The sequence below is a fragment of the Achromobacter sp. FW305-C-28 genome (assembly GCF_058783235.1).
Genome location: NZ_JBYSYL010000015.1, coordinates 112392 through 158116, shown reverse-complemented (window position 1 = coordinate 158116; position 45725 = coordinate 112392). Strand labels below are relative to the sequence as shown.

36 protein-coding genes (1 of these 36 only partly in view) are annotated in these 45725 nt (G+C 67.2%); 24 read left to right on the top strand and 12 right to left on the bottom strand.

Annotated features, from left to right (window positions below):
* Window positions 1-739: 739 nt before the first annotated feature.
* The 4 genes from AC3WMR_RS27825 to AC3WMR_RS27810 form a co-directional block, all read right to left on the bottom strand.
* The gene (locus tag AC3WMR_RS27825) at window positions 740-1567 is read right to left on the bottom strand and encodes an IclR family transcriptional regulator (RefSeq protein WP_492266964.1); all 828 of its coding nucleotides are present in this window, start codon (window positions 1565-1567) and stop codon (window positions 740-742) included.
* Between the two features lie 151 nt (window positions 1568-1718).
* Window positions 1719-2486, bottom strand: coding sequence for a phytanoyl-CoA dioxygenase family protein (locus tag AC3WMR_RS27820; protein ID WP_492266963.1), 768 nt, complete (start codon window positions 2484-2486; stop codon window positions 1719-1721).
* A gap of 239 nt (window positions 2487-2725) precedes the next feature.
* Entirely contained in the window at window positions 2726-3835 is a 1110-nt protein-coding gene (locus AC3WMR_RS27815) for an AI-2E family transporter (RefSeq protein ID WP_492266962.1), read from the bottom strand.
* A gap of 124 nt (window positions 3836-3959) precedes the next feature.
* Window positions 3960-5030, bottom strand: coding sequence for a LysR family transcriptional regulator (locus AC3WMR_RS27810; RefSeq protein ID WP_025138252.1), 1071 nt, complete (start codon window positions 5028-5030; stop codon window positions 3960-3962).
* Between the two features lie 392 nt (window positions 5031-5422).
* Here AC3WMR_RS27810 and AC3WMR_RS27805 point away from each other — a divergent pair, with 392 nt between their 5' ends.
* From AC3WMR_RS27805 to AC3WMR_RS27780, 6 genes are all read left to right on the top strand, one after another.
* Complete coding sequence (locus AC3WMR_RS27805) at window positions 5423-6619, top strand: efflux RND transporter periplasmic adaptor subunit (RefSeq protein ID WP_175191694.1); 1197 nt, start codon at window positions 5423-5425, stop codon at window positions 6617-6619.
* A 36-nt stretch (window positions 6620-6655) separates the two neighbouring features.
* A complete protein-coding gene (locus AC3WMR_RS27800) occupies window positions 6656-9874 on the top strand; it encodes an efflux RND transporter permease subunit (RefSeq protein ID WP_492266961.1) in 3219 nt (1072 codons plus the stop codon).
* Window positions 9875-9941: 67 nt separating this feature from the next.
* Window positions 9942-11423 carry an efflux transporter outer membrane subunit gene (locus AC3WMR_RS27795; protein WP_175191692.1) on the top strand — a complete coding sequence of 494 codons (1482 nt, stop codon included), beginning with the start codon at window positions 9942-9944 and terminating at the stop codon, window positions 11421-11423.
* Between the two features lie 959 nt (window positions 11424-12382).
* Window positions 12383-12913, top strand: coding sequence for an RNA 2',3'-cyclic phosphodiesterase (thpR, locus tag AC3WMR_RS27790; RefSeq protein ID WP_492266305.1), 531 nt, complete (start codon window positions 12383-12385; stop codon window positions 12911-12913).
* 86 nt (window positions 12914-12999) lie between these two features.
* Window positions 13000-13560, top strand: coding sequence for a 5'-3'-deoxyribonucleotidase (locus tag AC3WMR_RS27785; protein WP_492266304.1), 561 nt, complete (start codon window positions 13000-13002; stop codon window positions 13558-13560).
* Window positions 13561-13630: 70 nt separating this feature from the next.
* A complete protein-coding gene (locus tag AC3WMR_RS27780; RefSeq protein ID WP_175220190.1) occupies window positions 13631-14968 on the top strand; it encodes an NAD(P)H-dependent oxidoreductase in 1338 nt (445 codons plus the stop codon).
* A gap of 71 nt (window positions 14969-15039) precedes the next feature.
* Here AC3WMR_RS27780 and AC3WMR_RS27775 read toward each other — a convergent pair whose 3' ends face one another.
* A complete protein-coding gene (locus tag AC3WMR_RS27775; protein WP_492266303.1) occupies window positions 15040-15801 on the bottom strand; it encodes a FadR/GntR family transcriptional regulator in 762 nt (253 codons plus the stop codon).
* 134 nt (window positions 15802-15935) lie between these two features.
* Window positions 15936-16673 (bottom strand): SDR family NAD(P)-dependent oxidoreductase, encoded by a 738-nt coding sequence (locus tag AC3WMR_RS27770; RefSeq protein WP_492266302.1) that lies wholly within the window; start codon window positions 16671-16673, stop codon window positions 15936-15938.
* A 240-nt stretch (window positions 16674-16913) separates the two neighbouring features.
* Between AC3WMR_RS27770 and AC3WMR_RS27765 the strand changes: the two genes are divergently transcribed.
* From AC3WMR_RS27765 to lpdA, 11 genes are all read left to right on the top strand, one after another.
* Window positions 16914-17720 carry a shikimate dehydrogenase family protein gene (locus AC3WMR_RS27765; protein ID WP_492266301.1) on the top strand — a complete coding sequence of 269 codons (807 nt, stop codon included), beginning with the start codon at window positions 16914-16916 and terminating at the stop codon, window positions 17718-17720.
* Between the two features lie 44 nt (window positions 17721-17764).
* Window positions 17765-19000, top strand: coding sequence for a branched-chain amino acid ABC transporter substrate-binding protein (locus AC3WMR_RS27760; protein ID WP_492266300.1), 1236 nt, complete (start codon window positions 17765-17767; stop codon window positions 18998-19000).
* Window positions 19001-19130: 130 nt separating this feature from the next.
* Entirely contained in the window at window positions 19131-20072 is a 942-nt protein-coding gene (locus tag AC3WMR_RS27755; protein WP_492266299.1) for a branched-chain amino acid ABC transporter permease, read from the top strand.
* The gene (locus AC3WMR_RS27750) at window positions 20069-21349 is read left to right on the top strand and encodes a branched-chain amino acid ABC transporter permease (RefSeq protein WP_492266298.1); all 1281 of its coding nucleotides are present in this window, start codon (window positions 20069-20071) and stop codon (window positions 21347-21349) included. Before AC3WMR_RS27755 ends, AC3WMR_RS27750 begins: the two co-directional genes overlap by 4 nt.
* Window positions 21346-22098: an ABC transporter ATP-binding protein gene (locus AC3WMR_RS27745; protein ID WP_492266297.1), complete on the top strand. Its 753-nt coding sequence runs from the start codon at window positions 21346-21348 to the stop codon at window positions 22096-22098. The genes AC3WMR_RS27750 and AC3WMR_RS27745 overlap by 4 nt, the downstream gene beginning before the upstream one ends.
* On the top strand, window positions 22095-22814 hold the full coding sequence (locus tag AC3WMR_RS27740) for an ABC transporter ATP-binding protein (RefSeq protein ID WP_025138266.1): 720 nt from the start codon (window positions 22095-22097) through the stop codon (window positions 22812-22814). Before AC3WMR_RS27745 ends, AC3WMR_RS27740 begins: the two co-directional genes overlap by 4 nt.
* Window positions 22815-22872: 58 nt before the next feature.
* Window positions 22873-23676 carry an SDR family NAD(P)-dependent oxidoreductase gene (locus AC3WMR_RS27735; RefSeq protein WP_492266296.1) on the top strand — a complete coding sequence of 268 codons (804 nt, stop codon included), beginning with the start codon at window positions 22873-22875 and terminating at the stop codon, window positions 23674-23676.
* A gap of 37 nt (window positions 23677-23713) precedes the next feature.
* Window positions 23714-25897: an alpha-ketoacid dehydrogenase subunit alpha/beta gene (locus AC3WMR_RS27730; protein ID WP_492266295.1), complete on the top strand. Its 2184-nt coding sequence runs from the start codon at window positions 23714-23716 to the stop codon at window positions 25895-25897.
* Window positions 25894-26385 carry a VOC family protein gene (locus tag AC3WMR_RS27725; protein WP_492266294.1) on the top strand — a complete coding sequence of 164 codons (492 nt, stop codon included), beginning with the start codon at window positions 25894-25896 and terminating at the stop codon, window positions 26383-26385. The genes AC3WMR_RS27730 and AC3WMR_RS27725 overlap by 4 nt, the downstream gene beginning before the upstream one ends.
* A 10-nt stretch (window positions 26386-26395) precedes the next feature.
* A complete protein-coding gene (locus tag AC3WMR_RS27720) occupies window positions 26396-27721 on the top strand; it encodes a pyruvate dehydrogenase complex dihydrolipoamide acetyltransferase (protein WP_492266293.1) in 1326 nt (441 codons plus the stop codon).
* Between the two features lie 8 nt (window positions 27722-27729).
* Window positions 27730-29127: a dihydrolipoyl dehydrogenase gene (gene lpdA, locus AC3WMR_RS27715; protein ID WP_492266292.1), complete on the top strand. Its 1398-nt coding sequence runs from the start codon at window positions 27730-27732 to the stop codon at window positions 29125-29127.
* Window positions 29128-29246: 119 nt separating this feature from the next.
* Here the strand turns inward: lpdA and AC3WMR_RS27710 are convergent, their stop codons facing one another.
* The 3 genes from AC3WMR_RS27710 to AC3WMR_RS27700 all read right to left on the bottom strand — a co-directional run bounded on the left by AC3WMR_RS27710 (window position 29247) and on the right by AC3WMR_RS27700 (window position 33541).
* Window positions 29247-30128 (bottom strand): LysR substrate-binding domain-containing protein, encoded by an 882-nt coding sequence (locus tag AC3WMR_RS27710; protein ID WP_492266291.1) that lies wholly within the window; start codon window positions 30126-30128, stop codon window positions 29247-29249.
* A 621-nt stretch (window positions 30129-30749) separates the two neighbouring features.
* Window positions 30750-32612 carry a dihydroxy-acid dehydratase gene (ilvD, locus tag AC3WMR_RS27705; protein ID WP_492266290.1) on the bottom strand — a complete coding sequence of 621 codons (1863 nt, stop codon included), beginning with the start codon at window positions 32610-32612 and terminating at the stop codon, window positions 30750-30752.
* 101 nt (window positions 32613-32713) lie between these two features.
* A complete protein-coding gene (locus tag AC3WMR_RS27700; protein WP_492266289.1) occupies window positions 32714-33541 on the bottom strand; it encodes an AraC family transcriptional regulator in 828 nt (275 codons plus the stop codon).
* Between the two features lie 341 nt (window positions 33542-33882).
* Between AC3WMR_RS27700 and AC3WMR_RS27695 the strand changes: the two genes are divergently transcribed.
* Window positions 33883-34920, top strand: coding sequence for a 2-isopropylmalate synthase (locus AC3WMR_RS27695; RefSeq protein ID WP_492266288.1), 1038 nt, complete (start codon window positions 33883-33885; stop codon window positions 34918-34920).
* Here the strand turns inward: AC3WMR_RS27695 and AC3WMR_RS27690 are convergent.
* Window positions 34868-35758: a LysR family transcriptional regulator gene (locus tag AC3WMR_RS27690; RefSeq protein WP_492266287.1), complete on the bottom strand. Its 891-nt coding sequence runs from the start codon at window positions 35756-35758 to the stop codon at window positions 34868-34870. The genes AC3WMR_RS27695 and AC3WMR_RS27690 overlap by 53 nt on opposite strands.
* Before the next feature lie 198 nt (window positions 35759-35956).
* On the opposite strand from AC3WMR_RS27690, the gene AC3WMR_RS27685 reads away from it, so the two are divergent.
* Both AC3WMR_RS27685 and AC3WMR_RS27680 read left to right on the top strand, forming a co-directional pair.
* Window positions 35957-36502: a GNAT family N-acetyltransferase gene (locus tag AC3WMR_RS27685; RefSeq protein WP_492266286.1), complete on the top strand. Its 546-nt coding sequence runs from the start codon at window positions 35957-35959 to the stop codon at window positions 36500-36502.
* Window positions 36499-37680 (top strand): MFS transporter, encoded by a 1182-nt coding sequence (locus tag AC3WMR_RS27680; RefSeq protein WP_492266285.1) that lies wholly within the window; start codon window positions 36499-36501, stop codon window positions 37678-37680. The genes AC3WMR_RS27685 and AC3WMR_RS27680 overlap by 4 nt, the downstream gene beginning before the upstream one ends.
* On the opposite strand, the gene AC3WMR_RS27675 is transcribed toward AC3WMR_RS27680, so the two are convergent.
* Window positions 37658-38422, bottom strand: a complete 765-nt coding sequence (locus AC3WMR_RS27675) for a winged helix-turn-helix domain-containing protein (protein WP_492266284.1) — start codon at window positions 38420-38422, stop codon at window positions 37658-37660. The genes AC3WMR_RS27680 and AC3WMR_RS27675 overlap by 23 nt on opposite strands.
* A gap of 308 nt (window positions 38423-38730) precedes the next feature.
* On the bottom strand, window positions 38731-39444 hold the full coding sequence (queC, locus tag AC3WMR_RS27670; RefSeq protein ID WP_492266283.1) for a 7-cyano-7-deazaguanine synthase QueC: 714 nt from the start codon (window positions 39442-39444) through the stop codon (window positions 38731-38733).
* Between the two features lie 168 nt (window positions 39445-39612).
* Here queC and ppc point away from each other — a divergent pair, with 168 nt between their 5' ends.
* The 4 genes from ppc to AC3WMR_RS27650 all read left to right on the top strand — a co-directional run.
* A complete protein-coding gene (ppc, locus tag AC3WMR_RS27665; RefSeq protein WP_492266282.1) occupies window positions 39613-42462 on the top strand; it encodes a phosphoenolpyruvate carboxylase in 2850 nt (949 codons plus the stop codon).
* Window positions 42463-42592: 130 nt separating this feature from the next.
* Window positions 42593-43114: a sigma-70 family RNA polymerase sigma factor gene (locus AC3WMR_RS27660; protein WP_025138281.1), complete on the top strand. Its 522-nt coding sequence runs from the start codon at window positions 42593-42595 to the stop codon at window positions 43112-43114.
* A gap of 4 nt (window positions 43115-43118) precedes the next feature.
* Complete coding sequence (locus tag AC3WMR_RS27655) at window positions 43119-44114, top strand: FecR domain-containing protein (protein ID WP_492266281.1); 996 nt, start codon at window positions 43119-43121, stop codon at window positions 44112-44114.
* A 113-nt stretch (window positions 44115-44227) separates the two neighbouring features.
* On the top strand, window positions 44228-45725 hold the 5' portion of the coding sequence (locus AC3WMR_RS27650; RefSeq protein WP_492266280.1) for a TonB-dependent siderophore receptor. It continues 974 nt past the right edge of the window; 1498 of the gene's 2472 nt are visible here — the first part of the coding sequence; the start codon lies at window positions 44228-44230; the stop codon falls past the right edge of the window.

The window sequence follows — 45725 nt, the reverse complement described above, 5'->3', positions numbered from 1 at the left end:
CGGATTCTGGGGAGGGCAGTGTGCTTGGCATGGCAGCCACGGTCAGAGTGGGGTGGGCGGGGTGGGACGGTGCCCGCGTCGTGCCGGCCGCGCGGGCGGCCTTACGACGCTTACGCGGCGTCTTGCGGGCGCCGATGACGTTCTCGCGTGTAGGTAGCGATGCTGGTGGTGTCAGAGACGCCGTCGGCATCAACAGTGCAGCCAGCTTCTATCGGCGCGGATGCCGTGGCGTTTCACGTGAGCGTGCAACGCCTGATGGGCGGCGCGCGAGACGGTTTGCATGCGCAAGCCAGTGCCTGCTCGCGCCGCCCATCACCGCCCCCTCCCCCCTAACTGCGAACCATTAGAAAACCCATCTCCAACAGCGCGAAGCGCCCCCGCAACACATTCCAGCAACGCAATGCCAAACGTGGCCGCCCGCGCGGCCGCGGCTTGGCGGCCCTGTAGATCTCCTACCCTGACCACAGGTCTAGCAGCGCCACAAACCCAGACACACGTAGCCCCTTGCGGCGGCGGCATGCGGAGTGGGCAACCTCGATGCGCCCAAGGGAATCCGTAGGGAAGGCCGAAGGCCTGGACGAGGATGACGCAGGGGGGGCCCGCCTAGGGCAGTCCGGAGCGAAGGCTCCGGACCGCAATCGTGGGCGCCCACTCCGCATGCCGCCGCCGCAAGGGGCGACCTACGAAGAACTGACCAACGCAGACCACCGCTGCAAAGACCAGCCTGCGAAGATCAAAACTACCGCGAATAAGCCGAAAACTTAGACTTCGAAATAGAAGTCGCCGCCACCTGTACATGCTGCGCCAATTCAGCCTCGACTCTTGCCACCGTCCACCGCGTCGTCGGCACAGAAATATTGATAGCAGCCACCGCCAACCCCCGATGGTCTATCACCGGCGCCGCCACCGAAATATCCCCAAGCACCGTTTCGTTCACGATGATTGCGTAGCCCTTCTCGGCCACGCGTTGCGCGCGTTCCAGCAGCTTGTCGGGGTTCACCTCTGTGTAGGGGGTGATGGGGTCCAGGCGGGTTTGGGACAGGATTTCGCGGCGCTGGTCGTCTGACAGGCGGGAGAGGATGGCCGTGCCAGATGCCGTGAAATAGGCGGGCAGGCGGCTGCCTACGGCGATGTCCACGTTGACCAGGTGATGGCCGGGGAAGCGGGCCACGAACACGATTTCGTGGCCGTCCAGTTCTTGCAGGTTCGTCGTTTCGCCCAGCGTGCGGCTGATGTCCAGCAGGTAGGGCGACGCCTTGTCGATCAGCTCGTTCGCGCGCACATAGTTGTACGAGAATTGCAGCACCTTCGGCGTCAGGCCGTAATTGCGCGTGTCGGGAATGCGGCGCAGATAGCCCAGCGTTTCAAGCGTGTAGACCAGGCGTTGCGTTGCACTGCGGTCCAGGCCGGATGCACGCGCGATGTCGGCCAGCGTCATGTGGCGCTTCGGGCCGTCGAATGCGTGCAGTACCTGGAAGGCTTTTTCGGTAGAGCCTACGAATAGCGAGGACCGGGTTTCGGTCGTTGCCTGCGTCTTGTCCGTATCATCGGGCTTGCGGTTGGGCACGGGAAACAGCCTATTCAGTGAAGGAACGTGCACGGACCGGGGCGCGCGATGCCGTCTTGCCGGAGACGACCGCGCGAAGTGCACACTATTTAATTGTAATTCAATTATTAATAGCGAATTCCAATGACTTAATAGCTCGGGACGCCGCGCCCTACCCTGCCAACGGCACCCCCGGTTGGCTGGCCGAACGCGTGCCCGGCAACGGGTGACAGGACTGCGGGTGATAGGTGTGCACCACCGACAGCTTCACGTGGTCGCTGCGGTTGCCTTGGGCGGCGTGCAGGGTGCGGCAATGGAAGAACACCACGTCGCCCGCTTGCAGTTCGGGGCAGACGGCGCGTGCGATCCAGTCCGCGTTTTCAGGCGCGTCGTCACGGAAGAATTTCTTGTCGTCGAATTGGTGGGGCTGAAACGCCGCCGCGTGCGAACCGGGAATGAACGACAGCCCGCCGTTCTCGCGCATCTCGGGGCCCAGGGCCAGCCAACAGGACACCAGATCCGTGTCGGAGAAAGACCAGTAGCGGATGTCCTGGTGCCAGCCCGTCAGGCTGCCGTAGGCCGGATGCTTCGTCATCACGCAGTTGTGGTGCACCGTCGACAGCACCGGCGCTTCGCCAAAATAGCGCGCCAGCGACTGGCCGATGCGGGGGTCCGTGGCCCATTGCGCGAACAGCGGGTCGCGGGCGTAGGCATTGAGCAGGCGCCGCACCGTCAGGCCGCCTTCGGCCGTGCGGGACTCGGGCGCGCCCGGGTAGCGCAGGTCCGCTTCGTATTCGATGGGCGCCACGTGGTCGTGCAGATGGCGTTCGGACAGCGCACGCAGCGCCTGGACCTGCGCCGCATCCACGAACTGGCGCGCCACGAAAAAGCCCTGCTCGCGCAGGACCGCTAATTCTTCATCTTGCAGTGACCCGGACATCTCGACCCTCACACCCCGCGGCGTAAGCTGCAAAGCGTCTGCGCACACGGCAGGCGCGTGCCGGGCAAGGCGCCGGCGAGCGCGGGGAGAGCTAGATTACCAAATGTGCGGGCCTGACCGTTATCAGAAATGCGGCCGCTATCCTGGGAAGAAGGCGGCCGTCAGCGCTACGAGGATCGGCATTCAATCAGACGCGTGCCTGTGCGTTCGGATAACCGGTGCAAGGACTCAGGTTGCCCTCAACCCGCCGGTGTCTTGTCGGGGGCTTGCGCGGCCCGCAAGCGTGCGGTGTCGCGTTCGACTTCTTCGTGGTGCACCCATTCGCGCCACACCGCCACCAGCAGCGCCATCAGCACCGGGCCGACGAACAGGCCCACGATACCCATGGTCTTGACGCCGCCCACCAGGCCGAAGAACGTCGGCAGGAACGGCAGCTTGACGGGGCCGCCCACCAGGCGGGGGCGCAGGGTCTTGTCAACGATGAAAAGCTCGACGCTGCCCCAGACCATCAGCGCGATGCCCGCCACCACGTGGCCCGAGCCCACCAGGTACAGCGACACCAGCGTGAACGACAGCGGCGCGCCGCCCGGGATCAGCGCCATGAAGCCGGTCACCACGCCCAGCAGCACCGGCGACGGCACGCCAGCCACCCAGTAGGCGATGCCCAGCACCAGGCCTTCGCCCAGCGCGATCAGGCCCATGCCCGTGACGGTGGAATTGATGGTGGCCGGCACCACGCGCGAAAAGCGCTGCCAGCGCGCGGGCAGGATGCGTTCGCCCAGCACGTCCAGTTGGGCCACCATGCGCACGCCGTCCTTGTAGACGAAGAACAGCGTGATCAGCATGAACAATACGGTCAGCAGCAACTGGAACACGTTGCCCGTGGCCGCCAGCACCATGCGGTAGATGTTGCCCAGGTGTTCGCCGCTGACGGCCTCGACCAGCGCGCCCAGCGCGTGGGGTTGGCCGATATAGGCTTCCCAGTATTCACCCAGGCGGTCGCCCACCACGGGCATCGAGGTGATCCAGGCGGGGACGGCCACGCCGTGCCGATTGGCCGCGATGGCCCAGGCAAAAAAGGTGCTGGCTTCCTTGATGGCGTACGACAGCGCCAGCGACAGCGGCACGATCAGCACCACGATGACCACCAGCAGCGCCAGCGAGGCGGCCAGCATCGTGCGGCCGCCGCAGCGGTCGACCAGGCGGCGGTACAGGGGCCAGCTGGCCAGGCCGATGATCAGCGCGGCCAGCGCGGGCACCAGGAATCCGCTAAGGAAATACACCCCCGCCAGCAAGACGAGGAGCAAAAGCCAACGGGCGATCAGGTAAGCGGGAAGTACAGGCTGCATAGAAGATCGACAGTGAATGCGTTTAGGCTTTGACTGTCGGACTATACATACGTTTCATGAAATACGAGGGACGCAAGCCCTGTATTCACTACGGGGTTTCCCGCGTTTTAGACGCTTTTGCCGACTACAACGCGTACTCGGCAGCCTCTTCCCGGGCGGTGCGGCGGCGCGGGGGCATTTCGGGCGAATTGGCGGCGGCCACGCCAGCCACGGCCATCTGCTTGGCCTGGCTGATCTGGCGTTGCTGGAACACGCCGCAGCTGACGGCAGCCGGATCGGTTTCGTCGCGGCCGCTCAAGAGCGGGCAGCTGGCGAACAATTCGGCGACCCAGTCGGCAAATGCCCGCACCTTGGGCGACAGCTGGCGGCTTTGCGGGTACAGCACCGAGATGGCCGTGGTGCTGGGCTTCCACTGAGGCAACACTTCGATCAGCTCGCCCGATTGCAGGTACGGCAGCGCCATGTAGCGCGGCGTCTGGATCAGGCCGAAGCCCTTCAGGCCGCAGTCCAGGTAGGCGCCGGCTTCGTTCACGGCGACGGTGCCGCGCATGTCGACTTCCTGGTGCTTGCCGTCGATCTTGAAGTCCCAGGGGCAATTGCGGCCGCTGCGGCTGGAGAAATAGTGCACCGCGTGGTGGTCGCGAAGGTCTTCGATGGTCTGTGGCATGCCGTGGCGCGCCACGTAGGTGGGCGACGCGCAGGTCACCGTCTGCAAGGTGCCAATGCGGCGCGCGACCAGGCTGGAATCTTCGAGGTCGCCGGCGCGGATGACGCAGTCCACGGCCTCTTGCACCATATCCACGGGGCGGTCGCCCAGGCCGAGCACCAGCTCGACGTCCGGGTATTTGTCGTGAAAATCACACAATGACGGGATGAGAATCAGCCGCCCGATACACGTGGGCACGTCGATGCGCAGGCGCCCTTTCAGGCGCAGGGCCGCTTCCTGGAAGCAGGCCTCGGTTTCTTCGACGTCGGCCAGAATGCGCACGCAGTGCTGGTAATAGCCCGCGCCGTCGGGCGTCAGGCCGATACGGCGCGTGGTGCGGTTGAGCAATCGCACGCCCAGCAGGCGTTCGAGATTCTGGATGATGGTCGTGACGGTGGTGCGCGGAAGCGAGAGGCTGTCGGCCGCCCGGGTGAAGCTATTGGCATCCACGACGCGCACAAACACCTGCATAGCCTGAAAACGGTCCATGGCGACGGTGTCCTATTGGGGCAGTTGGTCGGGGTGTACGGAGCATAACGCGTTTCCGGCCGGGATTAGACAAATCTGCCGAACAGTGTTGCCGAATAACACATGTTTATCCGCTCGGGCAAAACACTCAGAATTCAAACCATCTTGAAGTGCCCGTGCCGCCCGGCGCCATCAAAGGGCCTGTCAATCCTCAGATTCCGACCACGCGAGAGCCCGTCCCCCAAAGACACTCTCAGCCAAGGGAAACGTAACAGTGTTGCATGCTGCACCGCAGTATGACATCGGTGTTTCAGGACTGACAGACCCGCCGCGATGCCGCCCCCGCCGCCACCCGCCCCCCTCGCGGTCCCCGGCAAGTGCGCTTCACCCCGACACCACCCTCAAGGAACATCATGGTTTCGCGTAATCGTATTGCTGTGCTCGTCGTTTTCGCGGCCGTCATTGCGGCCGGCGGTAGCTACGCCCTGTTTCGCGCCCCTGCCGGCGCCAATGCTGCCCAGGCGCAAGGCGCCCCGGCGGCGCCTCCCGTCGAAGTGGCCGAAGTGGTCAGCAAGACCATCGTCGACTGGCAGCGGTATTCCGGTCGCCTGGAAGCCATCGACCGCGTGGACATCCGTCCGCTGGTCTCCGGCACCCTGACCGCCGTGCACTTCCAGGACGGCAGCATCGTCAAGAAGGGCGACGTCCTGTTCACCATCGACCCGCGTCCCTACGCGGCCGAAGTGGACCGCGCCGCCGCTGCCCTGACCGCCGCCAAGGCCCGCGCCTCGTACACGGCCACGGAACTGGCCCGCGGCCAGCGTCTGTTGACCGACAACGCCATCGCCCGCCGCGACTTCGAAGAAAAGCAGAACGCCGCCCGCGAAGCCGCCGCCAACCTGCAAGGCGCCCAAGCCGCGCTGGACTACGCCAAGCTGAACCTGGGCTACACCCGCATCGAAGCCCCCGTCGCCGGCCGCGTGTCGCGCGCGGAAGTCACGGTGGGCAACGTGGTCGCCGCCGGCGCCACCTCGGTGCCGCTGACGACGCTGGTGTCGGTCTCGAAGATGTACGCCTCGTTCGACGTCGACGAGCAGACCTTCCTGAAGTACGTGAACCCCGCCCGCAACGGCAAGGCTGGCTCGGTGCCGGTCGAGCTGGGCCTGGCCAACGAGGAAGGCTATTCGCGCACCGGTTTCGTGCAATCGGTGGACAACCGCCTGGACGCCACGTCCGGCACCATCCGCGTGCGCGCCGAGTTCGATAACGCCGACGGTTCGCTCCTGCCCGGCCTGTACGCCCGCATCCGCCTGGGCGGCAGCGACCCGCGCAGCGCCGTGCTGATCGACGAAAAAGCCATCGGCACCGACCAGGACAAGCGCTACGTGCTGGTGCTGGACGACAAGAACCACGCCAACTACCGCCAGATCAAGCTGGGCGCCAACCAGGAAGGCCTGCGGGTCGTGGATTCCGGCCTGGCCCCTGGCGACCGCATCGTGGTCAACGGCCTGCAGCGCGTACGCCCCGGCGACGCCGTCAGCCCGACCGTGGTGCCCATGGTCACGGCCCAGCGCAACCCGGTCAAGACCGCATCGGCCAACGCCAACTAAGCGGCCGGTGACAAGACAAGCAGAACGAGAACGTTCATGAATATCTCGAAATTCTTCATCGACCGGCCGATCTTCGCCGGGGTGTTGTCAATATTGGTGCTGCTGGGCGGCCTGCTGGCCATGTTCCAGCTGCCCATCTCGGAATACCCGGAAGTGGTGCCGCCGTCTGTGGTGGTGCGCGCGCAGTATCCGGGCGCCAACCCCAAGGTCATCGCCGAAACCGTCGCCTCGCCGCTGGAGGAATCCATCAACGGCGTGGAAAACATGCTGTACATGCAGTCGCAGGCCAACAGCGACGGCAACCTGACGCTGACGGTCAACTTCAAGCTGGGCGTGGACCCGGACAAGGCGCAGCAGCTGGTGCAGAACCGCGTGTCGCAGGCGCTGCCGCGCCTGCCGCCGGACGTGCAGCGCCTGGGCGTCACGACGACCAAGAGCTCGCCCACGCTGACGCTGGTGGTGCACCTGATCTCGCCCAACGACCGCTACGACATCACCTACCTGCGCAACTACGCGATCCTGAACGTCAAGGACCGCCTGGCGCGCATTACCGGGGTGGGTGAAGTGACGGTGTGGGGGTCGGGCAACTACTCCATGCGCGTCTGGCTCGACCCGCAAAAAGTCGCGCAGCGCGGCATGACGGCCAGCGAAGTCGTGGCCGCCATCCGCGAACAGAACGTGCAGGTAGCAGCCGGCGTGATCGGCGCGTCCCCGACCCAGGGCGACGTGCCGCTGCAGCTGAACGTGAATGCGCGCGGCCGCTTGCAGACCGAAGAGGAATTCCGCGACATCATCCTGAAGACCTCGCCCGACGGCGCCGTGACGCACCTGTCGGACGTGGCCCGCGTGGAACTGGACGCGCAGGAATATGGCCTGCGTTCGCTGCTGGACAACAAGCAGGCGGTCGGCATGGGCATCATGCAGTCGCCGGGCGCCAACGCGCTGGACGTGTCGTCCAAGGTGCGCGCCGCCATGGCCGAGCTGGCCCAGGACTTCCCGCCGGGCGTGGAATACCGCATCGAATACGATCCGACCCAGTTCGTGCGTTCCAGTATCGAAGCCGTGGTGCACACGCTGCTGGAAGCCATCGCGCTGGTGGTGCTGGTGGTGATCCTGTTCCTGCAGACCTGGCGCGCCTCGATCATCCCGCTGCTGGCGGTGCCGGTGTCCATCGTCGGTACCTTCGGGCTGCTGCTGATGTTCGGCTATTCGATCAACGCGCTGTCGTTGTTCGGGATGGTGCTGGCCATCGGGATCGTGGTCGACGATGCGATCGTGGTGGTGGAAAACGTAGAACGCAACATTGCGGCGGGCTTGAGTCCACGCGACGCGACCTATCGCGCCATGCGTGAAGTCAGCGGCCCCATCATCGCCATCGCCCTGACGCTGTGCGCCGTGTTCGTGCCGCTGGCGTTCATGACCGGCCTGACCGGCCAGTTCTACAAGCAGTTCGCCATGACCATCGCCATTTCGACGGTGATCTCGGCCTTCAACTCGCTGACGCTGTCGCCGGCCCTGTCGGCCCTGCTGCTCAAGAGCCACCACGACAAGCCGGACTGGCTGACCCGGGGCATGAACCGCGTGTTCGGCCGCTTCTTCAACTGGTTCAACAACATGTTCGGCCGCGCCTCCGAGAACTACGGCGTGGGCGTGTCCGGCGTGATACGCCGCAAGGCTGGCGCCATGGCGGTATACGTGGTGCTGGTGGCGGCCACGATCGGGGTGTCGTACCTGGTGCCCGGCGGTTTCGTGCCGGCGCAGGACAAGCAGTACCTGATCGGCTTTACCCAGCTGCCCAACGGCGCGTCGCTGGACCGCACGGAAGAAGTGATTCGCCAGATGAGCGACATCGCCCTGAAGGAACCGGGCGTGCAAAGCGCGATCGCGTTCCCCGGCCTGTCGATCAACGGCTTCACCAACAGCTCCAGCGCGGGCATCGTGTTCGTGGCCCTGAAGCCGTTCGACGAACGCAAGGGCGCGGCGCTGTCCGGCAATGCCATCGCGGCGTCGCTGAACCAGAAGTTCGGTGCCATCCAGCAGGCGTTCATCGCCGTGTTCCCGCCCCCGCCGGTGCTGGGCCTGGGGACGCTGGGCGGCTTCAAGCTGCAACTGGAAGACCGCGCGGCGCTGGGCTATGCCGAGCTGGACAAGGCCAAGCAGGCCTTCCTGGCCAAGGCTCGCCAGACGCCTGAACTGGGCCCCGCGTTCTCAAGCTACGAGATCAACGTGCCGCAGCTGGACGTCGACCTGGACCGCGTGAAGGCCAAGCAGCTGGGCGTGCCGGTGACCGAAGTGTTCGACACCATGCAGATCTACCTGGGCTCCATGTATGTCAACGACTTCAACCGCTTTGGCCGCGTGTTCCAGGTGCGGGCCCAGGCTGATGCGCCGTTCCGCGCCCACGCCGACGACATCCTGCAGCTCAAGACCCGCAATGCCGCGGGCGACATGGTGCCGCTGTCGTCGCTGGTGACGGTGAAGCAGACGTTCGGTCCGGAAATGGTGGTGCGCTACAACGGCTACACCGCCGCCGACATCAACGGCGGCCCGGCCCCCGGCTACTCGTCGGACCAGGCGCAAGCCGCGGCCGAGCGCGTGGCGGCGGAAACCCTGCCGCGCGGCGTGAAGTTCGAATGGACCGACCTGACGTACCAGCAGATCCTGGCGGGCAACGCCGGCCTGTGGGTGTTCCCGATCAGCGTGCTGCTGGTGTTCCTGGTGCTGGCCGCGCTGTACGAAAGCCTGACGTTGCCGCTGGCCGTGATCCTGATCGTGCCGATGAGCATCCTGGCGGCGCTGACGGGCGTGTACCTGACGGGCAACGACAACAACATCTTCACGCAGATCGGCTTGATGGTGCTGGTGGGCCTATCGGCCAAGAACGCGATCCTGATCGTGGAATTCGCCCGCGAGCTGGAAATGAACGACGGCCGCACGCCGCTGGAAGCCGCCATCGAGGCCAGCCGCCTGCGTCTGCGTCCGATCCTGATGACGTCCATCGCGTTCATCATGGGGGTCGTGCCGCTGGTGCTGTCGTCGGGCGCAGGCTCTGAGATGCGCCATGCCATGGGTGTCGCGGTGTTCTTCGGGATGCTGGGCGTGACGTTGTTCGGCCTGTTCCTGACGCCGGTGTTCTACGTGCTGCTGCGTTCGATGAGCGGCAAGACGCTGCACTCGGCCGCGCAGCATGAAGCGCCGGTGTGCGTGCCGCACATCGACCCGAACGCGCCGCCTGCCACGCAGCACAACGCCTGAACCAGCCTGGAAAAATAGCCAGCGCGCCCCGTCTTGAACGGCGGGGCGCGCGCCCAAGAGAATCGTCATGAAGACCAAAAGACTGATCCGCGGTTCCGCCCTGCTTGCCGTCCTGCTCGTGCTGGCCGGCTGCGCGGTGGGCCCGACTTATGAACGGCCCGCGGCCGCCGCGCCGGCGGCCTACAAGGAAGCCGCCCTGCCCGCTTCGGAAGCGGGCACCTGGAAGGCCGCCGAGCCGTCGGAAGACGCGCTGCGCGGCGCCTGGTGGAAGGTGTTCGGCGACGAAGGCCTGAACCAGTTGCAGGACGAGGCCCAAAAGGCCAACCAGAACCTGCAGGCCGCCGCGGCCCGCCTGAAGCAGGCCCGCGCGCTGCAACGCGAGGCCCGCGCCGGCTTCTTCCCGAGCCTGGACGCGGCCTTCGGCCCCAGCCGCCAACGCCCGTCGGCCGTGTCGCAAGGCCTGCCGGACGGCACGCCGACGAGCCCGAGCACGACCTGGCGCGCACAAGGCACGGTTTCCTACGAAGCCGACCTGTTCGGCCGCGTGGCCTCGACGTCGGACGCGGCGACCGCGGACGCGCAGCAAAGCGAGGCGCTGTACCGCTCGGTGCTGCTGGCGTTGCAAGCCGACGTGGCAAGCACGTATTTCCTGGTGCGCGAGCAAGACGCAGAATCGGCGCTGTACAACCAGACGGTGAAGCTGCGTACGGATACGCTGCAGCTGATCCAGCGCCGCTACGATGCGGGCGATATCAGCGAGCTGGACCTGGCCCGCGCCAAGGCCGAACTGGCTTCGGCGCAGTCGGAAGCGCTGGGCATCGACCGCCGCCGCGCGGCCGGCGAGCACGCGCTGGCAGTACTGCTGGGCCGCGCGCCGTCGGAATTCACGATGCCGCCGCAACCGATCCAGAAGGTGGCCCTGTCGATCCCGGCAGGCCTGCCGTCGACGCTGCTGGAACGCCGTCCGGACATCGCGGCCGCTGAACGCGCGATGGCGGCAGCAAACTCTCGCGTGGGCGCGGCGAAGTCGGCATTCTTCCCGCGTCTGGACATCACGGGCGCATTCGGCTACGAATCATCGGAACTGGGCAACCTGTTCCAATGGTCGAGCCGCACGTTCCTCTTGGGCCCGCTGGTAGGCGCCGCGCTGTCGATGCCGATCTTCGACGGCGGCCGCCGCCAGGCCGGCCTGGACCGCGCGCGCGCCGTCTACGAGGAAGACGTGGCGGTGTACCGCCAAACGGTCCTGAACGCGTTCCGCGAGGTGGAAGACAATCTGGCAAATCTGCGAATTCTGGCGGATCAGACGCGGGCGCAGGATGCCGCAGTGGAAGCATCGGCGCGGGCGGCGAAGCTCTCGCATACGCAATACCGTGAAGGCTCGATCAGCTATCTGGATGTGATCGAAGCTGACCGCAGTGTGCTGTTGCAGCAGCGGGTGGCGGTGCAGTTGAGTGGAGAGCAGGCTCGGTCGGCGGTGGATCTGATTCGGGCGATTGGGGGCGGGTGGGGGAATCCTGTGCCTGATGCTGTTGCTGCTAATCCTTGAGTGTTTGGTTTTTTCTGGGGCGGTTGCTTCGTAGGTCGCCCGGCGCGGGGGTGGCTTGCGGAGTGGGCGCCCACGATTGCGGTCCGGAGCCTTCGCTCCGGACTTCCCCGTTGTCATCGTCGTCCGCCTTCGGCTCCCTTCCGATTCCCTCGGGCGCATCGAGGTTGCCCACTCCGCAAGCCACCCCCGCGCCGGGCTACGGTTTTCGAGGCTTGTCGCGCTGCTAGACCTGTGTTCAGGGCATGAAACCTACAGGGCCGCCAAGCCGCGGCCGCGCGGGCGGCCACGTTTGGCATTCGTGTTGTTGACAGTGTTGCGAGGGCGCTTCGCGCTGTTGGAGATGGGTTTTCTAATGGTGTGCAGTCAGGGGGGGAGGGGGCGGTGATGGGCGGCGCGGCAGACTCTTGCTTGCGCATGCTGACCGTCTCGCGCGCCGCCCATCGGGCGCTGCGCATTCATGTTGAACGCCACGGCATCCGCGCCGCTACAGGCCAACAGCATTTCTGATGCCACCTGCTCCGCTCACACACAAGAGCGACATCGTCGCGCCACCAACCCCGCTACCCACACGCGAGAGCGGCATCGGCGCTCGCAAGACGCCGCGTAAGCTTCGTAAGGCCGCCCGCGCGGCCGGCACGAAGCGGGCACCGTCCCACCCCGCCCACCCCACTCTGACCGTGGCTGCCATGCCAAGCACACTGCCCTCCCCAGAATCCGAAGCTAATCCACAGTGTGAGCGCTTGGCGGGGGCGGCTGGCAGAGGGCGGGGCGTGTAGATGCGCCCGAGGGAATCGGAAGGGAGCCGAAGGCGGACGACGATGACGAAGGGGAAGTCCGGAGCGAAGGCTCCGGACCGCAATCGTAGCCCCGCCCTCTGCCAGCCGACCCCGCCAAGCGCGACTTAAGAACCCAAACCCAAGGCACACAAAAAACTCCCCCACGGTCCTACAATCACCGCCATGTCTACGACTCGCCTTTTCTACGCGCTCTGGCCTGACGCTCCGCTGGCCACCACGCTTGCCTCTTGGGCGGACCAGGCTCGCGCGCACGCGCAGGGGCGGGTCATGCGGACCGAGACCTTGCATATGACATTGGCGTTTCTTGGGGCGGTTGACCAGGAGATTGCTGACGAATTGATTGATGCCACGCCCTACCATCGGTTGATTCCGGGGGCGCTTACCTTGGATCAGTACGGGGTTTTTGCGCGGCAGCGCATCTTGTGGGCGGGGCCCAGCCAGGTGCCGGATCTGTTGCAGGCGACCCATGATGGGTTGTGGCTGTGGTTGTCGGCGTTTGGGTTGGTGCCGCCGACGCAGCCGTTTCGGCCGCATGTGACCTTGCTGCGCAATATCGAGTCGGTCGAGCCGCCGGCCGAGGTGCCTGCGCCGCAGGTGTGGCGTTATGACCGGATGGTGCTGGTAGCGTCGGAGTCGTCCACGGGGGGCAGCCGCTATCGCGTGGTGGCCCAATCGCGGCCACAGCCGGTTTAGGCGTCGCCTGGGTCTGGGAAGGCTCGGCTGACTGGGCTTGACGCACTCTGGCACAATCGAGCGCGTCGCAACGACTTAGGATCTTCATGATCATCCTGCTCGACCAAGACGGTGTGCTGGCCGACTTCGAACATGCTTTTATCGATGCCTGGAACGAGCGTCATCCCGATATTGCGCCGGTGGCGTTTGAAGACCGCAAGTCTTTCTACATTCGTGAAGACTATGCGCCGGAACTGCGGGGCATGGCCGAGGCCATCTATACCGCGCCGGGGTTCATTCGCAATCTGCCTCCCGTTCCGGGGGCGTTGGATGCGGTGAAGGAATTGCTGGCGCTGGGCATGGATGTGCGCATCTGCACGTCCCCGCTGTCGCAGTTCGAGAATTGCGTGGCCGAGAAGTACCTGTGGGTGGAAAAACACCTGGGGCGCGAGGCGACCAACCGGCTGATTCTGACCAAGGACAAGACGCTGGTGCAGGGAGACCTGCTGATCGATGACAAGCCGTTGATCCAGGGGGGCGTCCGGCCGCGCTGGAAGCACATTCTGTTCGATGCGCCGTATAACCGCGACGTGACCGACCGGCCGCGCATCAATTGGAGCAACTGGCGCAGCGTGCTGGCCGGCGAACTCTATCGGGCGGATGCCTGATCTGTTCAGCCGTCATGTTTTAGGACTATCCTGTGGTGCTGTATCCCCATTTCCTGGAGGAGCCTGCACCATGAATCTGCACCGTCTGCTCAAGCAGCGAGAAGCCGACCACAAGCCCTTGCGCGTAGCGCTGCTGGGCGCCGGAAAGTTTGGCGCGATGTTCATGAGCCAGGCTCCGCGCACGCCGGGCATGCGCCTGGTGGCGGTGGCTGACCTGGCGCCCGACCGGGCCCGCGCGGCGCTGACCCGGGTGGGGTGGCCGGCGACGGCGCTCAATGCGGCCAGCGTCAATGACGCGTTCAAGAACGGCAAGGTGTATTTCAGCGACGACCCGTACGCGGTCATCGCCAGCCCGGATGTCGATATCGTCATCGACGCCACCGGCCAGGCGGCCGCGGGCATCGGGCACGTGCTGGCCTGCTGCGAACATGGCAAGCACATCATCATGGTCAATGTCGAAGCCGACGCGCTGGCGGGGCCGTTGCTGGCGCGGCGCGCACGCGAGGCGGGCATTGTGTATTCGCTGGCCTATGGCGACCAGCCCGCGTTGATCTGCGAAATGGTGGACTGGGCGCGCGCCAGTGGCTTCGAGGTCATGGCGGCGGGCAAGGGCACCAAGTATCTGCCTGAATTCCATACGTCCACGCCGGACACCGTGTGGCCGTATTACGGCTTCACGGCCGAAATGGTGGCGGCCGGCGACTTCAATGCGCAGATGTTCAACAGCTTCCTGGATGGCACCAAGAGCGCCATCGAGATGGCGGCGGTGTCCAATGCCACGGGGCTGTTGCCGTCACCGTCCGGGCTGCACTTTCCGCCTTGCGGGGTGGATGACCTGGCGCGGGTGCTGCGGCCGCGCGAAGACGGCGGCATCCTGCATCATCGCGGGCAGGTCGAGGTGATTTCTTCACTTGAGCGCGATGGGCGGCCGGTGTTTCGCGACCTGCGCTGGGGCGTGTACGTGACGCTGGCGGCCGATAGCGATTATGTGCGCCGCTGCTTCAAGGAATACGGGCTGGTCACCGACCCCGGCGGTAACTACACCGCCATGTACAAGCCCTATCACCTGATCGGCCTGGAACTGGGCATCAGCGTGGCCAGCGTGGGGTTGCGCCGCGAGCCGACGGGTGCGCCGGCCGGCTGGCACGGCGACGTGGTGGCCACGGCCAAGCGCGATCTGCAGGCCGGGCAGTTGCTCGACGGCGAAGGCGGCTACACGGTGTACGGCCGCTTGATGCCAGCGCGCGATTCGGTCGAAGAAGGCTACCTGCCGCTGGGGCTGTCGCACCAGGTCAAGCTCAAGCACGCGGTGCGCCAGTCGCAGGCGATTCGCTGGAGCGACGTCGAATACGACGACCGCTCGCAGGCAGTGCAGTTTCGCCGCGAGATGGAACAGACCTTCGCTTGAGGCCTGGCCTGCGGCGGTCGATACAACGACTCGTCCGCCGCAGCGCGCTCATTCGTCCACGCCAACCGGGTTCATACCGGCGCCGGCCGTTCCGCCTGGAACAGCCGCAGCCGGTCGGCCGCGTTGCGCAGGTGCTGTTCGGCCGCGCGGCCCGCGGCGTCGGGATCGCCGTTTTCGATGGCGGCGAAGATCGCCTGGTGTTCGCTCTGCACTGCCGCCATGCGTTCGGCATACCGGCGCGCGGTGTTGTTGCGCGCGCTGCGGATGACGCGCCGCACATTGGCTTCCAGGTAGTCGTTCAGCGCCACCAGGTGCGGGTTGTGGGTGGCCTGCACGATGGACTGGTGGAACTGGTAGTCCTCTTCGTCGCCCAGCTTGTCGTTGATCAGCGCGTATTCCATGCCGACCAGCGCCTGGCGCATCTTTTTCAGGTCGGCGTCGGTGCGGCGCTGCGCGGCGTAGCGGGCGGCGGTGACTTCGATGGACAGCATCAGTTCCAGGATGTGTTCCAGGTCCTGGCTGTCGCCCGGGGACGGCGCGGCAATACGGAAGGCGTTGCGCTGGAAGTTCGGGTCGACGAAGACGCCGCTGCCTTGCTGCGACGTGATCAAGCCTTCGGACTTCAGGCGCGCCAGCGCCTCGCGCACCACGGCGCGGCTGACGGAGTAGATCTCGGTCAGTTGCTTTTCGGTGGGCAGGCGGTCGCCGGGCGCGAGCGCGCCCTGGCGGATCTGCTCGGCCAGCGCGTCGGCCACGCCCGCGGATAGCGAATGCTTGGGCGCGGCGCGTTGCGGGTCGGGGCCCCGCCGGTCCTGTTCGGATATGGGCTGCATGAGGTTCATTAAAACGTAAGGCGGCTCGCTGGGCGGCTACCTTGGGTTATAGGAGTTTTCGACGTTTCACTGCGGCCGCGCCCTTGAAAATTATAGGATTTTGCCGGGTTGCAGGGGCACGGCGGTTTGAGACTTTACGCGATATAGATGCCGCCGTTGACCTGCATGACTTCGCCCGTGACGAAGCCCGCCAGCGGTGAACACAGGAAGGCGATGGCGCCGGCGATTTCGTCGGCGGAGCCAAAGCGCTTGAGCGGGGTGCTTTCCAGCAACTGGGCGCCCTTCTGGCCGATCAGGTCGTGGGTCATGGACGTGGCGATGATGCCGGGCGCCACCGCGTTCACGCGGATCTGCGGCGCCAATTCCAGCGCCAGGCTGCGGGTGAAGCTCTGCACCGCGCCCTTGGACGCCGAATAGGCGGCGTGGGCGTAGCTGCCGCGCTGCGCGGCCAGCGAGGTCAGGAGCACGACCGAACCGTTCTGGCGCAGGTGGCGCTGGGCGGCGCGGCAGACGTAGAAGGTACCGTCCAGGTTCACGCCCATCAGCTTTTTCCAGGCCTCGTCGCTGGTGTCCTTGACCAGCTGTTCGGGGTAGATGCCAGCGCAGTGCACCAGGTGGTCCAGCCCGCCGAAGTGCTGCGCGGCGCGTTCCAGCACGCGGTCGCAGTCGGCCGAGGCCGATACGTCCAGCGCATGGGTGTAGACCCGCTGGCCGCTGGCGTCCAGCTCGGCGGCCACCTCTTCCAGGCGCGTCTTGTCGATATCGGTCAGCACCAGCCGGGCGCCGTGTGCGGCCATCAGCCGCGCGGTCGCCAACCCGATGCCATTGCCCGCGCCAGTGATGGCCACTACCTGTCCTTCGAACGAAATCATGCTGTCTCCAAAGCCTTGTTCGAGCGGCCCGCGCCGGATCCCGGCGGCCGCCCACGAATTCGATTGAACCGCCGAATCCGTTGCTTGACACGGGAAAAACGCTTGCCCTATGATTTATCGGACAACTTAACAAAGTTGCCTGACAACTTGTGATGAAAGCGTAAATCAAGCCGCGCTTCCAGGCAAGGGCGTCAGCAAAAAGCACGGCCTAGGGCCGCAGGACAGGCAGGGGACAACCAGGTGGACATCACCGGCAGCACTACCGTATTCGCGATCGCGGCAGACCCGATCGCGCACGTCAGGACGCCCCAGCGGCTCAATGCCCTGCTGCGCGAGCGCGGCGTGGACGGCGTGATGGTCCCCTTCCATGTCAGGGCCGCCGCGCTGCCCGCCCTGTTCGCGGGCCTGCGCGGCCTGGCCAACCTGGGCGGCATCGTCGTGACCGTGCCGCACAAGGAAAGCGCCGCCGCCCTGTGCGATGCGCTGACCCCGGCCGCGCAATTGATCGGCGCGGTCAACGCCGTGCGCCTGCAGGATGGCTGCCTGACCGGCGGCAACTTCGACGGACTGGGCTTCGTGGCCGGCCTGCGCAGCCAGGGCCACGACCCGGCCGGACGCCATGTCTACCTGGCGGGCCTGGGCGGCGCCGGCAAGGCCATCGCCTGCGCCATCGCCGAGGCCGGCCCGGCCAGCCTCTGCCTGTACAACCGTTCGCCGGACAAGGCCGAGGCCCTGGCCGAACGCCTGGCGCGCCATTACCCCGCGCTGGCCATCCGCGTGGGCGGCCCCCGCCCCGAGGCCTGTGACATCGCCATCAACGCGACCTCGCTGGGCCTGGCCGACACCGATCCCCTGCCCTTCCCGCTGGACGCCCTGGCGCCCGGCACCGTCGTGGCCGACGCCGTGATGAGCCGCGTCGACACGCCGCTGCTGCGCGCCGCCGCCGCACGCGGCTGCCGCACGCATCCCGGCTTGTACATGCTGGAAGGCCAGCTCACCGAAATTGCCCGCTTCCTGGGCATACAAGAGCCGCATCAAGCAGCTTGATTGATTCACGGACCCCACACTCCCGTCCCACGGAGGAGACACGCATGAAATTGGCTTTCACTACCGGCCTGCTGTGCCTGGCCGGCATTGCCGCATCCGCGCAGGCCGCGCCCGTCAAGATCGGCCTGATCGAAACGCTGTCGGGCCCGCAGGCCTCGACCGGCCTGATGTTTCGCGCCGCGGTCAAATATGAACTGGACCGCATCAATGCAGCGGGCGGCTGGAACGGCCAGCCGCTGGAACTGGTCGAATTCGACAACCAGGGCGGCCCGGTAGGCGCATCCGATCGCTTCCGCGCAGCGGCCGCCGAAGGCGTGCAGATCCTGGTGCAGGGCTCGTCGTCGGCCATCTCGGGCCAGCTGACCGAAGACGTGCGCAAGCACAACCTGCGCAACCCGGGCAAGGAAGTCGTCTTCCTGAACGTGGGCGGCGAAGCCCTGGAACTGACGGGCCAGAAGTGCCACTTCTATCATTTCCGCTTCACCACCAATGCCGACCTGCGCGTGAAGGCGCTGGCCTCGGTCATGTCGGCCGATGGCACGCTGGGCAAGCGCGTGTACGCCATCAACCAGAACTATTCCTGGGGCCAGGACATGGAAGACGCCACCGAGCGCTTTGCCAAGCAGTACGGCTATGAAGTGGTGGGCAAGACGCTGCATGAAGTCAACAAGATCCAGGACTTCGCGCCCTACGTGGCCCGCATCCGCGCCGCCACGCCGGACACCGTCATCACCGGCAACTGGTCCAACGACCTTCTGCTGCTCATGAAGGCCACGCAATCGGCCGGCCTGAAGGTGCGCTTTGCCACGGTGTTCCTGGACCAGGTGGGCAACCTGGCCAACGCCGGCGACGTGGCGCTGGGCCACTACATCGCCCACCCCTACAACATCGAAGCCGCGGGCGACGACGGCGCCAAGTTCGCCGAAGACTACAAGGCCAAGACCGGCCACTACCCCAGCTACACCGAACCGCAGACCGTCATCGGCATCACCTTCCTGGGCGAAGCGCTCAAGCAGGTCCAACCCAAGGACGGCAAGCTGTCGGTGCCGGACCTGGCCCGTGCACTGGAGAAGGTCACCTACACCTCGCCGCTGGGCACCTACACCATGCGCGCCGAAGACCACCAGGTGCAACTGCCGATGGTGGTGTCCAAGGTCAGCAAGAACGCCAAGTACAAGGCCGACGGCACCGACATGGGCTTCGAACCGGTCAAGGTGCTGGCCGCGGCGGACGTGTCCGCGCCGGTGCAGGCCACGTGCAAGATGGTGCGCCCGGACTGATGGACCCCGCCGCGGGCCCTGCTGCCTGCGGCGGCATCACAACAACGCTCACCGGCGCGGGGCCGGACAAAAACAGAGCGTGATGAATCGCCAGGCGCACAGCGCCTGGCGCAAGGAATTTGGAGCGGACATGGAATACTTTACGGTCTCGCTGTTGAACGGCGTGATCTACGGCCTGCTACTTTTCATGGTGTCGGCAGGCCTGACGCTGATCTTCGGCATGATGGGCGTGCTCAACTTCGCGCACGCCTCGTTCTACATGATAGGCGCGTACGCCGCCTACACCCTCGCGCCCGTCACCGGGTTCTGGACGGCGCTGGTGCTGGCCACCGTCATCGCGGGCGTGCTGGGCATGGGGGTGGAGCGCTTCTTCCTGCGCCGCGTGCACAAGTTCGGCCACGCCCAGGAACTGCTGGTGACCTTCGGCCTGGCGTTCATCGTCGCCGAGCTCATCAAGCTGTTCTACGGCGACTTCCCGGTCGACTACCGCGTGCCGGCCTTCCTGAATTTCGCGGCGTTCCGTGTGTTCGATGCCGACTATCCCTTCTATCGCCTGCTGATGGGCGGCGTGTCGCTGGCGATGTTCGCCGTGATCTACCTGCTGCTGTCGCGCACCCGCGTCGGCATCGTGGTGCGATCGGCCATCTACCGGCCGCGCATGGCGGAAGCCCTGGGCCACAACGTGCCGCTGGTGTTCATGAGCGTGTTCGGCGTGGGTGCGGCCATGGCCGGACTGGCCGGCGCCGTGGCCGGCGCCTTCTACACCACCAATCCGAACATGGCGCTGGAACTGGGCGTGCTGGTGTTCGTGGTGGTCGTGGTGGGCGGGTTGGGGTCACTGGGCGGCGCCATGATCGCATCGCTGCTGATCGGCCTGATCAGCTCGTTCTCGGTCGGCATCGACGCCAGCCTCGCAACCCTGTTCGGCCTGTTCGGGGCCGGCGAGTGGGCCGAAAGCGTGGGCGGTTTGATGACCGTGAAGATATCCAGCCTGGCCGCCACGCTGCCCTTCCTGCTGATGCTGGTGGTGCTGCTGGTCAAGCCGTCGGGCCTGAAAGGAGAGCAGGCATGAGCCGCGCCATGAGTTCCACTGGCCGCATATCGGCTGCCTTGCTGCTTGTCGTCTGTGTCGCCGCGCTGTGCGCCCTGCCCTGGCTGCTGCCGGCAGGCCAGCTGGTTGCGGCGGTGCAGATGCTGATCGCGGCGCTGTTTGCCTGCGCCTTCAACCTGCTGGCGGGCCAGGGCGGCATGCTGTCGTTCGGCCACGCGGCGTATTTCGGCGTGGGCACCTTCGCCACCATCCACGCCATGAACGCGCTGGGCGGCGCGGGTCTTCTGCCCACGCCCTTGATGCCGCTCGCCGGCGGCGTGGCCGGCCTGCTGTTCGGCCTGGTCGCCGGCTGGTTCGCCACCATGCGGTCCGGCGTGTATTTTTCGATGATCACGCTGGCGCTGGCCGAACTGCTGCACGCGCTGGCCCCGCACCTGAAAGGCGTGTTCGGCGGAGAAGCGGGCCTGTCGGCCATGCGCATGCCGGCCTGGGGCTTTTCCTTCGGGTCCGACATCGAGGTGTACTTCCTGGTGCTGGCCTGGGTGCTGGTGTCGCTGGCCGCGTTGTACGGGCTGACCCGCACGCCGCTGGGCCGCCTGACGCTGGGCCTGCGCGAAAACGCCCACCGCCTGCGCTACCTGGGCTACCGGCCGCACACGCTCAAGACCCTGGTGTTCGCCTTGTCTGCCATGTTTGCCGGCATTGCCGGCGGCTTGCAGGCGCTGAACATCGAAGCCGGCAACTACGTGCTGTTCGAGGTCAAGCTGTCCACCGACGCGGTGCTGTTCGCCTATATCGGCGGCGTCAACGCGTTCCTGGGCCCGGTGCTGGGCGCATCGATCCTGACCTTCCTGTCGCAGACGCTGGCCGACATCACCCGTTCGTGGCTGCTGTACCAGGGCGTGCTGTTCGTGCTGGTGATGCTGTTCGTGCCGGACGGGCTGGTGGGCCTGGTGCAGCGCGCCGCCAAGTCGCTGCGCGAGCGCGGGCTGGCCGACTGGCTGCCGCGCGCCGCCGTGTCGGTCGCCAGCGGCCTGCTGCTGACGGCCGCCACGGTCTTCAGCGTGGAACTGCTGCAACGCATGTTCGCCCGCGACTACCGTGCGCTGCTGGCGATGAACCCCGATGCCGGCTGGCCCGCCATCGCGCTGTTCGGTCGCGATTGGGCGCCGCTGGCGCTGTCCACCTGGCTGGTGCCGCTGGCGTTGTTCGCCGCCGGCCTGGCCGCCTGCCGCTGGGCCATCGCCCTGTGGCGTAGCGGCAGCGATGCCGCGCCCGTGCTGGAGGCCGCGCGATGAGCCACGAAATCCTGACACTGACGGATGTGCGCAAGTCGTTCGGCGACGCACAGATCATCCGCGGCGTGAACCTGCAGGTGGAAGCCGGCGAACGCCATGCCGTCATCGGACCCAACGGCGCCGGCAAGTCGACACTGTTTCACCTGATGTCCGGCTCGTTCGCGCCGACCTCGGGCGACATCACCTTACGTTCGCGTTCCATCGGCGGCCTGCCGCCCGAGCAGATCAACCGCCTGGGACTGGCGCGCTCGTTCCAGATCACCAACGTATTCCCGCGCCTGTCGGTGCGCGAGAACCTGCGCCTGGCGGTGCTGCGCATGCACGGGCTGGTCTACAACTTCTGGCGCCCCATCGCCCGCCACCGCGCGGTGAACGAGAACGTTGAGCAGTTGCTGGAAAAGGTGCGCCTGGCGCCCAAGCAGCACACCGCGGCAGGCGACCTGAACTATTCCGAGCAGCGTTCGCTGGAAATCGGCATGACGCTGGCTTCGCGCCCCAAGGTGATCCTGCTGGACGAACCCATGGCGGGCATGTCGCAGCACGAGGTCGACTACACCGTCGAACTCATCAAGGACGTGACGCGCGACTGCACGCTGCTGATCGTCGAGCACGACATGCAGGTGGTGTTCTCGCTGGCCGACCGCATCAGCGTGCTGGTCTACGGCGAAATCCTGGCCACCGGCACGCCGGCCGAGATCCGCGGCGACGCCCGCGTGCGCGAAGCCTACCTGGGAGAGGAAACGGTATGAGCATGCAATCCCCCCTGCTGGCGCTGCAAGGCGTGCACGCCCACTATGGCAAGAGCCACATCCTGCACGGCATCGACCTGACGGTGAATCGCGGCGAAGTGGTCAGCCTGCTGGGCCGCAACGGCGCGGGCCGTTCCACCACCATGAAGAGCATCATGGGACTGGTGGACGTGACCGCCGGCCAAATCACCGTGGAAGGCCGCGACATCACCGGCAAGCGTCCCTTCGAGATCGCGCGCGCCGGGCTGGGCTTCGTGCCGGAAGAACGCGAGGTCTTCGCCAACCTGACGGTGGACGAGAACCTGCGCATGGGCGAACAGCCGCCGCGCCCCGACGCGCCCGCCTGGACGATCGAGCAGATGTTCGGCTACTTCCCCCGCCTGAAGGAACGACGCAACACCCGCGCCGGCAACCTGTCCGGCGGCGAACAGCAGATGCTGACCATGTGCCGCTCGTTGCTGGGCAACCCCAAGGTCATGCTGATCGACGAGCCCACCGAAGGGCTGGCGCCCAAGATCGTGGAAGTGATCGCCGACGTGATCCGCGACATCCACCAGCGCGGCGTATCGGTGGTGCTGGTCGAACAGAAGCTGACCATCGCGCTGAAGGTCTCGACCCGCGTCAGCGTGATGGGCCACGGCCGCATTGTTTTCGAAGGCCCGCCCGCGCAATTGCACGAGCGCCAGGACGTTGTGCAGGAATGGCTGGCCGTCTGACGCCGCCCGCGAACCTGCTCACGACATACCTCCATCACGCACCGTTAAAGGCAAGCACTTGGACACGACCCCTGAAGTACCGCAGTCCGACGTCATCCACCCCGATCTGCGCGGCAAGACCGTGGTGATCACCGGCGGCGCCAAAGGCATCGGCTACGCCACCGCCCAGGCCTTCGTTCGCCAGGGCGCGCGTGTCGCGCTGCTGGACACGGACCCGGCCGCGCTGGGCGAGGCCGTGGCCGGCCTGCAGGCCGTCGGCGGCGAAGCCCTGGCCGCGCAGGCCTCGGTCACTGACGCCGATGCCGTGGAGCGCGCATTCGCCCAGGTCGAACAGGCCTGGGGCCGCATCGACGTGCTGGTCAACAACGCCGGCATCTCGGCCAACAAGCCCACGCTGGACGTCACGGTGGACGAATGGCGTCGCGCCGTCGACATCAACCTGACCGGCGTGTTCCTGTGCGCCCAGGCCGCCGGGCGCCGCATGGTGCCCAAGGGCGAGGGCTGCATCATCAACCTGGCGTCCATGTACGGCGTGGTGGCGGCGCCCGACCGCGCGGCCTACTGCGCCACCAAGGGCGCGGTGGTGCTGCTGACCGAGACGCTGGCCGTGGAATGGGGCCCGCAAGGCGTGCGCGTCAACGCGCTGGCGCCAGGCTACGTGGAAACGGACCTGGTGCGCGACCTGGCCGCGCGCGGCCGCCTGGACCCCGAACGCCTCAAGCAGCGCACGCCGCTGCGCCGCATGGCGCAGCCGGCCGAAATGGCCGACCTGGCGGTCTTCCTGGCCTCGCGCCAGGCCGCCTACATCACCGGACACACCCTGGTGGCCGATGGCGGCTGGAGCCGCTACAGCTACCTCTGACCGCATCGACGCTTACCTATCTTCTGGAGATTCACTCATGGCCACCTACCAACCGCTCGGCTCGCAAGCGCCCTGGCGGCAATTGACGGTCGACGCCAGCGACTGGCAGCAGGCGGACCCCGCGCTGCTGGCCACCATGCTCACGCAGCTGCACTGGATTCGCGCCTTTGAAGAGGCAGTGCTGGACCTGGCCGCCGCAGGCCTGGTGCACGGCCCGGCGCATTCGTCCGTGGGGCAGGAAGGCGGCGCCGTCGGTTCGGTGCTGGCGCTGGGCGCCGGCGACCAGATCAACGGCTCGCATCGCGGCCACCACCAATTCCTGGCCAAGGCCTTGCAGCATGTTGCGCCGCTGGGCCTGGACCCGCGCCACCCGCTCACGCCCGCCATCGACGAAGTGCTGCACAAGACGCTGGCCGAGATCATGGGCCTGGCGCAAGGGTATTGCCGCGGCCGCGGCGGCAGCATGCACTTGCGCTGGCTGGAAGCCGGCGCGCTGGGCACCAACGCCATCGTCGGCGGCGGCGTGCCGCTGGCGGCCGGCGCGGCCTGGGCGCATCGCCATGCCGGCACCGACCGCGTGGCCGCCACCTACTTCGGCGACGGTGCGGTGAACATCGGCTCGGTGCTGGAAACGATGAACCTGACTGCCGCGTGGAAAACGCCGCTGTGCTTCTTCATCGAAAACAACCGCTACGCCGTGTCCACCACGGTGGAAGAATCCACCGCCGAGCCGCGCCTGTCGGCCCGCGGCCAGGCCTTCAACATCCCGGCCTGGCAGGTCGACGGCATGGACCCCCTGGCTGTGCACCTGGCCATGTCCGAAGCCGTGGCCCACATGCGCGCCGGCAACGGCCCGACCATCATCGAAGTGGATGTGTACCGCTTCTTCCACCAGAACGGCCCCTTCCCCGGCAGCGCCTTCGGCTACCGCAGCAAGGAAGAAGAAGCGGCGTGGCGCCGCCGCGATCCGCTGGACAGGATCGCCGCCGAGATGATTGGCCGCAAGCTCGTCACCCAGGCCGAGGTCGATGCGCTGCGCCAGCAGTGCAAGGACGTGATGAAGGACGTGTCGGCCCGCCTGACCGAAGCGGCCGACGGCGGCAAGCGCCGCGTGCGCGCCGATCTGTGGCCGCGCCCCGACTTCCGTGACGTGGGCCTGCGCAGCGACGGCGCGGAACTCGAAGGCCTGCGCTACCAGGACGTCGCCGACCACACCGGCGCCCGCGTCGAGCGCAAGTTCGTCGATGCCGTGGCCGACGTGCTGGACCGCCGCATGGAAACGGACCCGGGCGTCGTCGTGCTGGGCGAAGACGTGCACCGGCTGAAGGGCGGCACCAACGGCGCCACCCGCGGCCTGAAGGACAAGTACCCCGACCGTGTGCTGGGCACGCCCATTTCCGAAAACGCCTTCGCCGGCCTGGGCGGCGGCCTGGCCATGGACGGCCGCTACAAGCCGGTGGTGGAATTCATGTACCCCGACTTCATGTGGGTCGCGGCCGACCAGATCTTCAACCAGATCGGCAAGGCCCGCCACATGTTCGGCGGCGACATCGACGTGCCTTTCGTCTTGCGCACCAAGGTCGCGATGGGCACGGGCTACGGTTCGCAGCACTCGATGGACCCGGCGGGCGTGTTCGCCACCGCGCCCGGCTGGCGCATCGTCGCCCCATCCACGCCCTACGAATACATCGGCCTGATGAACACCGCGCTGGCCTCCAAGGACCCGGTGCTGGTGGTCGAACACGTGGACCTGTACGCCTCGTCCGGCGACGTGCCTGATGGCGACCTGGACTACGCCATTCCCTTTGGCCGCGCCCGCGTGCGCCGCAGCGGCAACAAGGTCACGGTGCTGACCTACCTGTCGATGGTCAGCCGCGCCCTGAAGGCGGCCGAAGACGCCGGCGTGGACGCCGAAGTGATCGACCTGCGCACGCTGGACCGCGCCAGCCTGGACTGGGACACCATCGGCGCCAGCATCCAGAAGACCAACAACGTGCTGATCGTGGAACAAGGCGCGCGCGGCACCTCGTACGGCGCCATGCTGGCCGACGAAATCCAGCGCCGCTACTTCGACTGGCTGGACCAGCCGGTCAAGCGCGTCACCGGCGGCGAAGCCTCGCCCAGCATTTCCAAGGTGCTGGAACGTGCAGCCTTTGCCGATACCGAAGAAGTCATCGACGGCCTGGCCGACGTGTTGGCCGACCTGGGAGAACAGGCATGAGCGCACCCCTGGACATGACCGTGCCGATGGAAGTCGGCCTGTGCTGCGCCGACCTGGACGCCATGCTGGCGTTTTACACCGACGTGGTGGGCCTGACGCTGGTGAACCGAGTGAGCGTGCCCGCCGACAAGGCCCGGGCCACCGGCCTGACGCAACACGGCTACGACGTGGCGCGCCTGCAAACGAGCTACGGCGAACGCATCAAGCTGCTGCAACCCGCCACGGCGCCGGAAGCGGCCGTGCGCGGCGCCGCCATCCTGGACCGCCAGGGCACGACGTACCTGACCTTCATCGTGAAGGACCTGTCCGGCACCGTCGCCCGCCTGCAATCGCGCGGCGTGGTCTTCGACAGCGCGCCCGCGCCGATGCAAGTGCGCCCCGGCACCTGGCTGGCGTTCTTCCGCGACCCCGAAGGCAATGTGCTGGAACTGGTCGAATACGACGACCCGGCGGCCTACCGGCCCGACCTGGCCGCGCACGCAGAATAGGACGAACAACGTGGCAACCCTGATCAAACTCCCCTCTGTCGCCGCCGACACCGATGGCGGCACGCTGCACCAGTGGCTCAAACAGGAAGGCGACAGCGTCGCCGTCGGCGACGCACTGGCCGAAATCGAAACCGAAAAGGCCATCGTCGAGATCAACGCCGAACAGGCCGGCGTGCTGGGCCGCATCGTCGTGCAGGCCGGCGCCGCCTCGGTGCCGATCAACACCGTCATCGGCGTGCTGCTGGCGCCAGGTGAAGGCGCGGCGGATATCGACCGTGCGTTGGCGGAAAGCGGCGCTGCCGCTGGCGGTGCGGGAACACCGGCAGAAGCGGCGGAGGCCGGCAAGACCGGCGCGTCGACAGGCGCTTCCCCATTCGCGGCGGCAGCGCCAGTTGCCGAAGCCGCAGCTGCCTCCGCCCCGTCCTCGCCCAGCCGACCGTCGGCTGTCGCATCGACCGCCACCGCATCGCGTTCCGCCACGCCCGGCGCCCGCGTCTTCGCCAGCCCGCTCGCCCGCCGCCTGGCCGCGCAATGGCATGTGGACCTGCTGGCCGTGAACGGCACCGGCCCGCACGGCCGCATCGTGCGCCGCGACGTCGAAGCCGCGCGCGACCAGTCCCCCGCCGCCATCGCCCAGCCGGCATCTGGCCGCGCACCGGCCCGCCGCGTCCCGCACACCGGCATGCGCCGCGCCATCGCCCGCCGCCTGACCGAAAGCAAGCAGCATGTGCCGCACTTCTACCTGACGCTGGACTGCCGCATGGACGCGCTGCTGGCCCTGCGTTCGCAGGCCAACCACGGCGGCACGGTCAAGCTGTCGGTCAATGACTTCATCGTGCGCGCCGCCGCCCTGGCGCTGCGCGAAGTGCCCGAGGTCAATGTCAGCTGGCACGACGACGCCATCGAATTCCATGCCGGCGCCGACGTCAGCGTGGCAGTGGCCACCGACGGCGGCCTGGTCACGCCCATCGTGCGCGACGCCGACGTGAAGTCCCTGTCCGCCATCGCCACGGAAATCGTGGAGCTGGCCGGCCGCGCCAAGATCAACCGGTTGAAGCCCGAGGAATTCACCGGCGGCTCGCTCACGGTCAGCAACCTGGGCATGTACGGCATCAAGCAGTTCGCCGCCATCATCAACCCGCCGCAAGCCGCGATCCTGGCCGTGGGCGCCGCCGAACGCCGCCCCATCGTGACCGAAAGCGGCGACCTGGCCGCGGCCACGATGATGACCGTGACGCTGTCGGCCGACCACCGGGCCGTCGACGGCGCCGTGGGCGCGCGCTGGCTGGCGGCCTTCAAGTCGCTGATCGAAAACCCCGTGCGCATCCTGCTGTGAGCCCCGCCATGACCAAGACGACGTTTGACCTGGTGGTCGTGGGCGGCGGCCCCGGCGGCTACGTGGCCGCCATCCGCGCCGCGCAGCTAGGCCTGTCCACCGCGCTGGTAGAGCGCGCCGAACTCGGCGGCATCTGCCTGAACTGGGGCTGCATTCCCACCAAGGCCCTGCTGCACAGCGCCACCGTACTGCGCGCCTGCCGCGACGCCGCCCACTACGGCGTGACGGGCGCCGCCGATGCTCAGCCCGACCTGGCCGCCATGGTGGCCCGCTCGCGCAAAGTCGCCGGCCGCCTGGGCCAGGGCGTGGCCCACCTGATGAAAAAGAATGCCATCAGCGTCTTTACCGCCAACGCCAAACTGGCCGGCAGCGGCCGCGTGGCGCTGGACAACGGCACGACGCTATCCGCCCGCCACATCATCCTGGCCACCGGCGCCCGCGCCCGCGAACTGCCCGCCCTGCCCACCGGCGAACGCATCTGGACCTACCGCCAGGCCCTGACGCCCCCGGCCCTGCCCAAGTCGCTGCTGGTCGTGGGCGCAGGCGCCATCGGCGCCGAATTCGCCAGCTTCTACCACGCCGTGGGCGTCGACGTCACGCTGATCGACATGACCGCGGACATCCTGCCACAGGAAGACGCCGACATCTCCGCCCTGGCCCGCAAGGCCTTCGAGAAACAGGGCATCCGCGTGCTGACCCAATGCGCCGTCAAGTCATCCAGCCTGACCGCCACCGGCGTCAAGGTCGTGCTCGACCAACAGGACAAACGGACCGAACTGGAGATCGACCGCGTCATCGTCGCCGCCGGCATCGTCGGCAACGTCGAAAACCTGGGCCTGGAACAGACCCGCGTCAAAGTCGAAAAGACCCACATCGTCACCGACGGCCTGTGCCGCACCGCCGAACCCGGTGTCTACGCCATCGGCGACGTTGCCGGCGCCCCCTGGCTGGCCCACAAGGCCAGCCACGAAGCCGTGCTGTGCGTCGAAGCCATCGCCGGCCAACCCGTCCACCCCATCGACCCGCTGCGCATCCCGGCCTGCACCTACTCGCATCCCCAGGTCGCCAGCATCGGCATGACCGAAGCCCGCGCCCGCGGACACGCCAGGCAGACCGGCCGCGACATCCGCATCGGCAAATTCACCTTCGCCGGCAACGGCAAAGCCATCGCCATGGGCGAAGACCAGGGCCTGGTCAAAACCGTCTTCGACGCCGCCACCGGCGAACTGCTCGGCGCCCACATCATCCACCCCGAAGCCTCGGAACTGATCACCGGCTACGGCGTCGCCACCGCGCTCGAAGCCACGGAAGAAGACCTGATGCACACCATCTTCGCGCACCCGACCTTGTCGGAAACCTTGCACGAATCGGTGCTGTCCGCGTTCGGCCGCGCACTGCACGGATAAAGCATCGCAGCGCCAGGCGCGCGGCATGCCGTGCTACGGCCTGCGTGCAGGATGCCGCGGGCTGAGCGCTGCGTTCCGAACGCTGCGTGCCAGGTGCAATCGCCCCTGGCACGCCGCTTTCACAACCGGCTGGCGAAGAAATCCAGGAAGCACGCAATCCGCCGCGACAGCTGCGTATTGCGGTAGTACACCGCATGCATCGGCTGCAGGTAATCGGTGTGGATATCTTCCATGATCCGCACCAACCGCCCCGCTTCCAGGTCTTCCTGCGACACAAAGTCCGACAGGCAGGCAATCCCCACGCCCCGCAACGCCAGCTGCCGCTGCGTTTCACCGCTGGACGTCGCCAAGGTAGGCGTCACCAGATAACTGGACCCGCCCGCATGCCGCAGCGGCCAGACATTCAGGCTTTCAGGCTGCGTAAACCCCAGCAGCTCATGCCCGTCCAGATCGTCCACCGTCCTCGGCACCCCACGCCGCGCCAGATAATCCGGACTCGCCATCAACCACCGAGGCCGCGGCCGCAACGGCCGCGCATGCAACGTCGAATCATTCAACGGCCCCATGCGCAACGCCACATCCGTACGATGCTCGATCAGATCCACAATCCGATCATTGCTGGTCAGCTCCAACGAAATCGCCGGATACTCCCGCCGAAAATCCGCCACATGCGGCACCACGCAATGCAGCATCACCGGCACCGACGCATCCACCCGCAACCGCCCCGCCGGCTGCTGATTCACGATGCGCATGCACTCTTCAGCCTCTTCCAACGACTGCACAATCTGCCGCGCCTTCTGCAAAAAGTGCGCCCCCTCCGCCGTCAACTCCATCCGCCGCGTCGTCCGCGTCAACAACGCCACCCCCAAATCCTCTTCCAACCGCGACAACCCCCGACTGACCCCCGAGGCCGTCTGCCCCAACATCTCCGCCGCGGCACTCATGGACCCCGCATCGACCACGCCCAGGAACAACCGCAAAGCATCAGAATTCAGGCTCATTTTTGACCCCCAGTCACGAATACCCAAATTCTAAAGCGACTCACCCCTTCCCATGACGCCCCACTGCTTTGCGAGCGGCGCGGATGCCGTGGCGTTCCACGCCAATGTGCAGCGCCCGATGGGCGGCGCGCGAGACAGTCCGCATGCGCAAGCCAGTGCCTGCTCGCGCCGCCCATCACCGCCCCCCTCCCCCCTGACTGCGAACCAATAGAAAACCAATCTCCAACAGCGCGAAGCGCACCCACAGCACTGTCAGCAACACGAACGCCAAACGTGGCCGCCCGCGCGGCCGCGGCTTGGCGACCCTGCAGATTCCATTCCCTGGACACGGGTCCAGCAGCGCGAAAAACCTCGAAAACCGTAGCCCGTCGTGCAGGGCTTTGTGGCGGCGGGCAACCTCGATGCGCCCGAGGGAATCGGAAGGGAGCCGAAGGCGGACGACGATGACGAAGGGGAAGTCCGGCGCCCGCGCGCCGGACCGCAATCGTGGGCGCCCGCCGCCACAAAGCCCTGCACGACGGGCGACCTACGAAGCCCCCCGCCCCTCAAAGCAAACTCCCAACCCCAAAATAAAAAACGGCGCCCTAAAAAAGGCGCCGTCTTCCAAGCATCAAAACAGACTCAACGCTTCTGCTTCAACTGCGACAAATCCCGCACCGCCCCCCGATCCGCAGAAGTCGCCAACGCCGCATAAGCCTGCAACGCCAACGACACCACCCGCTCCCGATCCACAGGCTCCCAAGCATTCTCCCGAGCATTCATCGCCGCCCGACGCCGAGCCAGTTCCTCATCCGACACCGCCAGATGCATCTTCCGATTCGGAATATCGATCTCGATCGTATCGCCGTCTTCCACCAGCCCGATCGTGCCGCCTTCCGCCGCTTCCGGCGACGCATGCCCGATCACCAGCCCCGAAGAGCCGCCCGAAAAACGCCCGTCCGTAAACAGCGCGCACGTCTTGCCCAGGCCCTTGGACTTCAAGTAAGACGTCGGGTACAGCATCTCTTGCATCCCCGGACCGCCCTTCGGGCCTTCGTAGCGGATCACCACCACGTCGCCCGCCACGATCTTGTCGCCCAGAATGCCTTCCACCGCGTCGTCCTGGCTCTCGAACACCCGCGCACGGCCCGTAAAGACCCATTGCGACTCGTCCACGCCCGCCGTCTTCACAATGCAGCCCTTCTCGGCCAGATTGCCGTACAGCACTGCCAGGCCGCCGTCCTTCGAGTAGGCGTTTTCCTTGCTGCGGATGCAGCCCGTCTTGCGGTCCGTATCCAGCGTCAGGAACGTCGCATCCTGGCTGAACGCCACCGTCGTCGGGATGCCGCCGGGGGCCGCGCGGTAGAACTTCTGCGCCGCTTCGCCGGCGCCGCCCGCCACGTCCCACTGCTGGATCGCATTGCCCAGCGTACCGCTGTGCACGTTGCCGCAGGACAGGTCCAGCAGATCCGCGCGCGCCAGTTCACCCAGGATGCCCAGGATGCCGCCGGCGCGGTGCACGTCTTCGATGTGGTACTTGTCGGTGGCCGGCGCCGCCTTGCACAGGCACGGCACCTTGCGCGAAATGCGGTCGATATCGGCCATCGTGAAGTCCACGCCCGCTTCCTGCGCCGCGGCCAGCAGATGCAGCACCGTGTTCGTCGAACCGCCCATCGCCACGTCCAGCGCCATCGCGTTCTGGAACGCGGACTTGGTCGCGATATTGCGCGGCAGCACCGATTCGTCTTCTTCCACGTAATAGCGGCGGCACAGGTCCACCACCAGGCGGCCGGCCTGCTCGAACAGGCCCTTGCGCCACGCGTGCGTGGCCACGATCGTGCCGTTGCCCGGCAGCGCCAGGCCGATGGCCTCGGTCAGACAGTTCATCGAGTTGGCCGTGAACATGCCGGAACAGGAGCCGCAGGTCGGGCATGCGCTGCGTTCGACTTCCGCCACTTCCGCGTCCGACACCTTCGGGTCGGCCGCCTTGATCATCGCGTCGATCAGGTCGATCTTGGCGATCACTTTGCCGTCGGTCGGCGACTTGACCTTGCCCGCTTCCATCGGGCCGCCCGACACGAACACCACCGGGATGTTCAGGCGCATCGCGGCCATCAGCATCCCCGGGGTGATCTTGTCGCAGTTCGAGATGCAGACCATCGCGTCGGCACAGTGCGCGTTCACCATGTATTCGACCGAGTCGGCGATCAGTTCGCGCGACGGCAGCGAATACAGCATGCCGCCGTGACCCATGGCGATGCCGTCATCGACGGCGATGGTGTTGAATTCCTTGGCAACGCCGCCGGCGGCTTCGATTTCCTTGGCGACCAGCGCGCCCAGGTCGCGCAGGTGCACGTGGCCCGGCACGAACTGCGTGAACGAGTTGACCACCGCGATGATCGGCTTGCCGAAGTCTCCGTCCTTCATGCCGGTGGCGCGCCAGAGGGCGCGGGCGCCGGCCATATTGCGGCCGTGGGTCGAGGTGCGGGAACGGTAGTGCGGCATGATCTTGTCTCAGGCGGTTAGCGTGGGCGGCAAAACGGTAAATAATACGCTGGTTCCGGCCGGCAGCGTCCGCAGGCCACCTTGGGGCCGTTACATGGCCATCAGGCGGACGCCGCGCCGCGAGCCGCGAATGCGCTGGGCGGCTCGCCCAAGGCCTTGCGAAACATCGCCGCGAACGCGCTGGGGCTTTCGTAGCCCAGGTCCAGCGCCACGTCCAGCACCCGGTCGCCGCGCGCCAGCCGCTCCATTGCCGCCAGCAGCCGAGCCTGCTGGCGCCAGCGGCCGAACGTCATGCCCGTATGGCGCAGGAACAGGCGATGCACCGTCTTGGGGTCCACCCCCAATTCCCGAGCCCAGTCGGCCGCGCCCGCCTGGCGCTCCGGATGGCGCACGATGGCGCGGCAGATGCGGGCCAGGCGCGGCTCGGACGGCTGCGGCAGATGCAGCGGCAGCACCGGGTCTTCTTTCAGTTCGTCCAGCAGCAGCATCATCAGGCGGCCGTCACGCGTACCGGGCTTCCAGTCCAGCGGCACCTCGGCGGCTGCCACCATCAGCTCGCGCAGCAGCGGCGACACCGACAGCACGCAGCATTCGGCCGGCAGATGCGCCACCGCGCCCGGTTCGACGAACACCGTGCGCATGCGCGGCTCGCCGCTCATGCGGATGGCGTGCGGCATCCAGGCAGGCACCCAGACGCCGCGCGTGGGCGGCACCACCCAGATGCCCGCGTCGGTATCCACCACCATCACCCCCGAAATCGCGTACAGCAGCTGCGACCGGCGATGCCGGTGGCGTCGCACACGATGGCCATCCTCGTAGTCCACCGCCAGCCCGGCCACTGGGCGTAGCGAGGATTCGTACGGAAACAGGTCCAGGTCGGCAGGTTTGCGTGCCTTGGTCGGCATGGGCGGCGGGTTGGATTTGTCCATTTCTCGACGATTGATGCCTGAATGGCGTTAGACGGTCTTTTCCAGTGTACCTACCATCCCGGCCAACCTGTCTGATTCCCCTGTTGGCCTGTCCGAATCATGTCTGCCCGCCCGACCGTCGCCCACACCCGCTCCGCCCTGCGCGGATCGGTCACGGCCGCCGTGGCTGCGCAGCGACAGCGTGCCGCGCTACGACTAGCGCGCGGTTGCCGGGCCTTGCGCCCCGTGGCCGCCCGGCAGCCCCGGGCCCTCTGAAGGGCCCGTTCGCCACCTCCCTTGCCCGACCGCCCCAGACCGGCGGCCCACACACGCCGCGCGCTCCCGCGCGGCCGGAGGTTTGCATGCTTGACCATCCCCAACACAAATACCGCCCTGTCCAACCCTTCACGCACGACTACGCCCAGCGCACCTGGCCCAGCCGGCGCCTGCAAGCGCCGCCCGTGTGGATGAGCACCGATATGCGCGACGGCAACCAGGCCCTGATCGAACCGATGGACGCGGCCCGCAAGCTGCGCTTCTTCGAGCAACTGGTGGCCGTGGGACTCAAGGAAATCGAGGTGGCCTTTCCGTCGGCCTCGGACACCGACTTCAATTTCGTGCGCAAGCTGATCGAAGAGCAGCGCATTCCGGACGACGTCACCATTGAAGTGCTGACGCAATCGCGCCCCGACCTGATCGCCCGCACCTTCGAGTCGCTGCGCGGCGCGCCCCGCGCCATCGTGCACCTGTACAACCCCATCGCGCCGCAGTGGCGCCGCATCGTCTTCGGCATGAGCCGCGCCGAGATCAAGGAGATCGCCCTGGCCGGCACGCGCCAGATCCGCGCGCTGGCCGATGCGCACCCGGATACGGCGTGGACTTACGAGTATTCGCCCGAGACTTTCAGCCTGGCCGAACTGGATTTCGCGCTGGAGGTCTGCGACGCGGTCAGCGCCATCTGGGGGCCCACGCCCGAACGCAAGATGATCATCAACCTGCCGTCCACCGTGGAATGCAGCAGCGCCAACGTCTATGCAGACCAGATCGAATGGATGCACCGGCACCTGGCGCGGCGCGACAGCATCGTGCTGAGCGTGCATCCGCACAATGATCGCGGCACCGCCGTGGCCTCGGCTGAACTGGCGGTGCTGGCCGGCGCCGACCGCGTGGAAGGCTGCCTGTTCGGCAACGGCGAACGCACCGGCAACGTCGACCTGGTGACGCTGGCCATGAATCTGGACAGGCAAGGCATCGCCAGCGGCCTGGACTTCACGGACATGGCGGCCGTGCGCGATTGTGTCCAGGCGTGCAACCAGTTGCCGGTGGACGTATTCCACCCCTATGCGTTCAGCACCGCAGCGCCAGCAAAGCCTCTTGCAGGTGCCGCAAGCCCCGGCTGAGCGGCTTGTCGCGCCGCACGACGATGGCCAGCGTGCGCGACAGGCGCGGCGTCAACGACCGCACGACCAAGGCGCTGCGCTGGCCCGCGCCTGACACCGCCAGCCTGGGCAGCACCGCGCAGCCCAGGCCGGCAGCCACGATTTCCTTCATGGCCTCGGTGCTGCCCAGTTCCATCACCGGCTTGGCCGCCACGCCCGCGGTGTCGAACCAGTCGTCCACCAGCCGGCGGGTGCGCGCCCCCGGTTCGAACAACACCAGCGGCAGCGCGGCCAAGGCCTGCGGCGTGGCCGTATCGGGAATGGCCAGCGCGCCCCGCGCGGGAAAGATCGCCACGAACTCGTCTTCGAGTACCGGCGTGGCCTCGATCATGCGGCCCGGCGCCGGCAGCGTCACCAGGCCGATATCGAGCGTATTGCTCTCCAGTCCGCGCAGCATGTCGGCCGTGTTGCCGGTGCTGGCCACCACGTCCAGCGCCGGAAAACGGCGCCGCAGGTCGGCCAGCAGGGGGGGCAGCAAGTAAGTGCAGGCGGTGGCGCCGGTGCCCAGACGCACCCGGCCCGTCACCTGGGAGGCATGCGCCGTCATGGCCTGTTCGGCCTGCGCCAGGGCGGCATCGATGGCGCGGATGTGGGTCAGCAATTCCAGGCCGGCGGCGGTGGGGCCTGCGCGGCGGCCCACGCGTTCGACCAGCTTCAGGCCGAAGCGGCGTTCCAGTTGACGCACCTGCAGGCTGACCGCCGGCTGCGTGATACCGCCGCGCTCGGCGGCCGCCGAAAAGCTGCCCAGTTCGATGACCTGCGCAAAGGTGCGCAGGGCGTCCAGGTTGAGTCCGCGCATGTGCCCGCTCCGTGAGATTTCCCGGCCCCGTGCCGTGCCCCATGGCGACCGGCTAAGGGGCGGCACAAACCAAAGTTTTACTTATGATTTTCATAATAAACCAAAGCTTTATTTATGCATGGCATTGCGCCACACTGGCGGCTGCTTGTCCTGCCTGCATGGCGCTTTGCCTGCCCACACTTTTCGCGTTCCGTTTCCATGTCGCAACCCGCCCCCACCGTACTGATCCGCGATAGCGCGGAAGCCGACCTGCCCGCCATCAAGGCCATCTACGCGCACCACGTGCAGCACGGCACCGCGTCGTTCGAACTGGACCCGCCGTCCATTGCCGAAATGCGCCAGCGGCGCGCCGGCATCCTCGAAAAGGAAATGCCCTACCTGGTGGCCGAGATCAACGGCGAAGTCGTGGGCTATGCCTACGTCACCGCCTACCGTCCGCGCCCGGCTTATCGCCACACCGTCGAAGACTCCGTCTACGTCAAGACCGGCCGCGCCGGCCTGGGCATCGGCGGCAAGCTGCTGGCCGCGCTGATCGACCGCTGCACCGCGGCCGGCTGGCGCCAGATGCTGGCGGTGGTGGGAGACAGCCGCAATGCCGCCTCGCTGGCGGTGCATGCGCGCCAGGGCTTTCATCCGGTCGGCACGCTGCGGTCGGTGGGCCACAAGCATGGCGAATGGCGCGACACGGTGCTGATGCAACGCGCGCTGGGCGAGGGCGACGCGACGCCGCCGCAACGCCCGTGATCGCCCCGCGGGCCATCGTCTGCCTGGGGCTGACCCAGCTAATCGGCTGGGGCGTCACCTTCTACCTGATCGGTGCGCTGGGCCCGGACATGGCCGCGGACCTGGGCTGGAACGCCGCCACCGTGTACGGCGGCTTCTCGGCGGCCATCGTGGTTATGGCGCTGGTGTCGCCGCTGGCCGGCCGCGCGGTCGACCACTGGGGCGGCCACCGCGTCATGCCCGCGGGCGCCGTATTGGCCGCCGCCGGCTGCGCCGCGCTGGCCGCCACCCACGGCGTCGTGACGTACTTCGCAGCCTGGATGCTGCTGGGCGTGGGCATGCGGCTGTGCCTGTACGACGCTGCCTTCGCGTCACTGGCGCGCGCCGCCGGGCCTGCCGCGCGGCGGCCCATGTCGCAGATCACGCTGTTCGGCGGACTGGCATCCACCGTGATGTGGCCGGTGGGCCATGCGCTGTCGGGCTGGCTGGGCTGGCGCGGCGCTGTGCTGGCCTATGGCGCGTTGGCGCTGGCCACGCTGCCGCTCTACCTGGCGCTGCCGCGCGCCCGCTACGCCGCCCCTCTCCTGGATGCCGGAAAAGCCGGCGCGGGCTTGGTGCGCAGCAAGGCCGACCGCCGCCTGGCCGGCCTGTTGTACGCGGCGATCGCCATGCTCACCAACTTCCTGGCGGCCGGCAACGCGGCTCATCTGATTCCGTTGCTGTCGGGGCTGGGCCTGGCCGGCGCGGTCGCCGTGAACATCGCGGCCCTGTGGGGCGTCGGGCAGTTCGCCTCGCGGCTGGCCGACGTGGCGCTGGGCTCGCGGCTGCATCCGCTGACACTCACGCTCGCGGTGGCGGCGCTGTTGCCGCTGTGCTTCGGACTGGCGCTGCTTTCCGGCGGCAGCCTGCTCGCGCTGGCCGCCTACGCCTTGCTTTACGGCGCCTGCAACGGCCTGATGACCATCACCCGCGGCACGTTGCCGCTGGCATTGTTCGACTTTCGCAGCTACGGCGCGCTGGTGGGCGCCCTGCTCATCCCCAGCTTCCTCTTGACCGCAGCCGCGCCGGTAGCCTATGCCTATGTGGTCGCGCAGCACGGCGCGCGCGCAGCAATGGGGCTGTCGGCCGGCCTGGCCACGGCCATCCTGGCCGCGGCGCTGGCGTTGCGCTGGCGCTTCATCGCCCGGACGCGAGAATGATGGGCGCACGGCCATCGTCCGCGTCCTGCACCAGCGCGCCCGAAAACGAATAGCCCGACCCGCGCATGCTGCGGATCGGGATCGACAGCCCCGCCGCCTCACCCTTGCGCTTGAGGCGGCTGATGACCAGGTCCAGCGCGCGCCCATTGCCCGGAATGTCCATGTCGTCGACCGCGAAATCGCTGCGGCGCACGACCTTGTCGGGGTGCCCCTGCATGCCCTTGAGCACCGCCCGCTCCATCGGCGTCAGGTTCACGCCCGAGCCCGCGGGCGACAGCAAGGTCCATTCGTTATCGCACAGGCGCCAGGCCTTGTCCGCCACGCTGGATTGCGGCTGGCACGCCGCCGCCTCGGCACGCCGCGCCGCCGGTTGCGCAGGCAGGCACAGCGACAGCTTGCGCTGCGCCGACTGGATTGCGGCGGCAACCTCGCTGTAACTGATGCTGCTGCCGTAGCAACTGTCGGCGCCGGCCAGAAGCGCATTGATGCGCACGGCCGGGCTTTCGATATTGCGGATGGCGATGATGGTGGAATGCGAGAAGCGAGCCCGCAACTGCCCGATCGTGATGTCCAGGTCCCGCGGCAGGCACAGGTGCACCTGGATGTCGCCGGGCTGGCGCGGTGGCGCCGAGTCCTGCAACGAAACGGGGTTCAGGACGAAACCGATCTGCTCCAGGGAATTCGAGATGCCCTGCTTGGCAAATTCGTTGTCGAAGATAAGGATGATGCGCGACCGATTCATGAGATTGAGCCCTGATTAATGACGCCTTTCCATCGAACGGTATTGAAATGTTTATTTGCATCTCAACACCTGGAACAGGGTCGCAAAAAAAGCGCACTCAATCCTTAAACAGCGTTCCAAACCGAACAAATCATTGAATATTTCTCATTTTAAAATGAAGAATATTCAATATATCGAAATAGAATTCAGCGATCGGCGAAACGTAGCGATATCCGCGGCAGTACATGTCTGATGCCTGCGCGCGGTTCTGCAATGCTGGATTGCAGACCGCCCGCACGCGGTGCGGGGGCATCCGCCACCGCGGCCGATCAGGCCTCTTTGGCCGCCACCCATTTTTCCCAGCCCGCCACCCGCAGCTTGCAGGCCGGGCAGGTGCCGCATCCATAGCCCCAGGCATGCCGCGCGCCGCGTTCGCCCAGGTAGCAGGTGTGGCTTTCTTCGACGATGGTCTCGACCAGCGCGTCGCCGCCCAAGGTGTGCGCCAACGCCCAGGTTTCGGACTTGTCGATCCACATCAGCGGGGTTTCGATCGTGACCCGGCTGCCCAAGCCCAGGCCCAGCGCCACCTGCTGCGCCTTGATGGTGTCGTCGCGGCAATCGGGGTAGCCGGAAAAATCGGTTTCGCACATGCCGCCCACCAGCACGTCCAGCTGGCGTCGGTAGCCCAGCGCGGCGGCCAGCGTCAGGAATAACAGGTTGCGGCCCGGCACGAAGGTATTGGGCAAGCCGTTGGCCTGCATTTCGATGGCGCGGTCGCTGGTCATGGCGGTGTCGCCCACCTGGCCCAGCACCTTCAGGTCCAGCAGATGGTCTTCGCCCAGACGCGGCGCCCAATCGGGAAAGCGCGCGCGGAATTCGCGCAGCACGTTCAGGCGCGCATCGAGCTCGATGCGGTGGCGTTGGCCGTAGTCGAACGCCACGGTTTCCACATGGGCATAGCGGTCCAGCGCCCAAGCCAGGCAAGTGGTGGAATCCTGGCCGCCCGAAAACAGCACGAGCGCGCGACGTTGGTGATTTTGCATGAAAGGGGGTTTCTGGAAAGACGAAGGGATAGGCCAGACTTTACCGCAGCCACGCGCCTTTCCCGTAAGGAAGCCTGCGTAAAATCGATCCGTTTTTCATCACGGTTTCACAGTAGCGCGCACGTTCCCACCCTTCCCATTCCCGCAGCCCGACGGATCTCCCGCCCGATGAATGCCAGCCGCCCGCAGTCCGATTCAGCAGAACCCTTGCGTCACGACATCCGGCTGCTAGGCCGGTTACTGGGCGAAGTCATCGCCGAATGCGAAGGCAAACGCGTCTTCGACACCATCGAAACGCTGCGCCGCACCGCCGTCAAATTCCGCCGCGAAGGCAACGATGCCGACGGCAAGCTGCTGGAACAGCGCGTCAAGCGCCTGGAAGGCAGCGACCCGAACTCGGTCGCGCGCGCCTTCAGCTATTTCCTGCACCTGGCCAACATTGCCGAAGACCGCGACCAGAACCGCCGTCAACGGGCCCGCGCCCTGACGGGTGACGCCCCCGCGCGCGGCAGCCTGCGCGATGCCGTGCAGGCGCTGGGCCGCCAAGGCGTATCGGCCGCGCGCATCCGCCGCCTGCTGGCCGATGCCTGCGTCATGCCCGTGCTGACGGCCCACCCCACCGAAGTGCAGCGCAAGAGTACGCTGGACGTGCACCGCGAAATCGCCACCGCGCTGGCCCAGCGTGACACGCCGCTCACCCCCGAAGAACTGGCCGAACTCGACGCCGCGCTGCTCGGCCGCGTTGCCACGCTGTGGCAGACCCGCATGTTGCGCTACACCCGCCTGACGGTGGCCGACGAAATCGAGAACGCGCTGTCGTACTACCGCAGCACCTTCCTGCCCGTCATTCCGCGCGTGTACGCCGACCTGTCCAAGCTGCTGAACCGCGACGGCCCCAAGCCCTTTGCCGCCCCGCCCGCGCCGCTGGAACCCTTCCTGCGCATGGGCAGCTGGATCGGCGGCGACCGCGACGGCAACCCCAACGTCGATGCCGGCACGCTTGAACGCGCCCTGCTGCGCCAGGCCACCGTGCTGTTCGAGCACTACCTGCAGGAAGTCCACGCACTGGGCGCCGAGCTTTCCATCACCACCCTGCTCATCGCCGCCGATGCCGACCTGCTGGCCCTGGCCGACCGCAGCGGCGACGACTCCCCCCACCGCAGCGACGAACCCTACCGCCGCGCGCTGGTCGGCGTCTACGCCCGCCTGGCGGCCACCGCCCTGCGCCTGACCGGCCAGAACCTGGCCCGGCGCAGCACGGTGGCCGCCGCGCCGTACGATGTGCCCCAGGAACTGGCCGCCGACCTGGCCGTCATCGCCGCATCGCTGGCCGCTCACCACGGCGCCCCCATCGGCAAGCTGCGCCTGGCCGGCCTGCAACAGGCCGTGGAAGTGTTCGGCTTTCACCTGGCCAGCGTCGACCTGCGCCAAAGCTCCGACGTGCACGAACGCGCGCTGGCTGAACTGTTCACCCGCGCAGGCGCCACCCACGACGGCCAGCCGCTGGACTACCTGGCCTTGGACGAAACCGCCCGCGTCGCGCTGCTGCGCGCCGAACTGGCGCAGGCCCGACCACTGGCCTCGCCCTGGATCGCCTACAGCGAAGACACCACCCGCGAACTGGCCGTGCTGCGCGCCGCCGCCGCCGGCCGCCGGCGCTACGGCAAGCAGGCCGTGCGCCAGACCATCGTCTCGCACACAGAAACCCTCAGCGACCTGCTTGAAGTCATGGTGCTGCAGAAAGAGGCCGGCCTGATCGCCCCCGCGGGCCAGGACATTCCGTCCGAAGACGGCCTGATGGTCGTGCCGCTGTTCGAGACCATTCCCGATTTGCAGCGCGGCGCCGACATCATGGCCGCATGGCTCGACCTGCCCGAAATCCGTCAGCGCGTGAAGCAGGCGCAGAACGGCGCCCAGGAAGTCATGCTGGGCTATTCCGACAGCAACAAGGACGGCGGCTTCCTCACGTCCAACTGGTCGCTCTACCAGGCCGAACGCGCCCTGGTCGACGTCTTTTCCGCGCGCCACGTGCGGCTGCGCCTGTTCCATGGCCGCGGCGGCTCGGTCGGCCGGGGCGGCGGCTCCAGCTTCGACGCCATCCTTGCCCAGCCGCCCGGCACGGTCGCCGGCCAGATCCGCCTGACCGAACAGGGCGAAGTCATCCAGAGCAAATACAAGGACGCCGAGGTCGGCCGCTGGCACCTGGAACTGCTGGTCGCGGCCACCCTGGAATCCAGCCTGGCGCCGCGCGCCGAAGCCACCAGCGCCGAAGACGCCCACATGGCCCACCACGGCCCCGCCATGACGTTCATGTCCGAAACCGCGCAGCGCAGCTACCGCGGCCTGGTCTACGACACGCCGCGCTTTGCCGAATACTTCTTCGCCGCCACCCCCATTGCCGAAATCGCCGGCCTGAACATCGGCTCGCGCCCCGCTTCCCGCAAGAAGGGCCAGCGCATCGAAGACCTGCGCGCCATCCCCTGGGGCTTTTCCTGGGCCCAATGCCGCCTGATGCTCACCGGCTGGTACGGCATGGGTTCGGCCATCGAGGCCTACCTGGAAACCGGCGCCCCCGACGCCCCGCGGTCCAAGCGCGGCCGCCTCGCCCAACTCCGAGAAATGGCGCAGGACTGGCCCGCGTTCCGCACCCTGCTGTCCAATATGGAAATGGTGCTGGCCAAATCCGACCTGGCCATTGCCGCCCGCTACGCCCAGCTCGTGCCCCAGCGCGGTTTACGCGAAAGGATCTTCGGCCAGATCAGCGCCGAGCACGCGCGCACACTGGCCATGCTGAAACTGCTGACCCGCCGCGAGCTCCTGGCCGACAACCCCACGCTGCAAGACTCGCTGCGCGAACGCTTCGCCTACATCGACCCGCTGAACTACCTGCAGATCGACCTGATCCGCCGCCACCGCGCGGCGCTGAAGCACCCCAACCCCGACGCCGACGAACGCGTGCAACGCGCGATCCACCTGACCATCAACGGCATCGCCGCCGGGTTGCGCAACTCGGGTTGAGTGACCGCGCATGGCTGGGCCCGGCGCCCGGCCATGCATTGCGGGAGCGCCGGCCTACGCTGTAAAATGAGTATTATTCTCATCTCATTGCGCCGGGCCTTCCGCATGCCTTTGCGCCGGAGGCCGTGCCATGTCCCCCCCCGAATCCGCCGTGCCGCGACAGGGCATCGAGAGCCTGTATGCCGAACACCATGGCTGGCTGCGCAGCTGGTTGCGGCGGCGGCTGGGCGACGCCTGGGACGCGGCCGACCTGGCGCACGACACCTACCTGCGCATCCTGCACAGCGGCCGCCTGCCCGAACCGCACCAGTCGCGCCAGCATCTGGCGCAGATCGCCCGCTGCCTGGTGATCGACCTGCACCGCCGCCGCCAGATCGAAGCCGCCTACCTGGAAACCATCGCCCACCTGCCGCGCCCGCAGGCGCCGTCGGAAGAAGCGCGCGCGCTGGTCATCGAGGCCCTGGTCGAGATCGACGCCATCCTCAACCAGTTGCCGGCCAAGGCGCGCGAGGCGCTGCTGCTGTGCAAGCTGGACGGCCTGCCCTATAGCGACATCGCGGCGCGGCTGGGCGTGTCGGTGTCATCAGTAAAGAAGTACATCGCTGCCGCCCTGCTGGCCTGCTACCAGGCGCAGTGGGCAGCGCACGGTTGACACCATGACAGACGCCTCCCGCGTAGCCCAACCGACCCTGGACCCCGCCATCCTGCAGCAGGCGGCCGAATGGATCGCCCAGTTGTGGTCGGACGACGTCACCGACCAGGACCGCACCGACTGCGCCCGCTGGCGCGCCGGGCACCCCGATCACGAACAGGCCTGGCAGCGCCTGCTGGCGTTCGAGGGCAAGCTTTTGGGCTTGCCTCGGGACGCCGCCCGCCATGCCCTGCGCCGACCCGCGACCAGCGCCGGCCGGCGCCGCGCCCTGCGCGCGCTGAGCCTGGGAGTGATCGTGCTGGGCGCCGGCTATGCCGCACGCAGCACCGGCATCTGGCAGCGCGCAGCAGCCGACTATCGCAGCGCCACCGGCGAGATCCGCGACCTGACCCTGCCGGACGGCACGCGCGTCACCCTGTCCACCGCGTCGGCCATCGACCTGCGCTTTTCCGATACGGAACGCCTGGTGGTGCTGCGCGCAGGCGAAATCCTGATTGCCACCGCGCCCGATACCGCCGCCCTGGCACGCCCCTTTCTGGTCCGCACGCAGCACGGCTCGGTCCAGGCGCTGGGCACGCGCTACAGCGTGCGCGATGACGACGACGCCACGCGCGTGGCGGTGTTCGAAGGCGCGGTTGAAATCCGACCCATGGACGCGCCGGGCCAGACCGTCCGCCTGGATGCGGGCCAGGGCTCGCGCTTTTCGCGCGACCGCGTCGAGCCGCCCGCGGCCGTGAACGAAGAGGCGGCCGCCTGGAGCCGGGGCCTGCTGGTGGCCGACGGCATGCGGCTGGAGGACTTCACCGCCGAACTGGCGCGCTACCGGTCCGGCGTCGTGCGCTGCGACCCTGTGGTCGCCGACCTGCGCGTGAGCGGCGTGTTTTCACTGCGCGACACCGACAGGGCGCTGGAGAACCTGACGCGGGGGCTACCGGTGGCCGTCGTGTATCGCACGCGCTATTGGGTCACGCTGCGCGCGGCGGATCGTCCCGCAGACTGACGCCCGCACCGCCGTTACAACTTTTCTTCGCGATCGCTTGTCCCTCAGGCCGGCTCGTTCGGGATACAGGGTGTCTCCCTTTTTTCCTCGACCCGATCAGCAAGGCTTACTTCATGTCCGTTCACCCGCCGTTCCGTCGCCGCCCTCCTGCCGCACCGTCTTCCCGCCCGCTTCGTCGCTTCGCCGCCTCGCAGCGCGCCGCCACGATCCGGCTGGCGCTCTTGATGGGCGGCGGGCTGGCCGCCTGCGCCACCGCTCCGCTGGCGCAGGCCCAAGCCAGCACCGAGGCCCGCCGCCCCTACAGCGTGGCCGCCGGCCCGCTCAGCCAGGCGCTCAATGCCTATGCCAGCGCGGCGGGCGTCGAACTGACCATGAACGACGGCCTGCTGCAAGGCAAGCGCAGCGACGGCATCGCCGGAACCTACACCGTGGGCGAGGGTTTCGCGGCGCTGCTGCGGGGCCACGGCCTGCAAGCCCGGCGCGAAGCCAACGGCAGCTACACCCTCGTGCGCGCGCCAACCGCGTCATCGGACGCCACCACGCTGGAGGCCGTCACCGTCACCGCACGGCCGGAAAGCGCCACCGGTCCGCTGCATGGCTACGCCGCCCGCGTCAGTGCCACCGGCACCAAGACTGACACGCCCATCATCGAAACGCCCCAATCGATCACGGTGGTGGGGGCGGAAGAAATCGAAACGCTCAAGGCGCAGAGCCTGCAGGACGCGCTGGGCTACGTGGCGGGCGTGAGCCGCGCGGAAGGCCAGGACCGTACCTCCGACAGCCTGTTCCTGCGCGGCTTTCGTGGCAGCCAGGGCAACTATTTCCGCGACGGTACGTTGTACACAGTGAACATCTACAACGGGCGCCAGGAGCTTTACGGCCTGGAACGGGTCGAATTCCTCAAAGGCGCAGCCTCGGTACTCTATGGTGCCGCGCCGCCGGGCGGCGTGATCAACACGGTCAGCAAGCGGCCCACTGTCGAACCGCTGCATGAACTGAACATCGAGGCGGGCAACTTTCGCCGCAAGCAGATTTCCGGCGACTTTGGCGGCGCCCTCGACGACGAGGGCAAATGGTCATACCGCCTGACCGCCCTCAAGCGCGACAGCGACGCCTTCATCGATTACGTCCCGGATGACCGAACCTATGTGGCCCCGGCGCTCAAGTGGCAGCCCACCGATGCCACGTCCCTGACGCTGCTGGCGGAATACCAGGAAGACCGCACGGCCTATGTCTATGGCCTGCCGGCCCAGGGCACGGTGCTGCCAAACATCAACGGCAAGATCCCCCGCAACCGCTACACCGGCGAACCCGGCTTCGACAAATTCGTCATGAAGCGCTATTCGGTCGGCTACCTGTTCGAACACGCGTTCACGGACCAGCTCAAGCTGCGCAACAGCGTGCGCTACTTCCACGCAGACAGCACCTATTTCTCTACCGACATCTGGCAGTTGCAAGCCGACCAGCGCCACACGGCCGACCGCGGCGCCATGCCGCGCTGGGACCGTTCATCCGCGGTGGTGGCCGACACGTCGCTGCAGTACGACCTGGATACCGGCCCGCTGCACCACACGTGGCTGGCCGGCCTGGACTATTCGCTGCCCAAGCATG

What these genes read in the sequence shown, in the direction of transcription:
- AC3WMR_RS27820 (WP_492266963.1), bottom strand. Translation starts at nt 2,486, where the DNA reads ATGTCCGGGTCACTGCAAGATGAAGAATTAGCGGTCCTGCGCGAGCAG.
- AC3WMR_RS27815 (WP_492266962.1), bottom strand. Translation starts at nt 3,835, where the DNA reads ATGCAGCCTGTACTTCCCGCTTACCTGATCGCCCGTTGGCTTTTGCTC.
- AC3WMR_RS27810 (WP_025138252.1), bottom strand. Translation starts at nt 5,030, where the DNA reads ATGGACCGTTTTCAGGCTATGCAGGTGTTTGTGCGCGTCGTGGATGCC.
- AC3WMR_RS27805 (WP_175191694.1), top strand. Translation starts at nt 5,423, where the DNA reads ATGGTTTCGCGTAATCGTATTGCTGTGCTCGTCGTTTTCGCGGCCGTC.
- AC3WMR_RS27800 (WP_492266961.1), top strand. Translation starts at nt 6,656, where the DNA reads ATGAATATCTCGAAATTCTTCATCGACCGGCCGATCTTCGCCGGGGTG.
- AC3WMR_RS27795 (WP_175191692.1), top strand. Translation starts at nt 9,942, where the DNA reads ATGAAGACCAAAAGACTGATCCGCGGTTCCGCCCTGCTTGCCGTCCTG.
- thpR (WP_492266305.1), top strand. Translation starts at nt 12,383, where the DNA reads ATGTCTACGACTCGCCTTTTCTACGCGCTCTGGCCTGACGCTCCGCTG.
- AC3WMR_RS27785 (WP_492266304.1), top strand. Translation starts at nt 13,000, where the DNA reads ATGATCATCCTGCTCGACCAAGACGGTGTGCTGGCCGACTTCGAACAT.
- AC3WMR_RS27780 (WP_175220190.1), top strand. Translation starts at nt 13,631, where the DNA reads ATGAATCTGCACCGTCTGCTCAAGCAGCGAGAAGCCGACCACAAGCCC.
- AC3WMR_RS27775 (WP_492266303.1), bottom strand. Translation starts at nt 15,801, where the DNA reads ATGCAGCCCATATCCGAACAGGACCGGCGGGGCCCCGACCCGCAACGC.
- AC3WMR_RS27770 (WP_492266302.1), bottom strand. Translation starts at nt 16,673, where the DNA reads ATGATTTCGTTCGAAGGACAGGTAGTGGCCATCACTGGCGCGGGCAAT.
- AC3WMR_RS27760 (WP_492266300.1), top strand. Translation starts at nt 17,765, where the DNA reads ATGAAATTGGCTTTCACTACCGGCCTGCTGTGCCTGGCCGGCATTGCC.
- AC3WMR_RS27755 (WP_492266299.1), top strand. Translation starts at nt 19,131, where the DNA reads ATGGAATACTTTACGGTCTCGCTGTTGAACGGCGTGATCTACGGCCTG.
- AC3WMR_RS27750 (WP_492266298.1), top strand. Translation starts at nt 20,069, where the DNA reads ATGAGCCGCGCCATGAGTTCCACTGGCCGCATATCGGCTGCCTTGCTG.
- AC3WMR_RS27745 (WP_492266297.1), top strand. Translation starts at nt 21,346, where the DNA reads ATGAGCCACGAAATCCTGACACTGACGGATGTGCGCAAGTCGTTCGGC.
- AC3WMR_RS27740 (WP_025138266.1), top strand. Translation starts at nt 22,095, where the DNA reads ATGAGCATGCAATCCCCCCTGCTGGCGCTGCAAGGCGTGCACGCCCAC.
- AC3WMR_RS27730 (WP_492266295.1), top strand. Translation starts at nt 23,714, where the DNA reads ATGGCCACCTACCAACCGCTCGGCTCGCAAGCGCCCTGGCGGCAATTG.
- AC3WMR_RS27725 (WP_492266294.1), top strand. Translation starts at nt 25,894, where the DNA reads ATGAGCGCACCCCTGGACATGACCGTGCCGATGGAAGTCGGCCTGTGC.
- lpdA (WP_492266292.1), top strand. Translation starts at nt 27,730, where the DNA reads ATGACCAAGACGACGTTTGACCTGGTGGTCGTGGGCGGCGGCCCCGGC.
- AC3WMR_RS27710 (WP_492266291.1), bottom strand. Translation starts at nt 30,128, where the DNA reads ATGAGCCTGAATTCTGATGCTTTGCGGTTGTTCCTGGGCGTGGTCGAT.
- ilvD (WP_492266290.1), bottom strand. Translation starts at nt 32,612, where the DNA reads ATGCCGCACTACCGTTCCCGCACCTCGACCCACGGCCGCAATATGGCC.
- AC3WMR_RS27700 (WP_492266289.1), bottom strand. Translation starts at nt 33,541, where the DNA reads ATGGACAAATCCAACCCGCCGCCCATGCCGACCAAGGCACGCAAACCT.
- AC3WMR_RS27695 (WP_492266288.1), top strand. Translation starts at nt 33,883, where the DNA reads ATGCTTGACCATCCCCAACACAAATACCGCCCTGTCCAACCCTTCACG.
- AC3WMR_RS27690 (WP_492266287.1), bottom strand. Translation starts at nt 35,758, where the DNA reads ATGCGCGGACTCAACCTGGACGCCCTGCGCACCTTTGCGCAGGTCATC.
- AC3WMR_RS27685 (WP_492266286.1), top strand. Translation starts at nt 35,957, where the DNA reads ATGTCGCAACCCGCCCCCACCGTACTGATCCGCGATAGCGCGGAAGCC.
- AC3WMR_RS27675 (WP_492266284.1), bottom strand. Translation starts at nt 38,422, where the DNA reads ATGAATCGGTCGCGCATCATCCTTATCTTCGACAACGAATTTGCCAAG.
- queC (WP_492266283.1), bottom strand. Translation starts at nt 39,444, where the DNA reads ATGCAAAATCACCAACGTCGCGCGCTCGTGCTGTTTTCGGGCGGCCAG.
- ppc (WP_492266282.1), top strand. Translation starts at nt 39,613, where the DNA reads ATGAATGCCAGCCGCCCGCAGTCCGATTCAGCAGAACCCTTGCGTCAC.
- AC3WMR_RS27660 (WP_025138281.1), top strand. Translation starts at nt 42,593, where the DNA reads ATGTCCCCCCCCGAATCCGCCGTGCCGCGACAGGGCATCGAGAGCCTG.
- AC3WMR_RS27655 (WP_492266281.1), top strand. Translation starts at nt 43,119, where the DNA reads ATGACAGACGCCTCCCGCGTAGCCCAACCGACCCTGGACCCCGCCATC.